38 protein-coding genes are annotated in these 42,235 nt (G+C 44.1%); 14 read left to right on the forward strand and 24 right to left on the reverse strand.

What is annotated here, in order from left to right; translation table 11 throughout:
* Positions 1–120: 120 nt before the first annotated feature.
* The 5 genes from L4C32_RS12910 to L4C32_RS12930 all read right to left on the reverse strand — a co-directional run bounded on the left by L4C32_RS12910 (position 121) and on the right by L4C32_RS12930 (position 4,686).
* Positions 121–1,416 (reverse strand): rhodanese-like domain-containing protein, encoded by a 1,296-nt coding sequence (locus tag L4C32_RS12910; RefSeq protein ID WP_428197291.1) that lies wholly within the window; start codon positions 1,414–1,416, stop codon positions 121–123.
* Positions 1,417–1,477: 61 nt separating this feature from the next.
* Entirely contained in the window at positions 1,478–1,804 is a 327-nt protein-coding gene (locus tag L4C32_RS12915; RefSeq protein WP_428197292.1) for a hypothetical protein, read from the reverse strand.
* 29 nt (positions 1,805–1,833) lie between these two features.
* The gene (locus L4C32_RS12920; RefSeq protein WP_428197293.1) at positions 1,834–2,436 is read right to left on the reverse strand and encodes a cytochrome b/b6 domain-containing protein; all 603 of its coding nucleotides are present in this window, start codon (positions 2,434–2,436) and stop codon (positions 1,834–1,836) included.
* A gap of 15 nt (positions 2,437–2,451) precedes the next feature.
* Positions 2,452–4,068, reverse strand: coding sequence for a tetrathionate reductase family octaheme c-type cytochrome (locus L4C32_RS12925; protein ID WP_428197294.1), 1,617 nt, complete (start codon positions 4,066–4,068; stop codon positions 2,452–2,454).
* A 390-nt stretch (positions 4,069–4,458) separates the two neighbouring features.
* On the reverse strand, positions 4,459–4,686 hold the full coding sequence (locus L4C32_RS12930; protein ID WP_428197295.1) for a hypothetical protein: 228 nt from the start codon (positions 4,684–4,686) through the stop codon (positions 4,459–4,461).
* 87 nt (positions 4,687–4,773) lie between these two features.
* On the opposite strand from L4C32_RS12930, the gene L4C32_RS12935 reads away from it, so the two are divergent.
* Positions 4,774–5,031: a hypothetical protein gene (locus L4C32_RS12935; RefSeq protein WP_428197296.1), complete on the forward strand. Its 258-nt coding sequence runs from the start codon at positions 4,774–4,776 to the stop codon at positions 5,029–5,031.
* Positions 5,032–5,301: 270 nt separating this feature from the next.
* Here L4C32_RS12935 and L4C32_RS12940 read toward each other — a convergent pair whose 3' ends face one another.
* The 5 genes from L4C32_RS12940 to L4C32_RS12960 form a co-directional block, all read right to left on the reverse strand.
* Positions 5,302–6,801 (reverse strand): glutathione synthase, encoded by a 1,500-nt coding sequence (locus tag L4C32_RS12940; protein WP_428197297.1) that lies wholly within the window; start codon positions 6,799–6,801, stop codon positions 5,302–5,304.
* 93 nt (positions 6,802–6,894) lie between these two features.
* Entirely contained in the window at positions 6,895–8,067 is a 1,173-nt protein-coding gene (locus tag L4C32_RS12945) for a MalY/PatB family protein (RefSeq protein WP_428197298.1), read from the reverse strand.
* A gap of 238 nt (positions 8,068–8,305) precedes the next feature.
* Positions 8,306–8,860, reverse strand: a complete 555-nt coding sequence (gene sigZ / locus L4C32_RS12950) for an RNA polymerase sigma factor SigZ (RefSeq protein WP_428197299.1) — start codon at positions 8,858–8,860, stop codon at positions 8,306–8,308.
* Between the two features lie 191 nt (positions 8,861–9,051).
* Positions 9,052–9,573, reverse strand: a complete 522-nt coding sequence (locus tag L4C32_RS12955) for an EamA family transporter (protein WP_428197300.1) — start codon at positions 9,571–9,573, stop codon at positions 9,052–9,054.
* A 407-nt stretch (positions 9,574–9,980) separates the two neighbouring features.
* Positions 9,981–10,853: a helix-turn-helix domain-containing protein gene (locus tag L4C32_RS12960; protein WP_428197328.1), complete on the reverse strand. Its 873-nt coding sequence runs from the start codon at positions 10,851–10,853 to the stop codon at positions 9,981–9,983.
* Between the two features lie 166 nt (positions 10,854–11,019).
* On the opposite strand from L4C32_RS12960, the gene L4C32_RS12965 reads away from it, so the two are divergent.
* Positions 11,020–11,199, forward strand: coding sequence for a hypothetical protein (locus L4C32_RS12965; protein WP_428197301.1), 180 nt, complete (start codon positions 11,020–11,022; stop codon positions 11,197–11,199).
* Positions 11,200–11,277: 78 nt separating this feature from the next.
* On the opposite strand, the gene L4C32_RS12970 is transcribed toward L4C32_RS12965, so the two are convergent.
* Positions 11,278–12,465 (reverse strand): acetate/propionate family kinase, encoded by a 1,188-nt coding sequence (locus tag L4C32_RS12970; protein WP_428197302.1) that lies wholly within the window; start codon positions 12,463–12,465, stop codon positions 11,278–11,280.
* Between the two features lie 258 nt (positions 12,466–12,723).
* Complete coding sequence (locus L4C32_RS12975) at positions 12,724–14,604, reverse strand: DEAD/DEAH box helicase (protein WP_428197303.1); 1,881 nt, start codon at positions 14,602–14,604, stop codon at positions 12,724–12,726.
* 312 nt (positions 14,605–14,916) lie between these two features.
* Here L4C32_RS12975 and L4C32_RS12980 point away from each other — a divergent pair, with 312 nt between their 5' ends.
* Positions 14,917–16,917: an exoribonuclease II gene (locus L4C32_RS12980; RefSeq protein WP_428197304.1), complete on the forward strand. Its 2,001-nt coding sequence runs from the start codon at positions 14,917–14,919 to the stop codon at positions 16,915–16,917.
* A 192-nt stretch (positions 16,918–17,109) separates the two neighbouring features.
* Positions 17,110–17,325: a hypothetical protein gene (locus L4C32_RS12985; protein WP_428197305.1), complete on the forward strand. Its 216-nt coding sequence runs from the start codon at positions 17,110–17,112 to the stop codon at positions 17,323–17,325.
* Positions 17,326–17,367: 42 nt separating this feature from the next.
* Here L4C32_RS12985 and L4C32_RS12990 read toward each other — a convergent pair whose 3' ends face one another.
* On the reverse strand, positions 17,368–18,375 hold the full coding sequence (locus L4C32_RS12990) for a sensor domain-containing diguanylate cyclase (RefSeq protein WP_428197306.1): 1,008 nt from the start codon (positions 18,373–18,375) through the stop codon (positions 17,368–17,370).
* A gap of 572 nt (positions 18,376–18,947) precedes the next feature.
* Here L4C32_RS12990 and L4C32_RS12995 point away from each other — a divergent pair.
* On the forward strand, positions 18,948–20,381 hold the full coding sequence (locus L4C32_RS12995) for a sodium-dependent transporter (protein ID WP_428197307.1): 1,434 nt from the start codon (positions 18,948–18,950) through the stop codon (positions 20,379–20,381).
* Positions 20,382–20,457: 76 nt separating this feature from the next.
* Here the strand turns inward: L4C32_RS12995 and L4C32_RS13000 are convergent, their stop codons facing one another.
* Together L4C32_RS13000 and L4C32_RS13005 are read right to left on the reverse strand one after the other, a co-directional pair.
* Complete coding sequence (locus L4C32_RS13000) at positions 20,458–21,153, reverse strand: pseudouridine synthase (RefSeq protein WP_428197308.1); 696 nt, start codon at positions 21,151–21,153, stop codon at positions 20,458–20,460.
* A 2-nt stretch (positions 21,154–21,155) separates the two neighbouring features.
* Positions 21,156–21,671, reverse strand: a complete 516-nt coding sequence (locus L4C32_RS13005) for a GNAT family N-acetyltransferase (RefSeq protein ID WP_428197309.1) — start codon at positions 21,669–21,671, stop codon at positions 21,156–21,158.
* A gap of 424 nt (positions 21,672–22,095) precedes the next feature.
* On the opposite strand from L4C32_RS13005, the gene pdhA reads away from it, so the two are divergent.
* The 3 genes from pdhA to L4C32_RS13020 are packed head-to-tail and all read left to right on the forward strand — an operon-like array spanning position 22,096 to position 25,320.
* Positions 22,096–23,190 carry a pyruvate dehydrogenase (acetyl-transferring) E1 component subunit alpha gene (gene pdhA / locus L4C32_RS13010; RefSeq protein WP_428197310.1) on the forward strand — a complete coding sequence of 365 codons (1,095 nt, stop codon included), beginning with the start codon at positions 22,096–22,098 and terminating at the stop codon, positions 23,188–23,190.
* A complete protein-coding gene (locus L4C32_RS13015) occupies positions 23,183–24,166 on the forward strand; it encodes an alpha-ketoacid dehydrogenase subunit beta (RefSeq protein ID WP_428197311.1) in 984 nt (327 codons plus the stop codon). Before pdhA ends, L4C32_RS13015 begins: the two co-directional genes overlap by 8 nt.
* Positions 24,163–25,320 carry a dihydrolipoamide acetyltransferase family protein gene (locus L4C32_RS13020; RefSeq protein ID WP_428197312.1) on the forward strand — a complete coding sequence of 386 codons (1,158 nt, stop codon included), beginning with the start codon at positions 24,163–24,165 and terminating at the stop codon, positions 25,318–25,320. The genes L4C32_RS13015 and L4C32_RS13020 overlap by 4 nt, the downstream gene beginning before the upstream one ends.
* Before the next feature lie 95 nt (positions 25,321–25,415).
* On the opposite strand, the gene L4C32_RS13025 is transcribed toward L4C32_RS13020, so the two are convergent.
* Positions 25,416–26,387, reverse strand: coding sequence for an electron transfer flavoprotein subunit alpha/FixB family protein (locus tag L4C32_RS13025; protein ID WP_428197313.1), 972 nt, complete (start codon positions 26,385–26,387; stop codon positions 25,416–25,418).
* Between the two features lie 17 nt (positions 26,388–26,404).
* The gene (locus L4C32_RS13030) at positions 26,405–27,154 is read right to left on the reverse strand and encodes an electron transfer flavoprotein subunit beta/FixA family protein (RefSeq protein WP_428197314.1); all 750 of its coding nucleotides are present in this window, start codon (positions 27,152–27,154) and stop codon (positions 26,405–26,407) included.
* Positions 27,155–27,279: 125 nt separating this feature from the next.
* Between L4C32_RS13030 and L4C32_RS13035 the strand changes: the two genes are divergently transcribed.
* The gene (locus L4C32_RS13035) at positions 27,280–28,968 is read left to right on the forward strand and encodes an electron transfer flavoprotein-ubiquinone oxidoreductase (RefSeq protein WP_428197315.1); all 1,689 of its coding nucleotides are present in this window, start codon (positions 27,280–27,282) and stop codon (positions 28,966–28,968) included.
* A gap of 72 nt (positions 28,969–29,040) precedes the next feature.
* Here L4C32_RS13035 and L4C32_RS13040 read toward each other — a convergent pair whose 3' ends face one another.
* Genes L4C32_RS13040 through L4C32_RS13070 form a run of 7 tightly spaced genes read right to left on the reverse strand, consistent with a single transcriptional unit; the run spans position 29,041 to position 36,602 of the window.
* Positions 29,041–29,799, reverse strand: coding sequence for an SDR family oxidoreductase (locus L4C32_RS13040; protein ID WP_428197316.1), 759 nt, complete (start codon positions 29,797–29,799; stop codon positions 29,041–29,043).
* 19 nt (positions 29,800–29,818) lie between these two features.
* Positions 29,819–30,724 (reverse strand): 3-hydroxyisobutyrate dehydrogenase, encoded by a 906-nt coding sequence (mmsB, locus tag L4C32_RS13045; protein WP_428197317.1) that lies wholly within the window; start codon positions 30,722–30,724, stop codon positions 29,819–29,821.
* Positions 30,725–30,750: 26 nt separating this feature from the next.
* Positions 30,751–31,878: an enoyl-CoA hydratase/isomerase family protein gene (locus L4C32_RS13050; protein WP_428197318.1), complete on the reverse strand. Its 1,128-nt coding sequence runs from the start codon at positions 31,876–31,878 to the stop codon at positions 30,751–30,753.
* A gap of 12 nt (positions 31,879–31,890) precedes the next feature.
* Positions 31,891–32,679, reverse strand: coding sequence for an enoyl-CoA hydratase (locus L4C32_RS13055; protein WP_428197319.1), 789 nt, complete (start codon positions 32,677–32,679; stop codon positions 31,891–31,893).
* A 29-nt stretch (positions 32,680–32,708) separates the two neighbouring features.
* Positions 32,709–33,860: an acyl-CoA dehydrogenase family protein gene (locus L4C32_RS13060; protein ID WP_428197320.1), complete on the reverse strand. Its 1,152-nt coding sequence runs from the start codon at positions 33,858–33,860 to the stop codon at positions 32,709–32,711.
* Between the two features lie 32 nt (positions 33,861–33,892).
* Complete coding sequence (locus L4C32_RS13065) at positions 33,893–35,386, reverse strand: CoA-acylating methylmalonate-semialdehyde dehydrogenase (protein WP_428197321.1); 1,494 nt, start codon at positions 35,384–35,386, stop codon at positions 33,893–33,895.
* Positions 35,379–36,602 carry an acetyl-CoA C-acyltransferase gene (locus tag L4C32_RS13070; RefSeq protein ID WP_428197322.1) on the reverse strand — a complete coding sequence of 408 codons (1,224 nt, stop codon included), beginning with the start codon at positions 36,600–36,602 and terminating at the stop codon, positions 35,379–35,381. Before L4C32_RS13070 ends, L4C32_RS13065 begins: the two co-directional genes overlap by 8 nt.
* 204 nt (positions 36,603–36,806) lie before the next feature.
* On the opposite strand from L4C32_RS13070, the gene L4C32_RS13075 reads away from it, so the two are divergent.
* Genes L4C32_RS13075 through L4C32_RS13095 form a run of 5 tightly spaced genes read left to right on the forward strand, consistent with a single transcriptional unit; the run spans position 36,807 to position 41,731 of the window.
* Positions 36,807–37,172, forward strand: coding sequence for a MerR family transcriptional regulator (locus tag L4C32_RS13075; protein ID WP_428197323.1), 366 nt, complete (start codon positions 36,807–36,809; stop codon positions 37,170–37,172).
* A gap of 10 nt (positions 37,173–37,182) precedes the next feature.
* Complete coding sequence (locus L4C32_RS13080; RefSeq protein ID WP_428197324.1) at positions 37,183–38,352, forward strand: isovaleryl-CoA dehydrogenase; 1,170 nt, start codon at positions 37,183–37,185, stop codon at positions 38,350–38,352.
* A gap of 26 nt (positions 38,353–38,378) precedes the next feature.
* Positions 38,379–39,983 carry a carboxyl transferase domain-containing protein gene (locus tag L4C32_RS13085; protein WP_428197325.1) on the forward strand — a complete coding sequence of 535 codons (1,605 nt, stop codon included), beginning with the start codon at positions 38,379–38,381 and terminating at the stop codon, positions 39,981–39,983.
* A 12-nt stretch (positions 39,984–39,995) separates the two neighbouring features.
* Entirely contained in the window at positions 39,996–40,832 is an 837-nt protein-coding gene (locus L4C32_RS13090; protein WP_428197326.1) for an enoyl-CoA hydratase-related protein, read from the forward strand.
* Positions 40,832–41,731: a hydroxymethylglutaryl-CoA lyase gene (locus L4C32_RS13095; protein ID WP_428197327.1), complete on the forward strand. Its 900-nt coding sequence runs from the start codon at positions 40,832–40,834 to the stop codon at positions 41,729–41,731. The genes L4C32_RS13090 and L4C32_RS13095 overlap by 1 nt, the downstream gene beginning before the upstream one ends.
* The last annotated feature ends 504 nt before the right edge of the window (positions 41,732–42,235 follow it).

Here is a 42,235-nt window from a genome sequence, read left to right on the forward strand (position 1 = left end):
ATTTATACTATTTATACTATTTATACTATTTATACTATTTATACTATTTCATTCTCTATTGCACGCAACAAAGCCTGCTGAAGAATAAACACAGCAGACTTTTGATAGAGAAGCTTAAGCTTATATCAGCTCTATTCCGTTCTCTTTAGCCACCTCTTTAAACGAGTCATTAAGAAACGTTATGTTGGTATAACCGCGCTTGGTCAGTAGCGTATAACCCAGTGATGCCCTCGCACCAGCGGCGCAGTGTAAAATGACCGAGCTATTTTTAGGTATTTTCGCTAGGTTTTGTTCCAAAACGGCTAAAGGAATGTTGATTGAACCTTTAAGGTGTCCATCTGCCACTTCATCCGCATTACGTACATCAATAATCGTCGCTCCCCCCTGCTTTACCGCCTTTACAAACACCGCTTCCTCTATCGCCCCTTTCACCAACTTTTTCTCATAAACAAGCTGAGTGCTTATACTACCCAACTCAATAGGAAGTTTATTGATCACCCACTTTTCCATTCCACCAGCAAGGATGGTCACGTTCTTAAACTTCCAGAACGTCAGGATTTCATAAGCCTCAATCGCCTCATCAGTGGCTTCGTCGTCAGCCACTATGATGATCGGCGCCTTTTTATCACGAAGGTCAAATATCGTACGCTTAGCAACTGGCTTTTTCTCCTCGTTCCAGCGCTCATGCATATCCGCTAACTCAGATGCGGGCATATGAACCGCCCCTGTAATAAAGCTGGATGGTTGATGACGCACATCCAAAATAATGTGGTGAATATCTAAATTTTTCTTCACCCAGTCGGCATTGATGTGAGCTGGGTACACCTCGCCTTTCCAGGCAGGAAATCCTTCTACATAGGCTTTCGCATTGGTATAGCCATTTTGCTTAGCTATTTTAAGAGCAGCAGGGCTTAGCGGGCACGTGACACCTCCACAATAAAAGACTAATAGTGCCTCTTTATCTTTAGGTAACCATCCGAGATTATCAGCCAGTTTGTTTGATGGGGTCGCTTTGGCGGTAGGAATGTGTCCTGCGTTGTAGATACCTATTGGGCGGGCATCTCCCACAAATACAGGCTCTCCCTCTTCGAGTAAATCGGCCAGTGTTTCGGTGTCAATTAATTGGTCTGCTGGCAACTTAACCAGCACTCTTTTAAGCTGACTGGCATAGCCTTTATCGTCGACTTCCGCTTTAAACTTAGTATTAATGGTGAAGTCTTTAAATGATTCCGCATCAACTAATACGGTATTGTTATCATATTTAATGACATCGACTTTTTTGGTTTTCGGGTTCACATACTGGATAACTTTTGACATGTGGATGGCTGACTGAACCTTACCGACGATCTCTTTCGCTCCGACGCTAAAAGGCAGCGTCAATACTAAAGGGACAATGACTGCTATTTTCTTAAACATAGGGACTCTCCAATATCGCTATCATCGTCTCTCCATTGATGAGTAGCGTTAAGTAATAAAGCTAATCACAAGCTGCCAACTCACCGCTGTCAGCTGCATATTTAACGGCAAAATCTTTCACATCCGGAGCAATGGCCTGAAATTCTTTACTGGCCAAAAACACAGCAGATTCAGGGTGTTTCTTACTGAATGTTTTAATAAACCGTTTAGCATCTTTTTTGAAGTAGCGCTTCCATTCCACCTTCAAGTGTTGCGAAGCAAAATCCTGACCGTTGTAGCCAAATAACGGTTTAAGATGGTCTAAATACGCTTGTTGACCTTTTGCCGCGTCTGCATTGACTGCAAAAGAGAGCAGCGAAATCATCAATGCCAATATCACTTTTTTCATAACCTTCACCTCAGTGTTAATCTAACAATCTATTTCTCTTTCACTTCTTCTTTTCCTGTTACCATCGCTTTCATATGGCTAGAGAGCTTTTCTCCTAATGTGATCAAGTAAAGATGTGATACTAAGAAAGCAATGACGGTATAAGCGCAAAATGTGTGAATTCCAGCAACAACACCGATATGTTCCATCACACCGGCAGCGTGTAATTCAGGATAGAAAAAGAACAACAACCCTGTGATTATTTGCACCGGTATAATAATAAACACCACGGCGATGTAAGCGATTCGCTGCAAGGGGTTAAACTTGTTTTTAGGGCTCATATGATGCGGATGTGGTTCACCGACAAACACACCATGTAAGTAGAATCTAAGTATTGCGTCCATCCCTTTTGTATCAGGCATGTACTGTTTCCAGTCCCCTGTGGTAAATATCCAAGTGAAGATCAAAATGACCAATGTGATCCATGCAAAGCCTCCTATGTGATGAAACAGGGAGCTCTTCTCAAAACCGAATAGATTGATTACACCGTGAGTCTCTAAGCCTGTAGCAATAAGCATGAGTACTAACAATGCTTGTGCCCAGTGCCAAAAGCGCTCAAATCGTTTAAAAATAACCACTGTTTTTCTCATCATATTGTCCCGTATTGCTTACTTATGGTCAGGGCGTCTACGACGACGCGTAATGACTCTTAGCACGCCATGAACAGAGACTGCAGCCACAGCACCAAAGATCATAATGATGCCTAACAACTCAACAAATGCGTATCGATCACGCCCAACAAGATAGAAATCGTTAAGCCCTTTCAATCGGCTCTCTTTGTTGTGACAAGCTCCACATGCAACCGCCTGATCAGCTGGCGCCACCATGTGTTTAATTGGCCAGTATCCATTGGTTTCAATGAAATCAAACTGACCACTGAACTCAACGTTATTCAATTTTGCTCCCGCCGCCAGCGCCTTCTCCCAATCAAGTTCGGTCCATAACGCCCCCGTTCCTTTGCGGCCATAGAGTTTTATGGGCAACATACGATTGAGTTCGCTATCATAAGGTTGTTTTCCTTTATGTATTTTGAACGGCCAGATCCGTGCATCCGGATCACTGTACCGTCCTGTAGGTGGGTTAATATCGATGGGCGCTTTACTTGGGTCAAACTCATCTTGGAAGGTCATTTGACCCAACTCACCCTTGTACCAACGATACTCAGGCACCACATCTTTTCCCCAAACGAAGGTCCCTTTTTTACTGGTATAAGCGATGTTTTCCACACCATCAAACATCTGATTGATGACAAACGGTTTGCCCTCTTTAGTCTGTGTGGCAGTGGACCAATCCCAAGAGAGCTTTGTTAGATAAGGACCACGCGCCATCTCTGGAATATGACAAGCTGTACAGGCCACTTTTGCGGTGTGATTATCGATATCTCTATCGTCGTGTGGTTCCGCGCTATGACAAGACTCACAGGAGACATTGTTGCCTTCTCGATCTTTACGACCCATATTCAAATCGTGATCAATAAAGGCTTTACGATCCACATAACGGCCGGAAATTTTATGTTCATTCACGGAGTGACAATCTTGGCAGGAGAAATTGAGTTTTTCAGGGCTCATATGAACATCCAACTCAAATTCAGGATTAACGAGAGACATATCAGTGTCGCCGTGTTTAACCCCATTACCACCCCCACCATTCGCATGGCACGCGAGGCAATTGTCTCGCTCTGGGACACCAACATGTTGGGCAACATAGGCAAGGTCCACGGCTTTTTGTACGACCGTTCCATTCACTATTTTATCTTCGTAATACGGATGTCCAGACGACGCGGAATTCTTTTTATAGGTCCCTGTTGTGTCATGGCAAACAAGACAATCTACATTCTCTTCTTCGTCTAAATCAAAGTCTTCATTACGCCAACCGTAACCTGCATGACACTGGGTACAACTTTCATTTCCGCGTGCAGAGACACAATAGTTGTTAAAGCCGTTCTGGGATTTTCCCACCAGGATGTCGTCAACCTTTTTCGCCCAGCTCCAGTGGAAAGTCGAGTGAACCTGTTTCGCCGCTTCAGTATGGCATTCCAGACAAGCCAAGGTCACATCAGGTGCATAGTCAAACTCATCATCCAGCACATCAAAATTTGCATGAACAGCCGTGCCAGCAACGTCCTTAGCTATACGTGTATTTTCTAGGGCAGTCCCTTCACCAGCAGATATAACACTGCTCCAGCTAAAAAGGATCCCTATAACCAACGCTATTATCTTTTTCATTATCAGTAATCGCCTTTACGGATAAAATCCTATCGTCAACAGTTATTCGCTTAACGGGCAGACATCAGTACAACATCATTAACTAATATATGTTTCTCTAATATAGACAAGATAACCACAATATTACTGTGGCTATCTTAAATTAAGCTGAAAACTTCAGGCGGGATCACACTAATAAAGCCGATTTTCTTAGCGTTCACTTTGATATGAATCATTGTTATTTTAAATTAGTCTATTAATCAAATATTTAATTTACTAAAGTAACACTTAAGGATTAGGGTATTTCGATGATTTTGAAGAGGGGTCGAGCTGTTTTAATTATTATACCGATATATCTCACGTTACTTAGTATCTCGCTCTTTATCTGGATCTTCAGTAGTTAGAGTCGATTCAAGCTGCTTGAGATAATGAGGCGTTACCGCGATCTCCTTTGCACCAATAACAACATGATTTAGATACCAAGAGTAAGGCTTTAATGACGGCTCGATCTAAATGGACTTTTTCTTTTTCGTCAATCTCAAGAATCGCCCCAATCATCTTGTCATCACTGCATTTGGTGTTTATTACATCACATTTTCCAGAGCTATCATCGCGCGCTTTTAACCTGACTAGTGACATGTTCGACCCATAAGCAAAATACTTAATACTACCTCCTCACTGTTCACTCTAAATCCACACACAATAAGCTTCACCGAGTTTACGATTATGTATAAGTTGCATACATCGAATGGTGGAGTATTGAGCCGTATCGCCTTCGCTGATTCTATTGGTGTTACTGTATCAGGATTGACTCGGTTGTTGGCCCCAATGATGATGAATTCGAAAAAACGTATCGAAAAACGGAATATTGAAAGAAATCCTACCGTTTATCCGTTTGAGGTCACTGAGAAGATGTTCAGTTTCAGAGAAACACGATTCGAAGTTCAAGACGAAAAAGAACTTAAACATGGCTTCACAGTCTAGCTTACATACGTCAGATGAGAGAAGATTTATTCATCGCTAGCAACTCCCGCCAATATCTACTGAGTACTATGTCGTCGTATTGCAACTGATACCAGAACGATTCACTACACTCTAAATAATAAAGTTTGAAGATACTGCTTTAAGTCAGTTTTGAACAGATGCTTGTTACGACAGCCAAATACTGAGAGATATCGGATAGCCTCTGTCATTTCAAAGTATGAAAATGGGGTACAAGTCATTGCTACTCGGCCATCTACGACCATATGATAATTAATTGATCAACACTAATGAATCCAAGATCCCTTGACCACTATGAATCCCACCTTCATTTTCGCTTGCTGGTTTACTGCGAATTAGATAACCTGCATATCCATTTTGATGCGTCACAGGTTGACCTTGATAGTGAACTGTGAATAATCCAATTTCACTGACAAGATCATTGACCAACGTCTGCTTTCCATCACGAATCGAAACGGTTGGGGTATCACGCTCATGCGGGTATAAACGCTGCATCAGTGCCCATGCATCATATTCTTCTGGTTTTAATTTGGCTAATGCCTCACTGATCTGGTTTTCAAACACACAATGCCCGCCCCCTTCCCCTTGATTTTTGAGCACCCAATGGCTTTTGTCTGCAACCGTATTAAACCACTTGATAGCCTCTAAAGAGATGGGTTTCATTTCGGCTAATACACTCTTAACCAACCGAGCTTCCTCTATGGTTAACCCCCAACGAACATAATCTTTAGCCGGCATCATAGTGAGCAACATCTGCATCGCTTTACTTGTCGCAAGCTGCTGACTGATCGTCGCATTCATTGCCACGTAGTGTTTTTCGATAAACAGGCGGGTTTGACTGAGCGTGTGACAGCAAATGTCTTCATTAAGATCTGGCGAAAAGTAATCAGAATACTGATAGCCCGCTCGCAGATAAACCGAATCAATTGCACCAAAACCGTCAAGGATAAGACGATGTTTTTCGCCACTTGAAAGCTGCGTATTTAACTGCTCAAATGTACGTCTTACGGTTCGCACATTAAGATGTTGTAACGCCACTTCTAGAAGGTGCTGATCGTAGACGTTACCTTCGTCTTTTTGCACTATCATCAGGAACGTCGGTTGTTGCTCATTCGTGCCAACCTTTAAATCGGCGAAATGTGCTTTCACTTTGTTTGCAGCCGTGGCGATACCTAAAGCAAGTTGCTCCATACCTTTATTTTCAGCAGGCATGGCAGTGTCATCTTCGAGCCAATGGCGATATTCATGATTCCATTGTTTTTTCATAAAGCAGTGCAGTTCCGTTGTACGTTGACCAAAGGGTCCCATACCCGCCGCAATTCCATTAAATTCAATCACCTTTGCGCCGTGCTCACGGTCATCCATAAAATCAGTACGCATCAAGAGTAACGGTTGTCGTGCTGGTTCGTAGCGATGAGCAGTATCTCCGTGAGCCTGTTGATGTAGCGCCATCAAACGGCCAAAGAAGGGATCTGCCTTTGCCATATCATTAAGTGATTGTTGTAAAAAATCGTGATCTTCTGATACGTTGCTAACCAATTGAGCAACCAGTGGAGTCACTGATTTCAATTGCTGATATACCGAACGTTCCATTGTCATGGGTGCAATACTGAACGGAACATGCCTTGCTGTACTATCGGCCTGACGAAACGCGACACCATTCATGAACTGCCATTCAACAACACTCTCGATAATGTGTTGAGATACCAATTTATTCTTACTGTTGCCATCTTCAATAACCTCGTTTTCCATTGACTTTAATCCTAACTATTATCTCTTGTGCGCCCTTAACATTACTAGGCCAAAAGCTAACGACTCCCCTTTTGGCCAGAAGATCATTTTAAATCACAGCGCCTTGATTTCGCTTAATAATCGATGAAGTGATGCTTCAATCTGATTCAGCGGCAACGCGAAGTTCATTCTGTAGAAATTCTGGTTTGGTTCTCCAAACCAAGTGCCAGGAGTTAGCGCCATTTTAGCTTTTGCCACAAGCAGATCTTTTAGTTGATCAGGCTCTAAGTCTAGGCCGGAGAAATTTAACCAGATTTGGTTTGTTCCTTCTGGCTTAAAAACTCTAATCTGAGGAATATGGGTTGTTAGAAAGTTCGTTATCCAATTCATGCTTGTTTGCGTATAATCCAGAAATTCGTTAAACCACGCTTCTCCGTGCTGATAAGCCGCGATTGTCGCGTAGGTTGTCAGAGCATTGCCGTGATCTAAAGAGAGCGACGCTGTCATCGCTTTCACTTTCGAGTGCAGTTTTGAATTATCGCTGTAGATGTAGCCATTTGAGATGCTGCTGAGTCCGAAATTTTTAGCCGGAGAGCCAATAATCGAAATACTGTTCTCGTAACCTAGTGAAATGATACTGGTAAATTCTGACCCTTTAAAAACAATATCGGCATGAATCTCGTCACTGATAATCATAGTTTGGTATTTTTTTGCGATCGCAACCAACTTATCCAGCTCACCCTTTTTCCACACTCTTCCAACCGGGTTGTGGGGGTTACATAGCAGCACAATCTTAATGTTCGAATTCTGTAGTTTTTCTTCAAAATCATCAAAATCAATCTCATAGTGTTCGTCGACCAATTTTAAAGTGTTGTCTACCGCGACTCTGCCTGCAGACTCTATCAGACGACGAAATTGGTGATACACTGGCGTCTGAATAAGCACTCCCTCTCCATCCGCAGAGAATTCTCGGATCAACAACGCAATGGCACTCAATACACCCGGTACTTGCACAAAGTGTTGAGGATTAAGATTTAAGCCATGACGGCTGTGATTCCACTGAGAAATAGCAGAAAAAACCGATTCAGAATCAAATTCATATGAGTACGTTTCACGCGTCACCAGGCGTTGTAATTCTTGTGTAATAGCAGGGGCAATCGGAAAGTCCATGTCAGCGACCCAGTACGGCACGACATCATCACTGCCCCACATCTGATTGAGCATCTTGCTGTCTGTTTTAATAAAATTATTGGCGATGTCTTTATTTTTTGGTTCAACGTTGAACATTGATTCTCTCCGAGTAGTATTCGTTGGTTACTATGATAAGACGCAGGGAGCCAAGAAAAGATGCAAAATCAGCTCTATTTTTTACATTAGTCTCTACAGATGGGTGATAATCGGAGGAAAAAATGGGACCAAGGGTCACTCGGCGACGCAACTACGCCATAGTGTAAAGCACGGAGTTACACAAAAACGTATTTACAAAGTCATGATAACTGTTACCGGTTCAAATCCATGAAGGCATTCATTTACCGCTGTTGTTTTTAGCAAAGTCTGCACATTTAGCATTCGGGTAAAAATCAACGATCCCTTCACCACCGGCTTCTATGTTACAACAATCTGTTAGAACCTCTTTAAGCTTTACTCGGCCACGCAGAATCCGACTTTTTGTTGCGGACAATGATAAGCCTAACTGATCCGCGACTATCTGTTGAGGTAGCTCATCAAGTTCGGAAAGAATCATTACTTGGCGATATTTTTCTGGTAAGCAATCAAACATAGGGCGTAAACATTGTGCCATTGATTGTAGATTGACGATTTCAGAAGAGGTTGCTTCTTCAACTTGGTCGTCAATTAACGGTTCATGATTTTGCTGTGAGCGATAAAAGTCCATAATCGTGTTATGAGTAATACGGTATAGCCAATTCTGAAGTTTATCTTTTGTTTCTAATTGTCCAATCTTTTGGCTGGCCTTGATGTAGACATCCTGCAAAATGTCATCTGCAACATCGAGATCACCCGTCTGTTTTATAATGTAACGTCTCAATTGATCTTTATGTGTTAACCACTCGGATAGCATTAGTCCCTCTCAAATTATCGATGTTCTCTAAAGTCTAATCATATTAAACTTCGATGCCGACTTAAAGTTTAAGAAACCCTTGTTCTGATTACAATCACTACCTTCGTGGATAATTGCTAATAAACAATTCTAGATAGGAAGGCCTCAAATCCATAGGGTTTATTCGTGGGATGAAGACCCAATGCTGAAGATTAACCCCTAACAGATTTACCATGAACCCATAATCGCCCATCTATGGCAGACAGGACAATAGCAATCATCAACATACCTACAAAATGAATTGTTCCCAAGGATTCATTTAGAAACAGCCTACCGAGTAAAATAGCCGAGACAGGAACCAAGAGCGTCACCAATAAAACGTTAGTCGCACCTGCTAACTCGAGTATTTTGAAATAGAGAACATAGGCAATCGCGGTCGAAATAATAGCAAGACCTGCAAAAGCATAAGATAAAGCAGCAGCAATAATGGCCAATTGAGCAAGCAATCTGCCATTGCCACTTAAAGCGTGCAGTCCAACCATCAATACAACGCCAATAAGACCTACTGCTCCCCCTATTAGTTTTAATGGCGTCGGACGTTCGTCAGTAAGAAATAATCCTGCCACCACCACGGTAAAGATAGGTGTTGCGGCGTTAAGAATAGATGCCAATCCAGAGGCGATTTGAGTTTGACCCCATACAATCAGCACAAATGGAATCACGTTATTTAGCAACCCCATTCCTAGAAAATATCCCTTATGCTTAATTTATTAGGTAGACGAAGCCCAACCATGAGCGCTATAGCCCATAACGTCATAGTAGCGCCCCCTACTCTAAGAGTAACAATGGTCAACGGAGGTAGCTCTACTACAGCTACACCGACGAAAAAAAACGACTCTCCCCACAACACGGAAATAAAATGAGCATCGCCCATACTCGTGGGTTCATTGAAGTGTTAATAGAAGATGTCATGATGATTCCCACTCTCTTTTAATTGAATTTAACCCATAGTAGTTACGTGTCGAAATGAAAAAAGCAATAACGATAAAGGATAATTCTTTGACGGGACGTTTTTCTATGGAGCCATTACAACGGGAGTTTTGACCCTGCAAACGCTGCGAGCCTGTTAAAAAATATCGGCTCATAGTTTAGCTTTTTGACGTATTTGAGATCGATACTTGCTAGGTGTAATTCGCTTATATTGTTTAAATTGACGGTTAAAATTCGCTTGATTCTCGTAACCCACTTTTTCAAGCACAATCTGAATGGGTAAGTCGGTACTCATCAATAACTCACAGGCGATATTGAGTCGAATCTTCTTTAAATGTTGACTAAAGCTTTCATTAAAATGTTTGCGAAACAACCGGCGTACACTGGTTTCACTTGTATACAAATGCTTGGACACGTCATTGAGAGTGATCGGATAAGCATAATTTTTTAGTAAATACGTCTCCGCAGCTTCTAATCGCTCATCCTTCACAATGTCATCATCTTTATCGATATAATTTGTCAGATTCGTTAGGCGAACAAAATGTTTGTCATCCAATAATAATGCAAAGAAAGAAATTAATGAGGCGATTTGATTTGCTGGTGACTGTTTGCATACACCCTCCAACAATTGTGTGGCTTGCTCTGCCGTTTGAGGTGAAAACTGCAATCCTCTTCCGCCATTAAACAATAAATTCTTAAGTGGGTTTAACTCATGGCAAACTGAAATCAGTTGTTCAATCCAATCTTTCCTAAACCAAACAATATGAGTTTCACACATCTGAGGTTGATCACTTGGGGTTGAGTAAACGGCATGGGGAACTCCGGGCCCAATCATGACCATATGGTTGTGCGTAATATCCGATTCATGGTGACCAATAAAAATACTGCCTTCAAAATGGCGATGAATAACCACCTCATATTCAGCATGACGATGCCACGCATAACTTTTTGTCTCTTCCAATAGTTTCTGATAGCGCCAGGATGTGCCAACTCTTTGTGGCACTCGCTCTAGATACCCTTTTATAATCTACTGCCTTTATCTGCCGTGAGCGTTATGTATTGAATGATATAGGAATGGGTGAATTAAGAATTGAATTTGGTCAAATAGTACTGATAGTCGGACAGTTTGTACTTTAAGGAGTACTGACATTAAATACAATGAAGTTGACCAATTTACAGAGAATTTAATTATGCGTTTATGCAAATCGATTCAAAGTTTGATCTTAGATACTCGTAAACAATGGATCTCAACCATTGTGAATGAATATCGAATTGAAGAGAAAGACTTGTGGAAGTACTATGGATATGACTCAAAAAGAGCCTTTTACGAAGACCTGATGAGTGATAGTGAAGCAGAGACTCCCACTTAAAGATATGTGGTGAGATCATATAAAACCAAAAAGCGAGCCGTTTAGGCTCGCTTTATAGAATACTAAATTTTATACGCTTTACAGAAGTTCAACCGACTGCTGCGCAATAACAAACTCTTCATTAGTTGGAATGACCATCGCAACGGGTGTGCCCTCTTCAGTGATGATGCCCTGGGCGCCAAATCGTGCGTCGGCGTTAGCGGCTTCATTCTCTTTATAGCCGAAGATTTTTAGGTACTTCAGAATCTCTTTACGAATTGGAAGTGCATTCTCACCAATACCACCTGTGAAGATGATGCCATCGAGTGAATCAAGCGTTACCATGTAAGAAGCGATGTATTTAGCTACACGATAGGTGAACACTTCAAAAGCAAGTGTAGCGCCCTTGTGACCCTCTTCCATCGCTTCTAAGATGCCACGTGCGTCACTAGTTAGTCCAGAAACACCTAAGAAGCCAGAGTTCTTATTCAGCTCTGAGAAGATATCTTCTTGAGTCCAACCTTTCTTCATCATGAACTCAATAACACCTGGGTCAATATCGCCACAACGTGTGCCCATCATCAAGCCTGCAAGCGGTGTAAAGCCCATGCTGGTATCAACACTCTGCCCATCTTTAATCGCACACACAGATGCCCCATTACCTAAGTGCACAGAGATAAAGCTACTCTGATCGATTGGTTTGTTGATTAATTTTGCGGCTTCACGACTAACAAAATAATGGCTAGTTCCATGGAAGCCGTAACGACGGATACCATGCTTTTTATATAAATCATTTGAGATGGTACAAGTAAAGGCTTTTGATGGCATAGTTTGATGGAAGGCAGTATCAAAAACAGCAAACTGTGGAAGTGTTGGAAAAGCCTCAATAGCAGCTTCAATTCCTTTTGCACCTGCAGGGTTATGTAGAGGCGCTAAATCAGAAAGCTTGGTAATTTCTGCTAAGATGTCATCGTTAATTTGAACCGTTTTAGTGAACTTCTCACCACCATGAACAATACGGTGACCCACTGCTGTTACTTGGTCAGCGAGTCCATACTCGTTGATGATACCCACTAAACGTTTAATCGCTAGTTTATGATGGTCTCCTTCACCAGTGATGGATACATCATACTTAGTTCCAGCAAACTTCCAACTCATGGTTGGGTCACTCATACCAAAACACTCGCCTAAACCACTAAGTACGGCTTCTCCTGATTGTGAATCGATAACTGCAAATTTTAATGATGAACTACCAGAGTTGATTACTAGAACGAACGCATTAGCCATGTTATATCTCTATGTTGAGGTCTTAAGAAGCTGAGTGCTTATCAGCAAATATCCATATGCCTCTATTATTCAATTTTTTTTTAATTTATCAACTTTTGTTATTAGATATCTCTCATATCCTTACTTTTTGCTGTTCTAGATCAACTAATATTCAGATTACTAAATCTGTTTATTTTGTTCATAGCATAAAAAAACCGAGCCAGTTAAACGGCTCGGTTTCAATAATTTGACAGCGGATCAGGCCTCAATCAATAAGGATTAACCTTCTGAACGAGGTCCACGGTTTGCTCCGCCGGTGCTGCTACCACGATGGCTGTTACCGCCACGGTTACGATCAAAACGACGCTCGCCATCACGACGTGGACGACCACCTTCACCATTTTCACGGTTACCACGGTATCCACCACGGCCGCCGTCACGGTTGCCACCACGTGGACCACCACGGTTTTCACGGCTAAGATCTACACCTTCAACCACAACAGCTTTAGTTTCGTTTTGACGAATGCGAAGCGCTTTTAGCTGCTTAGCAACTTCTGCTGACATTTTCTTTGGAAGCTGTACGTAAGTGTGACCAGGTGCCAATTTAATTGCACCAATTGCGCCTTTGGTAAAGCCAAGTTCGTTTGCTAGTGCACCAACGATATCTTTAACTTGAACACCTTGCTCACGACCCACTGCCAACTGATACGTATCAAAATCTGCATCGTTGTAAGTACGACGTTCGCCACGCTCAGCACCACGGTCATTACGACCACCACGATCATCGCGACGATTGCTACGACGGTTTTTCTCACGCTCGATAGCCGCAACCATTGGATCAGGACCTTGATAGAATAAAGGACGCTTACCTTGTTGACGCTTAAGAAGCATCGCAGCAATTGTTGTTGCATCAACACCTAAAGTCTCTTGCAGTTTTGCAATAAGATCTGAGAATGCGGTTAGGTTGTCGTTCTCTTTGTCTGCTTCAAGCTCAGTTGCCAGTGCATTAACACGACACTCGGCTACTTTATCTCTTGCTGGAAGTTGAATCTCTTCCATTGACGATTTAGTAACACGCTCAATAGTGTGCAGCATGCGAATCTGGTTGGTACGAACTAGAAGTATAGCTTTACCTTGACGCCCAGCACGACCAGTACGGCCGATACGGTGGATGTATGACTCTACATCAAACGGGATGTCATAGTTGAATACGTGTGTTATACGCGCGATATCTAGACCACGAGCAACAACGTCTGTCGCGACGAGTACGTCAGTCACGCCACGTTTGATGTTTTCAACAGTACGCTCACGTTGTGACTGTGGAATGTCACCGTGAAGAGCTGCAGCATTGAAGCCACGTGCATTTAGCCAATCAGCTAGACGCTCTGTATCTTGACGAGTACGAACGAATACGATTGATGCGTCAGTCTCTTCGGTTTCAAGTAGACGGCTCATTGCTTCGTCTTTCTCTACGCCTTTCACTACCCAGAAGTTTTGCTCAACTTTTGATACAGTGCGGTTTTCACCAGCAACGTCAACACGAGCAGGATCTCTTAGGAAGCGGTTAACGATCGTTTTCACCATTGGTGGCATAGTCGCAGAGAAAAGCACACGTTGTGCAGTTTCTGGCGCTTGCTCAAGGATCCAAGTTACGTCATCAACAAAGCCCATTTTTAGCATTTCATCAGCTTCATCAAGAACAAACGTCTTAACTTCACCAAGGTGCAAACGGTCACGGTTGATTAAATCTTTAACACGGCCAGGAGTACCAACAACAATGTGAGTACCATTTTTAAGCGCGCGCATTTGATCAACGATTGAAGCACCACCGTAAATCTCTAATACTTTAAGGCCACGAATGTTCTGACCTAGTGTTTTAATTTCTGCAGCTACCTGAATCGCAAGCTCACGAGTTGGCGCCATAACAATAGCCTGTGGCTTATGCTGTGCTAAATCGATTTTGTTTAGAATTGGTAGTGAAAAAGCAGCAGTTTTACCCGTACCCGTTTGTGCTTTACCTAATGCGTCTTTGCCTTTAAGAAGTTCAGGGATTGAAGCAGCCTGGATAGGAGTAGGAGCAGTAAAGCCCATAGTGTCTAACGCAGACAATAATGTTTCGTTCAGGTCTAACTGACGAAATTCTGTAACAGATTCTGACATTGGGATTCCAATAATAATCTAACTAATAGAAGTCCCATCACTCAGCATTTCTCTGAAACAGCAAGTAAGCGGTCGGGACACGTTTTAAGAGGCGCGAATTCTGCCTTATTCTGAGCAAAAATGCCAGATAATTTTGAACATCATCACAAATTTGTCTCAATATTCACCTTTTAGAGCATTTATTGACCTAAACAGCTTTAATTTATCCTCGTTATGCTGTTACTCCTTCCACTCTTTTTTCTTTAACTAAGCTAGCAATCGTCATGCGTGCTGATTATAGTGTGTGAGTTATTCACCTTAAGAACTGAGATCATGTTTCAAGACAACCCACTACTTGCTCAATTAAAGCAACAAATTAAAGAGAACATTCCTAAAAAAGAGGGAAAAGTAAAAGCAACTGACCGTGGCTTTGGCTTTCTGGAATGTGATGATAAAACCAGTTATTTTATCCCACCACCATTTATGAAGAGTGTGATGCATGGCGACCGCATCAGTGCACTACTACGTACTAATAATGAGAAAGAGTCTGTTGAACCAGACACACTCATTGAACAAGCGGTGGCTCGTTTTATCGCCCGTATCAAATACAATAAAAAACGTCTGATGGTGATGCCTGATCATCCGCAATTAACGGTTGCATTACCCGCTAAGACAAAGAAAGGGGTGAACCCTGAACGTCTTAATGAGGGAGACTGGGTTGTTGCTCAGCTTGTTCAACATCCTCTTAATGAGGGGGAGAGTCAGTTTCTTGCTCAAATCACGGAAAAAATCACCGACGCTGATGACAAAATTGCGCCTTGGTGGGTAACTTTGGCGCAAAATGATCTGCCCAACTCTGAGCCTGAAGGGATCGCGCAGTGGGCTATTCAAGACGACCCTGAACTGAATCGTGTTGACATGACTCACCTCCCTTTTGTAACGATCGACGGTGCTTCCACCAAAGATATGGATGATGCGCTGTATATTCACAAAGAAGCCAATGGTGATTTTACTCTATCCATTGCCATCGCCGATCCTACTGCTTATATCTCACCGAACGACCCTATGGATGTAGTGGCTCGTGAGCGCGGATATACCATTTATCTGCCTGGTCGTAACATTCCAATGTTACCGCGTGAGTTAAGTGATGATCTCTGCTCACTCATCGATGGAGAAAAAAGACCCGCTATCTGTTGTACAGTGACAGTGAATGCTCAAGGTGTTATCCAAGATGACATTACCTTTGTAGCTGCGTGGATCCGCTCTCAGGCCCGATTAGCATATGATAATGTCTCAGACTACCTAGAAAACGGTTCGTGTGAATATTGGCAGCCAACGGAGACCATCGCTCAACAAGTTAACCAACTGCATGAATTTGCTCAAGCCAGGGCGGCTTGGCGTCAAGAGAACGCTGTAGTGTTCCCTGATCGCCCAGATTACCGATTCGAATTAAGCGAAGATAACGACGTTATAGCCATTCATGCCGACATGCGACGTAGTGCTAACCGTCTGGTTGAAGAAGCCATGGTTACCGCTAACATCTGTGCAGGTACTGTGCTTAAAAAGAGTTTCAATACTGGCGTATTTAATACCCACGCTGGTTTTAAACCTGAAAAAATCGATACAGTACTGGAGCTTGTAAATGAAACGACTCCAACGCCTTTTGATAAAGAGTCTATAGCGACTTTAGAGGGTTTCAGTGCGTTGCGTCGTTGGTTAACCGCCTCTAGTAATGTCTATATCGACAACCGCATTAGAAAAATGCAGGCATACAGTGAAGTGGGTAATCAACCTGAACCTCACTTTGCTATGGGTCTACCGGTATATGCCACATGGACATCACCTATCCGTAAATATGGCGACATGATTAACCATCGCTTACTTAAAGCCCACATCTTAAATAAAGATCCTATTCAGCTTCCTGATGATGTTGTTGGTAATGAGATGGCGCTTCACCGTAAGCATCACCGTATGGCTGAACGTTCCGTTACCGATTGGTTATATGTACGCACCCTAGCGGATGATGTAACCAAAGGCACCACGTTTACTGGTGAAATCTTTGATATTAACCGCGCAGGAATGCGAGTACGTCTGCTGGAGAATGGGGCGTCGGCTTTTATTCCTGGTTCCCTGATTGTTGCTAATAAAAAACGCCTAGAGTGCAGTGCAGATCTTGGCACCATCTCAATCGACTCGAACATCGAGTATAAGTTGGGTGACCAGTTTGAGTTAATCATCGCAGAGATAAAAGCGGAAACTCGTAGCTTGGTAGCAAAGCCGTGCAGAGCGTTCCCTGAACCAGTAGCGCCGGCTGAACCGCCAGAAGAGACATAACAGTAACAAAACAAGCCACCCTAGCAGGTGGCTTTTTTATGCTAATAGTAAATCTGTGCATAATCTTTTCGCCAAGACGGGCTGCAAAGTGACCCCTATCTAACTATGACGATCATTATCTATCCCTTACTCTTTTTAGGAGTAGTGTGGAGACACAAACATCCGTTTGCATTCTAATTGTAAGAGGTGATTATGAGTCTGTTTTATGTTGATAAAAAAGAACAAGATAATGGCGATCATGAAATTCACACCGCAAATTGTACTCACAGCCCAGGGATAAAAAACTGTGAACCACTTGGTTACCACACCGCCTGCAGTACTGCCCTGAGTGCTGCTAAAGAGATATTCCCTCAATCAAATGGTTGCTACTACTGCTCTTATTCAAGTTACACGTCAGAAGAGAAATAAAAGCCATTCATGACGATCCAGTGGTTCGCCTCTAGGGGCGGCCTATCGAGTAATTTTACTCTGTTTAATGCGGTACATATCTTTGTCCGCATAAGCGATCAAATCACTGAACTCACCAAGTTCACTCAATGCACAGCACCCCATCCCCACACTAGATGAAAAAATATATCCATTGATGTTCAGTTCTTCATTTAATCTATGACTCAATTTGATATGGAAATCTTCAGCTTGATCTTTAGAAGAAAAACAACAAAAAGCCACAAACTCATCACCACCATAACGTCCAATCTTCGCACTGCCTGCCATTGTCTCCCTTAATATATTCGCAACTTTAATTAAGGTGTCATCCCCTATTTGATGTCCATGAGTATCATTAATATATTTAAACTTATCAACATCGATAAAAAAGCACGCCAAAACGTTATCTGAAGCGGCTGAGTTATTGACTAGCGATGATACTTTAGTCAACAGAGCTCTGCGGTTATAGCAGTGGGTTAATGAATCACGATTAGCATGAAATTTCAGCTGATCCTCTTGCTCATATTTCTCTAAAGCAACAGAGTAAAGAGAAGCAAGTAAACCGGCTATTTCAAGTTCAAAAGGGAGCGGTGTTGATGGCTTATCACTATAAATGGCAAAAGTGCCTAGGACATGTTCATCTGATGAAATAATCGGCACAGACCAGCACGCACGGAGGTTCGCTTTTTGTGTTAAAGGTAAAAAAGGAGCCCAATTAGGGTGCTTATTAATATCATCAACAATCACTGGTCTTTTTAAAAAAGCAGCAGCACCGCAAGAGCCAACATGTTCACCGATCCCGACGCCTTCAATAGCCTGATTATAAAATTCAGGGAGGTTAGGTGCAAACTCTAGGTGCAAGGTCTGATTGTGAGGATTTAACAGTAAAATAGAGGCTTTTCTTTCACCAAAAAGTCGTTCAGTTAAACTCACAATTTTTCTATTTAGTGTGGGGCGATCCATGCCAAGAGCAAGTTTACGTAATAACACGTTTATTGAGCGATGCCCATCAAGTAAAAATTTATTTTCCATGCGAGCTACTTTTATTAATGATGCATGATTTTAACATTAACAAGCATAGTCTGTGCTCGCCACTTTAGAGGTATTTTTATCCTTTTCAGTATAAATGACGAATCTATGTCTCTCGATTAACGTGAGTAAATTCAAATCGCATCTCTTTTTGATACTTTTCACATTACGTAACGAATTATTTACCATTCACTACTAATATTCTATAAAACACCCAATATTCATTGTTTTACTCTATAAATCACCGAGTTTACCTCTAGTAAGTCAAACCTAATCAGCAACATAAAGCACACTATAAAGAACATTTTTCTTTACACTATAAAAACAATGCATTAGCTACTTAGTCAGCTATTAGCTCGCTCAATGATTAAAAAAGCAGCAATTGACCACGCTGATAGCACAAAAACCAGATTTTTCCTCTTTTAGGGCTTTAATCTATAACCACAAACTGTTTTAATTGTCACTAACGCGGCGTGATTAATTACTTTTATAAATGTACACCAAAGTGTACAAATTTATTTACACCCACTTTCTGACGCCGACTGAAAGTTAAACTACACATATATGGAGATACCGTGGATAAATCGACTACAGCCCCAAAACCTCGTGATACGTGGGGCTCGAAACTTGGATTCGTAATGGCCGCAGCTGGATCAGCTGTTGGTTTAGGTAACATTTGGAAATTTCCTTACACAGCAGGTGAAAGTGGCGGCGGCGCGTTTGTTGCGATCTACTTGTTGTTTGTTATTACTATCGGTTTTAGTGTCATGCTTACTGAGTTTGCAGTAGGCCGTAAAACAGGTCTTTCTGCTGTAGGTGCATTTAAATCAACTGACCGTCGCTGGAGCTTCATTGGTGTTATCGGCGTAATGAGTGGTCTGTTGATCATGGGCTTCTACCCGGTTGTGGGTGGTTGGTCTATTGCTTACATCTATAAGATTGCGACTGGCCTATTAAGCACACCTGATGCTATTGGCGATAGTTTTGGTAACTTTATCTCTAACCCTGTAGAACCATTAATGTGGATGGGGCTATACCTTCTATTGAATATCTTCATTGTTATTAAAGGTATCTCTGGCGGTATTGAGAAAGCGGGCAAAGTATTAATGCCTTTGCTGTTCGTTATTCTTGTTGTGGTTGCAGTGAAAGGTTTAAGCCTTCCAGGTGCAAGCGCGGGTCTTGAGTTCCTATTCAAACCTGACTTCTCTAAAGTAGACAGCAGCACCATTTTAGCGGCTCTTGGTCAAGCGTTTTTCTCACTAAGCTTAGGTATGGGTTGTATGATCACATACGGTAGCTATCTGAAGAAGAAAGAGAACCTTGTTCAAACAACAGCCATGGTTACAGCACTTGATACGGGTGTTGCTATCCTAGCTGGTGTGGCGATGTTCCCTGCAATGTTTGCATTTGGTATGGCTCCTGCTGCTGGCCCTGGTTTAGTGTTTGTGGTGGTTCCTCAACTGTTCGCTGAAATGGGTGGTATTGTTGGTCTACTGTTCGCATTGATGTTCTTTGTTGCACTGAGTGTTGCAGCATTAACGTCATCAGTTTCACTGCTTGAAGTTGTGGTTTCTTACCTTATCGATGAGAAAGGCATGAAGCGTTCTACTGCCGTATTCTCAGCAAGTGCTGTAATGGCTTCACTTTGTGTGTTTGCTTCTCTATCACTTGGTGGCGTTGGTCCAACACTATTTGGTACTGGTGCATTTGATATCTTTGACTTGTTAACGGATAAAATCTTCCTCGCGGTTGGTGGTATGCTTCTATGTATCTTCGCTGGTTGGAGACTTAACCGTGCAGATCTTGAGAAAGAGATCACTAACGACGGTAAAGTGTCATTCCCTCTATTTGGTTTGTGGTACAACTTAGTTAAGTATGTAATCCCAGTTGCTATTGCTATCGTTGCTATCGCAGGTGTTAAAGCCGGCTTTGACAGTGGTAAAGGCGAAATCATGTTAGTGGGACTTGGTATTATTGCTCTTGCTGGACTCGCTTCTAAGAAACTGTAAGCGCGTTACCAAATAACACCGTATAAAAAAAGCGAGAAACTATTTGGTTTCTCGCTTTTTTTTATCACCAACGCGCTTACTCTTCCACATTAAACGATGCTATTTCTTCTTTCGATAAGTAGCGCCACTCACCACTTTTCACATCTAACCGTACGTCACCAATCTGCTCACGATGTAGCGTTTGGACACGATTACCGACAGCAGCAAACATTCGTTTAACTTGGTGAAATTTCCCTTCTGTGATCGTCAATAGCACTTCGGTTGGGCTTACCACATCAACAATAGCTGGCAAGGTCAATCGATCCTCTCCTTGCAGCTGTACTCCCTGTAAAAATGCAGCAGGAATAGCATCACAAAGGGGGCGAGTTAACCCAACGCGGTACACTTTTTTACACTGTTTAGTCGGTATCGTAATATTGTAAGACCAGCGTCCATCATCAGTGATCAATACTAAGCCTGTCGTATCTGCATCAAGACGTCCCGCAATGTGCAGTTCAGTTTTGTTTTCTATGTCAATATGATTGAACAGTGATGGGTAACGCTCATCAATGTTTGAACAGATGGTATCAACCGGTTTGTGCATTAAAAGATAACGAAAAGCTCGTGCAATCAATGGCGTTTCATTAAGCCATATCTGGTTGTTCTCATGTACTTGAGTTGCTTCATTAATGATTGGACGACCATTTACACTCACAGCCCCCGCATGAATAACCTTAAGAGCTTCACTTTTGGTTAACGCTGTACTTTTGCACACAAACTTATCAAGTCGCATAATCAGCAGTAAATCCAATATCGAGCTAGTGGGTTGGGAAACACCTTACCCATCACAATATCTTCCAGCTCTCCATCAGATGCTTCGATGATTTTACGTGAGGCAATATTATCCTCATCAGCTGTCACTAACACGCGAAATAACCCTAGCGCTTTCGCCTTTGCAAGTGCCAATTTCAACATTGTTTTACCATGGCCTAAACGACGAAATGATGGCGCAATATCATAGCCAATGTGACCCGCTTCTAGTGATAAAAACTCACTATCAATATTATGTCGAACACGAATTGCACCCACAATCGACTTATCGCTATTCACTAACCAATAGTGGCTACAAGGGACATACCCCTCTTTTAAGTTCACCCCTCTCTCTTCATCCGTTAAACGTTGAACGTAATGCGAAAAATTGGTTTTACCATCCAGGTAGTACTCCCCATTCTCTGGATCATTATGGATATAATCATCACAAAATGATGAGAATTCAGCTTCGAAGAATAACGACGGGGCAATTAACTGCATCTGAGTGCTCCTTTAACGTTTTGAATAATCACATTATCATACAGTTGATTGATTTCGGTAGTGGTTTGCTTCTTTAACCTACACAATAATCTGGCGAATTTCTCTGCACACTTAGTGAATGTTTTCAATATTGAGCCAATACCGTTTTAAAATGCCCTATTATCGTCTGTTCTAACTACCCATCTCCTCGTTTAATTGATAGCACTATCATAAATTCATGCAGAACTTAACATCTTAGTTACACTTAATGTATCGGGTTCTATCAAGATTAATCACTAAATAGCACTGCATTTACAGCAAAATGGCACGATGCTATGAGGAATTTAAGAACAGTGTTTCATAGCACTCTTTTTCTCAAATAATGAATATGTGTGATTAGCGATATTACCTTTGACGTTTAACGTAGCATCAAGAGGAGCTTGAGATGAATATTCAGGCATTACCCATGCATCGTTTTATCGACCACCATGGTGAACTCGTCGCTGAACTACCAGATTGGGCAGATTCACAGCGATTACTTGGTTTTTATTGTGACATGGTATTGACTCGCACTTATGACAACAAAGCGATAGCACTACAACGCACTGGAAAGCTTGGTACCTACCCGTCCCATTTAGGTGCTGAAGCCATCGGCATCGCTATTGGCCGTGCATTGCATACCCATGATGTCTTTATCCCCTATTACCGCGATATGCCTGCCATGTGGGCACGGGGCATTCCGATGGAAAAGAATTTACAATACTGGGGGGGCGATGAACGTGGCAGTGATTTTAGTGCCGATAATCATCAATCCCACTGCCGAGACTTGCCTTTCTGTGTCCCGATTGCAACCCAATGTACTCATGCCGTTGGTGTCGCTTCAGCACTGAAAATCTCTGGTCAACATCAAGCTGCCTTGGTGGTTTGTGGAGACGGTGCGACCTCTAAAGGTGACTTTCTCGAATCCATTAACTGCGCAGGAGCTTGGAATATTCCTCTAGTTTTTGTTGTCAACAATAACCAGTGGGCGATTTCGGTGCCACGTAGCCTGCAGTGCGGGGCTGAATTTTTAGCTGAAAAGGCCAAAGGGGCAGGTATCCCTGGCCTGACCGTAGACGGTAATGATGTGGTCGCAATGTTCGATGCTGTTCAAACGAGTGTTGACCGCGCCCGAAAAGGCAAAGGGGCTACACTTATTGAAGCAATCAGTTATCGGCTAAGTGATCACACAACCGCTGATGATGCCAGTCGCTACCGCAGTGATGATGAACTGCAACAAGCATGGCAATACGAACCTATTAACCGCTTAAAATCTTACCTTATCAAGCAGCAGCTTTGGAGTGTTCCACAAGATGAACTGCTGCATGAAGAGTGCAAAGAGGAGGTAGAGAAAGCCGTCACCCGTTATCTCGCACTCTCTGTTCAAGCCCCAGAAACCTCTTTTGATTACCTATATGAAACCTTACCAAGTGAACTGCAGCAACAGCGTGATGAGCTAATCAATAAAGCGATGCGCATGCAAGGGGGAAAGAATGGCTGAGATAACGTTACTTGAAGCAGTCAATCTTGCTCTGCACCACGAAATGAATATAGACCAAAGTGTTGTTGTATTAGGCGAAGATGTCGGTGATAACGGAGGGGTTTTTCGTGCCACAGTCGGCCTTAAAGAGAAGTTTGGCCTAAAGCGAGTGATCGACTCTCCTCTGGCAGAAGCACTCATCGGTGGGGTGAGTGTCGGTATGGCCTCGCAAGGATTACGTCCTGTGGCTGAATTCCAGTTTCAAGGCTTTGTCTTCCCCGCGATGGAACATCTGATGTGCCATGCTGCTCGAATGCGTAATCGAACCCGTGGTCGTCTAACTTGCCCTGCGGTGTTTCGTGCTCCCTTTGGGGGCGGTATACATGCACCGGAACATCACTCTGAAAGTATCGAGTCACTGTTTGCTCATATTCCAGGTTTTAAAGTGGTGATCCCCTCCTCACCTCAACGCGCCTATGGCCTACTGCTTGCTTCCATTCGAAGTAATGATCCTGTGATGTTTTTTGAACCAAAACGCATCTACCGCACGGTTAAATCTGATGTCACAGACAACGGAGTCGCTCTACCACTTGATACCTGTTTTACCCTTCGAAAAGGGCGAGACCTTACCCTTGTCACCTGGGGCGCCAGTGTCGTTGAATCGCTGCAAGCCGCGGACACTCTCTCTTCACAAGGTATCGAGGTAGAAGTGATCGATCTCGCCTCTATCAAACCTATCGACATGGCAACCATACTTCACTCTTTAGAGAAAACGGGGCGACTTTTAGTCGTACATGAAGCCAGTAAGACCTGCGGCGTAGGGGCTGAAATTTTAGCAAGAACGGCAGAGCATGCCATGTGTTTGTTAAAGGCCCCACCCAAACGAGTGACTGGCATGGATACGATCATGCCTTACTATCGCAATGAAGAATTTTTCATGATTCAACCAGATGATATTGTAATTGCGGCACGTGGATTAGTGGAGGGCTGGAAATGAAATCATTTATGCTACCCGACTTAGGCGAAGGTTTGGCCGAATCAGAGATTGTAGAGTGGCACATTACAGTTGGTGACACGGTAACCGTAGATCAAATTGTCGTCACAATAGAAACGGCGAAAGCCATTGTTGAGGTGCCTGCACCTTACAGTGGAAAAATCATCAACCGGTATGGCAATGAAGGTGATGTCATTAATATTGGCTGTTTACTGCTCGAAATTGAAGAGGCTGAAACCGCAGATCAAACTGCTGATGCTGATCGCTCTGTTTTAGCAAATAAGGAAGACGCCGCTACCGTAGTGGGTAATGTGTCACAGCAGAGCCACCATGTCGATGTGGATGATTTCTGGATTGGAGGTGATAAAAATACCTCAGCCAAAAAACTCATTACCGCCATGCCTTCAGCCAGACGTTTAGCCCAACGATTAGGGGTGGATTTACAGGCATTCAAAGGCAGCGGACCTGATGGGTTAATTGTGGATGCCGATATCTACAATCAATGTGATCAACAACTTCCCGGAACTGAGGTATTAAAAGGGGCTCGTCGTACCATGGTCAATACGATGGCCCAGTCACACCATAATGTGGCTGCGGTGACCATTACTGAAGAGGCATTACTGGTGGATTGGCAAGAGAGTGAAGATATCTCTATTCGACTTATCCAAGCAGTGATTAACGCCTGTCAGCAAGAACCCGCCTTAAATGCGTGGTTTGATGCTGAGACCATGACTCGCTGTGTACATAGTACCGTGAATATAGGCATCGCCGTTGATAGCAGTCACGGGCTCTATGTTCCAGTATTACGCCATGCGGATGAATACAGCGCCAAAGGGGTTCGCCAGTGGTTGGATAAGACCGTACAAGGTATCCGTGCTCGTAAAATTGGTAGAGAGCAGCTTCAGCACGCCACTATTACCTTATCTAACTTTGGTGCTATCGCTGGTATTTATGCCACTCCGGTTGTTACCACACCACAAGTCGCTATTGTGGGTGCAGGTCGGATCATTGAAAAAGTGATCATTCAGGATCAGCAGGCGGTGACAGTGAAAGCGATGCCGCTATCCATGACCTTTGATCACCGTGCCTGTACGGGAGGAGAAGCCGCAAGATTCATTAAAGCCCTTGTTCTGCACCTACAACAAGCGACTACTTAAGCCTACGGTATGAACTCGTTAAGTAGCGCATAACTAAAGCGGCCTCTTATAAATGAAGGGCCACTTTTATATGGCTTTACGTTATTGTTTGTGTGTTACACCTTGTTGATCAGTTCAGGCATGATCTCAAACAGATCTCCGACTAAACCATAATCTGCAATTTGAAAGATTGGCGCTTCAGCATCACTGTTAATCGCCACAATCACTTTAGACTCTTTCATACCTGCTAAGTGTTGAATAGCCCCTGAGATACCGACGGCAATGTAGAGATCAGGAGCTACAATTTTACCTGTCTGTCCCACTTGCAGATCATTGGAAACAAAGCCCGCATCGACAGCTGCTCGAGATGCACCAATAGCACCGCCTAGTTTATCGGCTAACTGTTCAATCAGAACAAAACTCTCTTTGTTGCCCAGCCCTCTGCCACCAGACACCACCACATTTGCAGCCGGTAAATCAGGGCGTATCGTTTTTACCTTCTGTTGCGACAGAAATTCCGAATTTCGTGATGTTTTATCGTTCTTTATCTGTTTTATTGAAGCAAAAACTTGCGAACCAAGTTCAATCGCATCAAACGCCGAACTTCGTATGGTGACAACTTTTATCTCATCACGGCTTTTAACACGAGCCAGAGCATTGCCAGCATAGATAGGTCTAACCACCACATCAGGGGCTTCAATAGCAATAACATCCGACAGTTGCCCTACATCCAATAATGCGGCTACTCGCGGCATGATGTTTTTTCCAAAGGTGGTCGCAGAGGCCAAAATGTGTGAATAAGCGCCCTCTTTAGTCACTTGAACAATAAGCTCGCTAACGCTCTCAGCCAATAGATGTTGATAGCACGGTGCATCCACGACTATCACCTCCTCTACTCTCTCTACAGTGGCAAGCTGCTCGGCCACGGCACGACACTCGAAACCGATAACGAGCACGGTAAAGCAAGTTTTGTCTGCCGCCTGTTCATGCATACTTTTCGCTGCCGTTAACGCACGAAGGGTCTCCACTGACACACGTTGATTATCATGCTCTGCTATCACAAGCGTTGCTAACTTTTTGTCACTCATTAGGTCGCTCCTATGGGTTAAATCACTTTGGCTTCATGTTTAAGTTTATCAACCAACTCAGACACACTACTGACCATTATTCCTGAGGATCGAACTGGCGGTGACATCACCTCAAGGATCTCATGACTACTATTCAAACTTATTCCTAGCTCATCCAATGTCATCACATCCAAAGGTTTTCTTTTCGCTTTCATAATATTCGGTAGAGAGGCATAGCGGGGTTCATTTAAGCGTAAGTCTGTACTGATAATGGCTGGCATTACTAACTTTACCGTTTCAAGGCCGCCATCAATCTCTCGTGTTACCACTACACTCTCGCCTTCAATAGTAATATCTGAAGCAAAAGTGCCTTGAGGGGAGTCCGTTATCGCGGCAAGCATTTGGGCAACTTGGTTATTATCAGTATCAATTGACTGCTTACCCAGCAAAACAAGAGAAGGTGCAACTTGTTTCATTATTTTCTTAACTATTTTCGCCACCGCTAATGGTTCAGGAGACTGCGCAGCCGTTACGTGAATCGCTCGGTCGGCTCCTAGTGCTAAGGCCGTTCTCAGCTGTTCCTTACAGAGATTATCTCCGATAGAGAGCACCACGACCTCCTCAGCGATGCCTGCCTCTTTTAACTGTACGGCTTGCTCAACCGCTATTTCACAAAAGGGATTCATGGTCATCTTGACGTTAGCGGTTTCTACCCCACTACCATCGCTTTTCACCCTCACTTTGGCATAAGGGTCAATCACGCGTTTGATCGCTACTAATACTTTCACAATGCCTTCCTTTTTCAAGTAAATGCCGCTCGTGCAAGCCTTAACTTGAGCTTAGTAAAGTTTACGTTTACGTCAACTGGACTATATTTAATGTTATGTCAGTTATCTAAAAGCAGGATTACATAATGACAAGAGAGTGCATGGAATTTGATGTTGTTATTGTCGGTGCAGGTCCTGCTGGACTGTCTGCAGCCTGTCGATTGGCACAACTGAATCAACTCAATGATCACAAAGACATCTCCATCTGCGTTGTTGAGAAAGGAGCGGAAGTAGGCGCCCATATTCTCTCAGGAGCCCTGTTTGAAACCCGTGCACTCGATGAGCTGTTCCCCGACTGGAAAAACAGAGAGGCCCCATTAACAACCCCTGTCAGTGATGACCATTTTGTCTACCTCACTAGCAATAACAGTCATCTAACCATCCCTCATTTTTTAACCCCAACTCCGATGCTTAACTCATCAAGTAACTACATCATTAGCTTGGCCAATTTATGCCGTTGGTTAGCAAAGCAAGCCGAAGCCTTAGGAGTAGATATATTCCCAGGCTTTGCCGCTACCACCATTAATTATGACCAAGATAATTGTGTCACTGGAATTAACACATCCGATATGGGCTTGAATAGACAAGGTGAACAGAAATCCACCTTCGAAGCAGGTATCGAACTAAAAGGGAAGTACACTATTTTTGCCGAAGGGGCACGTGGTCACCTTGGTAACGAGTTGATTAATCACTACCAGTTAAACCATGGGAAGCAGCCCCAACACTACGCTCTGGGCATTAAAGAGATTTGGCAGATTGATGAAAACTGTAGGCAAAACTGTAGGGACAGACACTCTAATGCTGGACAGGTTCTCCACTCAGTTGGTTGGCCACTCAGTGAATCAAGCAGCATCGGAGGCGGCTTTCTATACCACCTAGAGGGGAATCAAATTGCTGTCGGGCTGATTATTGACCTCAATTATCACAACCCTTATCTCAGCCCATTCGATGAGTTTCAACGCCTCAAACACCACCCCACATTCTGTAAACACTTAAAGAATGCACAGCGAATCGCGTATGGAGCCCGTGCCATTGCAAAGGGGGGGATTTTTTCTCTACCCAACCAGCAATTTTCAGGAGGCCTGTTGATCGGGTGTGATGCAGGGACGCTGAATGTTGCGAAAATCAAAGGCAGCCACACGGCCATGAAATCAGGAATGATCGCGGCAGAAGCTATCATGGAGCAACTGAGTGCTTCAAATCCGCAACAAGAGGCTGACTACCAATCACACTTTGAAACTTCTTGGCTTTTTCAAGAGTTGCAGCAATCAAAAAATATGGGGGGATTATTGCACAAATACGGCACTTTATTAGGTGGTGCACTTTCAGTGTTTGAACACAACCTTTGGACTCGGCTATTCAAGCGTCAACTTCCTTGGTCTTTTTACGATAAGCGTGCTGATCATCTCTGTTTACAGCCAATTTCCGACTCTTATCCCATCCACTATCCAAAACCTGATGGAGTGCTGAGTTTCGACAAACCATCTTCTGTGTATCTCTCTGCCACTCAACATGAAGAGGACCAACCCTGCCACCTGCAACTGGATGATTTAGCAATCCCAGTACAAACCCATTTAGATCGATACGATGAACCAAGTCAGCGTTACTGTCCGGCTGGCGTGTATGAGATCGTGACCATTGATAACAGACCCGCTCTGCAAATCAATGCAGCAAACTGCCTACACTGTAAAACTTGCGACATTAAAGACCCTTCACAAAACATCACTTGGGTACCTCCAGAAGGTGGCGGAGGGCCTGGGTATCAAAATATGTAGCGTCAATATCAAAAACTGGACTCTCAAAATCATCTCAGAGCCCAGCATATTAAACTTACTAAATGTGAGTCGTTACATCCTCAGGCCACCATCTACTTCTAAAACGCGTCCGGTAACATAATCATTCTCAAAGATGTATTTTACGGTGTGGGCGATTTCACTGCTTTGTCCCATTCTTCCAATAGGCACCATGCCCTCTAATCGAGTTATGGCTTCTGGTTTCAACTGTTCAGCCATGGCCGTTTTTACAATACCTGGAGCAATGGCTGCTGCGCGAATCCCGTAACGGGCTAGCTCTTTGGCCCAGCAAGTCGCCATGGTAGCAACAGCGGCTTTGGAGGCCGCGTAGTTGGTTTGACCAATATTACCAGCGCGCGCCACACTCGATATATTGATGATTACGCCTTTACGATTACCTTCAATCATCTTGACTGCGGCTTCTCGCCCACATAAAAACGTGCCCGCCACATTCACATCAATGACCGAGTTGAACTGCTGAAGGGACATCTTGCTCACGTTGCCATCTTTGACTTTCACCAGCAGTCCATCTCGTAATATTCCCGCATTATTGATCAAACCATCAAGCTTTCCGAAGTCATCAATAATGTCTGTAAATACCTGCTCTACCTCCTCCTCATTAGTAACGTCTACTTTGTAAATGAGCGCCTTAGTACTTAACATATGACACTGCTCTTGCGTACTACGCAGGGCGTGTTCATTCACATCGATCAAAGCAAGTTCAGCACCAGACTGGGCAAGCGTTATTGCCATCATCTGCCCTAAACCTTGCCCTGCACCCGTTATCACAATCACACTGTCTTTAAGTTCCATATCGCAGCCCTACCTAATCCTACTTTGAATTTCGTTTGTAAAATTCGAATAAGCTAGAAAAATCGAGTTCCCCATTTCCGTCTGCATTATGGAAAGCGTACAAGTTTCTAGCCAAAGAGCCCATTGGGGTCGAAGAGTGGCTCTGTACCGCAGTATCCTGGCTCAAACCAAGATCTTTGAGCATCAGTTTACTCATGAAACCTGGTTGGTAATCGTTACTTGCTGGTGCAGTTTCCATTACGCCAGGACACGGATTATAAAGCTCTAATGCCCAGTTACGGCCTGAACTTTGCAACATAATATCTGACAGTACTTTCGGGTCTAAGCCATTATCAACTCCGAGGTTAATCGCTTCACAGGTGCCTGACATTAGAATCCCCAACAGCATGTTGTTACATATTTTAGCAACTTGACCATCGCCGGCCTGTCCCGCGTGAAAGATGCTGTTTCCAATATGTTGTAAAATCGCTTGAGCTTTTTTATAAGCCACATCTGTGCCACCAACAATGAAGGTCAACGAACCCGCCTTAGCCCCATTAACGCCACCAGAAACAGGCGCATCGACAAAATGTAACCCTTTATTGGTCGCTTCGTTGGCAACCAAGCGTGCAGACTCAGGATCAATGGTTGAAGAGTCAATCAATAAAGTGTTTTTCTCCACTAGATTGATCAACCCGACACCCCCATGATGATCGCCCAGATAAACAGAGCGAACGCTCAGTCCAGTTGGTAGCATGGTAATTACGGTATCTACCCCTTTTACCACATCCTCTAAGGTTGGAGCGACAACGGCACCTAAAGGGACCAACCTATCTGTTGTTGCTCGATTCAAATCATAAACTTGCACTTCGTAGCCTTCTGAAAGCAAGTTTTCTGCCATAGGGCCACCCATGTTACCTAGTCCAATAAAAGCAATGGTATTCATAAATATCTCCTTAATTTAAATTCGGATTACTTTCCTAGTTGGGCCAAAGGGTGCTGCTCATCTGGCCATAATGAGGTAAACAGATCGTCAATCACCTGCTCATCAACCCCATTGATTGTTTTGAATAACCACGCAGGCTCTCCTGTTTTATCGATGAGCCTTGCACGTACTCCCTCTTGAAACTCTCCCAAGCTGCAACACTTCGCAGACAAATTGAGTTCCAACCTAAAACAGTCCGCAAGTTCGTGAGATTGATATTGCGTCACTTGACGAAAACAGATGTGTGCAGAGATCGGACTTCCTTCTGCTAGCGTCTTTTTCGCACGTTCTATCCAGAGTCCCATCCCTTCAATTGCCAAGATGTTTTTACAGATGGAATTTAGGTCGCTGCTGTTACATGCCGCTTGGATTTGCACAAAATAGGGCACAATTTGGCTCGGCGGTAACGGCCCGGATCGTTGCTGTTCTAGGTCATCTAATAACTCAGTAACAGCAACAAACTTATCGTTGACCGTGTGCCAAAGGCAGCCTGTTAGATGCTCTATCAGTGCCTGTTTTTGCTCAACCATTAAGAAGTGATCAGCAAGATCAAGGTGAACGGCATCACTGGCATTGATCGAGGCACCCGTTAATCCTAAAAATAGACCAATGCCGGGAGCTAACTGATTGAGAAACCAAGTACCTCCCACATCTGGATAGAGGCCAATACTAATTTCAGGCATGGCTAATCGAGATGTCGGGGTGACTATTCGATGGCTAGTTCCTATGTACAAACCAATTCCGCCCCCCATCACGATGCCATCTCCCCAAGCAATAATTGGTTTGCTGTAGGTATGTATCAGATAGTCACACTGATACTCTAGCGCGAAGTAATCCGTACAAAAACGCTGGGATTCATCAGCCGTACCATCGTTCATGGCGTGATACATCGCTCGTACATCCCCCCCCGCACAAAACGCCTTTTCACCCGCCCCCTCAAGCAGCACAGTGACAATGTGATCGTCTTTCTGCCACATCAGCAACTGGTCATTCAATTGCTGCAGCATGTCAAATGTCAGCGCGTTTAATGAGGTTGTGTTATCTAACGTCGCCACCCCAATTTTATGTTCATTGTTCGTACACACCAACTCTTCAAAAACCATTTTTCCCGTCATACTTCCTCCCTGTTATTGATTTTTCCAATTGGCTTTACGTTTTTCAAGAAAGGCTTGTACTCCTTCACTCTGATCATCGGTATCAAATAGTTGTACAAACATTTCCCTCTCTTTAATTAACCCCTGTTTAAGAGGCTCTGACCGACCATTTTGAATAAGTTGCTTACACACTGCTACCGACGTTGGCGATTGCTCAGCCACCGATTTTGCCAGTTCAAGAGCACTCTCTAATGCTTTACCTTGCGCCACCACCTCTTCAACAAGACGAATAGTCAGTGCCTTTTCTGCAGTAACACGTTCGCCACACAGAATGATTCGTTTGGCCCAACCCTCTCCGACTAATAGGGTCAAATTTTGCGTCCCACCCGCACAAGGCAACAATCCGACTTTGGCTTCAGGCAGCGCTAAAATGGCCTGTTGTTCAGCAATTCGAATATCACAAGCTAACGCCACTTCAAGCCCTCCCCCCATGGCATACCCGTTAATAGCGGCAATAGAGACGCCTCGAAATGCGCTTAACGCTTCAAACGATTGCGAAAAGCGTTGGGCCATATCAAAGGCTATGGTTTTATCCCCACTGGCAAACAAGTTCAAATCCGCGCCTGCAGAGAAAAACTTATCTCCTTGGCCTGTGATCACCAATGCATAGACATCTCGGTTTTGATTGAGCGTATCAATCAATTGTTGCAGTTGATTTAGACTACTCTGCGTCCATGTATTGGCTGGTGGGTTGTTCATGGTAATGACCGCAACATGCCCATCAATGGTTGATTGAATCGCACTCTGTTCTGATTGTGACATAGCAACCTCCTCTATTTGCTTCAATACCGCTACAATAATTGGGCGCCATCGGCCAACAATCGGCGGGCAATAATCACTCGCATAATCTCATTGGTACCCTCTAAGATCTGATGCACTCGCACATCTCTAAAATAACGTTCCATCGGATACTCTTTGATGTAACCATACCCACCGTATAACTGGAGTGCCTGGTTGCAGACGGCGAAACCAACATCAGTAGCAAACCGCTTAGCCATAGCGCAATAAGCACTCGCTTCCGGATCTTGTTGATCCAATTTTGCAGCGGCATAACGCACTAGCTGCCTCGCTGCCACCAGCTCTGTCACCATATCAGCTAGCTTAAATTGCAACCCTTGGAATTCACCAATAGGCTTCCCAAACTGTTTACGCTCTTGGACATACTGCATCGCTTTATTTAACGCTTGCTGTGCGGTACCCACCGAACAGGTAGCAATGTTGATCCGGCCACCATCAAGTCCTTTCATTGCCAGTTGAAAACCTTGCCCCTCTTCGCCTAATAAGTAGTGCTCAGGAATCGTGACATGATCAAACGTTATTGAGCGAGTCGGTTGACTGTTCCAGCCCATCTTCGGCTCTTTTCTTCCATAGCTAATACCCGGTAAATCCGCTGGGACCACAAACGCGGAAACGGAATTTGATTCACCTTCGATTTTGGCCATCACCACCAAAACCTCAGTTTCACCCGCACCTGAAATAAAGGATTTAGACCCATTAATAATGTATTGCCCCTCAACTTTATGTGCTGAGGTGGTCAAAGCTGCAGCATCTGAGCCTGCATTTGGTTCGGTCAAACAGTAAGAGCCTAACCACTCGCCAGTGAGTAGCTTTGGACAGAAGATCTCTTGAGCTTCAGAGGTAGCAAAAGTGGCAACCATCCACCCCACCATATTATGGATGGTCATGAAGGCGGTGGTTGAGGTACAGCCCATTGATAATTGTTCAAAAATAATAGAGGAATCTAAACGGCTCAACCCCAAGCCTCCTTGCGCCTCAGGGGTGTATAAACTGAGAAATCCAAGCTCTCCAGCCTGTTTTAACACCGCCTTGGGAAAGCACTGCGTCTCATCCCACTCTGCCGCCATGGGTGCTAACTGCTCTAACGCAAACTGATGAGCAGTTTCAGAAAAAGCACGTTGATCATCATTCAGTTCAAAATCCATACATCACCTCAAAGATCCCAAAAGAAAAGTGGTTACTTCAGTTGAATCGTCAGATTTGGTCCACTGGTTATCTCCTCATCAAACCAACGTGACGTCACTGTTTTCGTTTCAGTGTAAAATCGTACCGCCTGCTTACCATAGGCGTGTAGATCGCCATAGAAGCTGCCTCGCCACCCCGTAAACGAGAAGAATGGAAGAGGTACAGGGATCGGTACATTAATCCCCACTTGCCCCACTTCAATCTCATGCTGATATTTACGTGCAGCCGCGCCACTGGCGGTAAAGATTGAGGTTCCATTACCGTAAGGGTTACTATTTACCAGTTCGATCGCCTCTTCTAAACTATCAACTTCTATCCCCATCAATACAGGGCCAAATATCTCTTGTTGATAGATTGACATCTTGGTTGCGACTCCACTAAACAAGGTTGGACCCACCCAGTTACCATTCTCAAAGCCTTCAACGGTGCACTCACTCCCATCTAGCTCACACACAGCACCTTGATCTTTGCCCTCTTGGATTAAGGCCAATACACGTTGTTTCGCTTGTTGGCTGATAAGTGGACCGTAACCCGCCCTCTCATCATCCCAACACCCCGGCTTTATCTTCGACATTTCAGCCTTTAAGTCGCTCATCCACGCTTTGCTATTACCAACAAAAACCGCCACTGAAATGGCCATACAGCGCTGACCAGCCGCTCCAACCGAAGCGCCAACTAAATTGTTGATCACTTGATTTTTATTGGCATCAGGCATGATCACCATATGATTTTTTGCACCGGCAAAAGCTTGAGCACGTTTGAAGTGATGCGTTGCCGTTTGGTAGATGTACTTTGCAACTGGCACTGAGCCAACAAAAGAGATGGTTCGAATATCTGGATGGGTAAGCAGATAGTCCACCTGCTCTTTTTGGCCATGAACAATTTGCAACACTCCTTTAGGTGCCCCGGCTTGCTCAAACAGTTCAGCCAGACGTATAGAAGTGAGGGGAACCTGTTCAGAAGGTTTTAAAATAAAGGTATTACCGCTGGCAATCGCAATCGGAAACATCCACAGCGGAATCATGGCTGGAAAGTTAAATGGGGTAATTCCGCAGCACACGCCTAACGGTTGAATCATCGAGTAAGTATCGATATCTGTGGCAACGTTTTCGACCATCTCTCCCATCATATTACTGGCAATATTGGCCGCTTGCTCAACCACTTCAATCCCCCGCCACACATCGCCTTTAGCATCAGCCAAAATCTTCCCGGTTTCGAGAGAGAGCAACCTTGCCAACTCGTCATGGTGCTCTTTAAGTAGGTGTTGATATCTAAGCATCAACCTGGCTCGTTCAGGTAATGCTACGGTTTTCCAAGATTGAAAAGCTTGACTTGCACTCTTGATTGCATCCCTCATTTCAGACTCTGTTGTACAGGGCAGTTCTGCAATCACCTCATTGGTAGCAGGGTTAGTCACATCAATCCACTGTTGTGTCGTTGACTGACGAAACTCTCCATCAATATACAGGGGAACAAACCTAATCATCTCTCTCTCCTTTTGAGTAAACTGGAATCTCTATGCCTATTGCTGTCGCTTCTCCTCCTCCAATACACAAAGAAGCGATGCCACGTACCACCTTTTTATCGTCACCATGTATGGCTTGCAGCTGTTGCAAACTATGAATGAGTGTCACAAGAATACGAGCACCACTTGCGCCAATTGGGTGCCCAAGGGCGCACGCTCCTCCTTTGATATTAACGACGTCGCTATCCAGCCCTAACTGCTGTACGGCAATTTGGGTGACAACCGCAAAGGCTTCGTTGATTTCCCATAAGTCCACCTCCTCTATTGACCAATCGAGATCAGACAGCAGTTGCTCAATGGCATACACTGGGGCAAGGGTGAATTCTGAGGGCTTTCGTGCATGTGTGGTGTGCCCTTTTATAACTGCGAGCGGTAATAAACCCTGTTGACGTGCTGAAGTTTCATCCATCACCACCAACGCAGCAGCACCATCAGAAAGTGAACTGGAATTGGCAGCGGTGACGGATCCCTGTTTGGAAAATGCGGGGCGAAGTGCGGGGATTTTATCTAATCTGATCGTTCTAGGAGGCTCATCATAATCGACTATGTCACCACTTTCACTTAGTTGAATAGGTGCAATTTCATCGACAAATAGCCCCTGCTGCTGAGCATCCATTGCGCGCTTAGCCGATTGGGTTGCCCACTGATCCATCTGCTCTCGAGAAATGTTAAGTTTATCGGCAATCTGCTGAGCATAAACGCCCATCAACTCGCCATCATAGGCATCTTGTAGCCCATCTAAAAATAGGTGATCGTAGGTCGTTTTATGACCGAGACGCATACCTCTACGTGACTCTTTCAGCAGATAGGGCGCATTAGTCATGCTTTCCATACCACCCGCCACAACACAATAAGTGGAACCTGATTGAATGAGATCATACGCCAACATCACCGACTTCATGCCCGAGCCACACACCTTGTTGATGGTGGTGCAGCCCACAGAGTAAGGCAGCGAAGCTGCGAGCGCCGCTTGACGTGCAGGGGCTTGTCCACAGCCTGCTGGCAGCACACAGCCCATTAATACTTCGTCGATACACTCGGGCGAAAGAGGAAGCGCATCAACCGCCGCTTGTATCGCAATTTGTCCTAGTTGTGGCGCAGAGAAGTCACTTAGCATGCCTTGAAAGCTGCCTAGCGGGGTACGTTTTGCTGATACAATCCAAATGGTTTTATCCATGGCTCCATCCTCATTGACCACCAGAAATCACTCGCAAAATAACCCACATTCTAGCCTTAAGCTTAGCGTTAATTTTTGTACTGTGATTTCTTGACGTTTACGTAAGCATAGCACTAACATTTACGTTAACGTCAAGAAACAGGTTGATAACAAATAAAACCTTAATGTACCGAAGCTGATTTAACGGTTGGAGGGCATCATCAGGTGGAAACATTCAAAATAAGTGAGTTGGCCAAAGAATTCAATCTCACCACCAGAAGCATCCGATTTTACGAAGATATGGGTCTTATTCACCCTAATCGAGAAGGTAAAAATCGAGTCTATCATCGCCGTGATAAAGTGCGGCTGCAATTGATCCTACGAGGAAAACGTCTCGGCTTTTCGTTGGCTGAAATTCGTGAACTGTTTGCGTTATACGATACCAATCAAAGTGACACCCAACTCAATAAAATGCTCACGATGATTGATGACAAGCAGCAAACTCTTCAATGTCAACTTAACGACATTAATGCTTTGATGGATGAATTAAGTGCGGCCAAAGCGCGCTGCCTTCAAGCATTAAAGCGATAAAGGAGCCACTATGAACAGTGACTATAGCCCACTAAGTTTTGGTCATGATGACACGATCAATATGTTGCGCGAACAGGTAAACGGTTTTGCCGCAGAACACATTGCTCCTATTGCGGCTGAGATCGATAAAAGCAATCAATTTCCCACCCCTTTGTGGAAACAGCTTGGTGAGATGGGTCTTCTAGGCGTCACCGTCCCAGAGCAATACGGTGGTGCAGATATGGGGTATTTAGCCCACGTCATCGCAATGGAAGAGATCAGCCGAGCATCGGCCTCTGTCGCTCTGAGTTATGGTGCCCACTCCAACCTCTGCGTCAATCAAATTTTCCGTAATGGCAATCAGGCACAGCGTGATAAATATCTGCCTAAACTCATCGATGGCAGCCATGTAGGTGCCCTGGCAATGAGTGAACCTAACGCCGGTTCTGATGTGATCAGTATGCAATTAAAAGCTGAACGACATAGCGATCACTTTCTGCTCAATGGCACTAAGATGTGGATCACCAATGGCCCAGATGCACACACTCTGGTGGTATACGCAAAGAGCGACCCAAAGGCCAAATCACACGGTATTACCGCCTTTATCATTGAGCGAGACTTTGCAGGATTCAGCCATGCACAAAAGCTCGATAAATTAGGGATGCGAGGCTCAAACACCTGTGAATTGGTATTTAAAAACTGCCAAGTCCCTATTGAGAATGTCTTAGGCGAGGTGAATCATGGTGTCGAAATTTTAATGAGTGGACTCGATTACGAACGGGTGGTGTTGGCCGCGGGCCCATTGGGTATCATGCAGGCTTGTCTCGATCTGGTCATTCCTTACGTTCATGACCGAAAACAGTTTGGTCGATCCATTGGCGAGTTTCAGTTAGTGCAAGCTAAAGTGGCCGATATGTACACCCGAATGAATGCCGCTCGAGCTTATGTTTACGCCGTAGCTGCAGCCTGTGATCGAGGAGAAACAACACGAAAAGACTCTGCAGGCGTAATTTTATACAGCGCCGAACTGGCGACCCAACTTGCCCTAGACACCATCCAACTTTTGGGCGGCAACGGTTACATCAATGACTTTCCTGCAGGCCGACTCCTGCGTGATGCCAAACTTTATGAGATTGGTGCTGGTACATCAGAAATCCGACGAATGTTAATCGGCAGAGAGTTATTTGAAGAGTCTCGTTAAGTGTAGATCGACAAAAGGGATACCACATGGCCATTATTCAGAGCAAAGCCAAACCCGATGACCCTCAGTTTCACGCTAATGCAGAAGTAATGCAGGAACTGGTCAATAATCTCTCCCTCAACCTTGCTGTGATCAAACAAGGTGGAGGATCTGAGGCCCTAAAACGCCAACAACAAAAAGGGAAGTTTTCCGTGCGCGATCGCATTTCGGCACTTTTAGATGATGATGCTGATTTCTTAGAAATAGGTCAGTTTGCAGCGTGGCGAGTGTATGATGAACCGGTCTCTTGCGCTGGTGTTGTTGCCGGTATCGGGCAAGTCGAAGGCATTGAATGCATGATTGTGGCTAATGATCCCTCAGTGAAAGGCGGCACCTACTACCCCCTAACGGTAAAAAAACATCTGCGTGCACAAGAGATAGCTGAACGCTGTCACCTGCCCTGTATCTACCTCGTCGACTCTGGTGGTGCTAACCTTCCCCACCAAGCTGAAGTGTTTGCAGATAAAGAGCACTTTGGCCGCACTTTTTTCAATCAAGCACGCATGTCTGCCAAAGGGATCCCTCAAATCGCCGTCGTATTAGGTCTATGCACGGCGGGGGGCGCTTACGTGCCCGCGATGGCGGATATTTCAATTATTGTCAAAGAGCAAGGCACTATATTTCTGGCAGGCCCCCCATTAGTAAAAGCGGCAACTGGAGAGATTGTTACCGCTGAAGATCTCGGTGGTGCTGATGTCCACTGTAAAAAATCTGGGGTGGCGGACTACTATGCTGAAAATGAAACCCATGCACTGCAATTGGCACGACAGAGCATCTCCAGTGCCAACTTAACGCCATTGCCTCCACCACCAAAACCAGTGTCACCTCCTCGGTATAAAGCCGAACAGATCTACGGGATTGTTAACACCAATTTGCGCCTATTGTTTGATGCTCGCGAGATCATTGCTCGAGTGGTGGATGACTCAGACTTTGATGAGTTTAAAGCCCTCTATGGGCCCACTCTCATCTGCGGTTTTGCGCATTTGTACGGTCACCCCATCGGAATTGTAGCGAATAATGGCATCCTTTTTTCTGAGTCGTCACAAAAAGGGGCGCACTTTATTGAGCTCTGCGCCAAACGACACATCCCACTGCTTTTTTTGCAAAATATTACCGGTTTCATGGTCGGGAAAAAAGTCGAATCCGAAGGGATCGCTAAACATGGCGCTAAATTGGTTATGGCGGTGGCGTGTGCCGATGTACCCAAATTCACCGTGATTATTGGGGGGTCTTATGGAGCTGGAAATTATGGTATGTGTGGCAGAGCCTATGACCCAACCATGATCTGGATGTGGCCCAACGCCAGAATTTCCGTCATGGGGGGCGAGCAAGCCGCTGGGGTGTTAGCGCAAGTTCAACGTGATAAAAAAGAGCGCCAAGGTGAAGACTGGACAAGCGATCAAGAGCGTCAGTTTACGCAGCCGATTGTCGATTTATATGAGCGCCAAGGTCACCCCTATTACGCCAGTGCCCGGTTATGGGACGACGGTATTATCGATCCTAAACAGACCCGTGAAGTGGTTGCACATGCCTTGACCGCCTCATTACGTGCTCCAATTGCTGACAGTCAGTTTGGTATTTTTCGAATGTAAGGAGACAGTGTGATGCTGAAGAACACAGAGGATCAAAGTAGCGATATTTTATGTGATATCGATGTTAACGGTATCGCTATTCTCACCCTCAATAAAGTCAGTAAAAATAACGCCTTTGATGACGAAATGATTGATGGTTTGATTCACTACCTCGATACGCTGGCGGCTACCCCGACTCTGCGCTGTTTAGTGCTTAGTGCTAATGGCAAACATTTTTCAGCCGGAGCCGATCTGCACTGGATGAAATCAATGGCTGCAAAATCTCAGTTAGAGAATCGGCAAAGTGCTGAGCGACTTGCACGATTAATGTCGACATTAGATACCTTTCCGCGCCCAACAATTGCCGCTATTCAAGGAAGTGCATTTGGTGGAGCATTGGGCCTGATCTGCTGTTGTGATATTGCCATTGGACAAGACGATACCCAATTCTGTTTCAGTGAAGTGAAACTGGGGCTCATTCCTGCAACCATTGCCCCCTATGTGTGCCGTGCTATTGGTGTCCGTGCTGCAAGACGATATATGCTGACCGCGGAGCGTATCGATGCACACACGGCGCAACATATTGGGTTGTTACATCAGATCGTCAATAACGAGGTTGATACCAGCCTTGAAGTGCAGGTATCAAAAATAACCCACGCGCTTTTGGCCAATAGCCCCTCGGCATTAGTGCAAGCCAAAATACTCTGTAAACGGTGTGAAAACCAACCCATTGATAAAGAGCTGATCCGCTACACCAGTGAAATGATTGCCGATATTCGTGTCTCTAAACATGGACAGGAGGGGATTACCGCCTTTTTTGAGAAACGCGCACCCTCATGGATCTTAGAAGTGAAAGAAGGTGGTGAGTAATGACGCACAATTCAGCTCTTCCGTCGTCCGTCACCCTAGTTGAGATGAGCGCACGTGATGGGTTACAAAATGAAAAACTAGTGACGACAGAAACCAAAATTGACTTGGTAGATCAGCTATCAAAAACGGGACTATCACATATTGAAGTCGGATCGTTTGTTTCCCCTAAATGGGTGCCACAAATGGCCGACTCTGGGCGAGTTTTTAACGGTATTACTCGACAGCCCAATGTTATCTACTCGGCATTAACCCCAAACTTACACGGATTTGAACAAGCTATCGCCGCAGGAGCAAATCAGGTGGCGATTTTTACTTCTGCCTCTGAGTCGTTTTGCAAAAAAAACATCAACTGTTCAATTTTTGAAAGCTTGCAGCGATTTTTCCCTATTATCGAACAAGCAAAGAAGCATCACATTCCAGTCAGAGGTTATCTCTCATGTGTGGCTGACTGCCCGTATGAAGGGCCGATTTCCTCTCACCAAGTTGCCACCATCGCAAGCGAGTTATTTAATATAGGATGTTATGAAGTGTCCCTTGGAGACACAATTGGTACCGGTACCCCATTGCGCATTGCCACTATGTTAGAAGCAGTACAACAACAGGTACCAATTCATCATCTAGCCGTTCACTTTCACGATACTTGGGGCCAAGCCCTAGTGAACATCTACCAAGCGCTTACTATGGGGGTCTCTGTGATCGATAGTAGTGTTGCTGGGCTTGGGGGATGCCCTTATGCCATTGGCGCCGCAGGTAATGTTGCGACTGAAGATGTGGTGTATTTATGCCATGGGTTAGGCATAGAGACGGGTGTCGATCTGCCAATGCTATCTAAGGTTGGCAAGATGATCAGTCAAAAGCTGCAAAAACAGACCAGTTCAAAAGTATCCCTCGCCTTATAAACACCAATTAAAATCATTAATTCTACTATATAAAAACATTATCCTGGGATTTTTACACATAAATCAAAAATTGCACCAGTGATATTAAGCACGTATTAATTATACGTATTACATTGTTATTACATTCTTATGCGCAGAGCTTCAAAAATATATTTTTAATTTATCAATTGCAAACATATAAATAAAAATTACAGTTATCAACAAGGACCTAATTAATATTCAACCTTACGCACATGAACCTTTATTGCTAATAGTATTATTATATCTTCACTGTCGACTTACACTCCTTTAAATATCTACCATCAAATAATAATTTACATTTACTTAAAAAATCATTTCGCTATTTAAAGAAAATAACATAACAAATTTATGGAACGTGAATATTTTATACAATATATTTCACGAAGTTAATGTTGTACGTTGTTTATTAACCATGAAATCGCAAATAACCAGTCAGGTTATTTGCTCGCTTATGATAAATCCACATAAATTATAGTGAAAAGG

This window comes from Aliivibrio kagoshimensis (assembly GCF_050337105.1).
Taxonomy (GTDB): domain Bacteria; phylum Pseudomonadota; class Gammaproteobacteria; order Enterobacterales; family Vibrionaceae; genus Aliivibrio_A; species Aliivibrio_A kagoshimensis.

Bases quoted from the DNA above. Each gene is read 5' to 3' on its own strand.
- L4C32_RS13040 (WP_428197316.1), bottom strand. From the start codon at position 29,799: ATGGAACTTAAAGACAGTGTGATTGTGATAACGGGTGCAGGGCAAGGT.
- L4C32_RS12910 (WP_428197291.1), bottom strand. From the start codon at position 1,416: ATGTTTAAGAAAATAGCAGTCATTGTCCCTTTAGTATTGACGCTGCCT.
- L4C32_RS13060 (WP_428197320.1), bottom strand. From the start codon at position 33,860: ATGGATTTTGAACTGAATGATGATCAACGTGCTTTTTCTGAAACTGCT.
- L4C32_RS12985 (WP_428197305.1), top strand. From the start codon at position 17,110: ATGAGTCTGTTTTATGTTGATAAAAAAGAACAAGATAATGGCGATCAT.
- L4C32_RS12965 (WP_428197301.1), top strand. From the start codon at position 11,020: ATGCGTTTATGCAAATCGATTCAAAGTTTGATCTTAGATACTCGTAAA.
- L4C32_RS13015 (WP_428197311.1), top strand. From the start codon at position 23,183: ATGGCTGAGATAACGTTACTTGAAGCAGTCAATCTTGCTCTGCACCAC.
- L4C32_RS12975 (WP_428197303.1), bottom strand. From the start codon at position 14,604: ATGTCAGAATCTGTTACAGAATTTCGTCAGTTAGACCTGAACGAAACA.
- L4C32_RS13025 (WP_428197313.1), bottom strand. From the start codon at position 26,387: ATGAGTGACAAAAAGTTAGCAACGCTTGTGATAGCAGAGCATGATAAT.
- L4C32_RS13020 (WP_428197312.1), top strand. From the start codon at position 24,163: ATGAAATCATTTATGCTACCCGACTTAGGCGAAGGTTTGGCCGAATCA.
- L4C32_RS12990 (WP_428197306.1), bottom strand. From the start codon at position 18,375: ATGGAAAATAAATTTTTACTTGATGGGCATCGCTCAATAAACGTGTTA.
- L4C32_RS12930 (WP_428197295.1), bottom strand. From the start codon at position 4,686: ATGTCACTAGTCAGGTTAAAAGCGCGCGATGATAGCTCTGGAAAATGT.
- sigZ (WP_428197299.1), bottom strand. From the start codon at position 8,860: ATGCTATCCGAGTGGTTAACACATAAAGATCAATTGAGACGTTACATT.
- L4C32_RS13035 (WP_428197315.1), top strand. From the start codon at position 27,280: ATGACAAGAGAGTGCATGGAATTTGATGTTGTTATTGTCGGTGCAGGT.
- L4C32_RS12915 (WP_428197292.1), bottom strand. From the start codon at position 1,804: ATGAAAAAAGTGATATTGGCATTGATGATTTCGCTGCTCTCTTTTGCA.
- L4C32_RS13085 (WP_428197325.1), top strand. From the start codon at position 38,379: ATGGCCATTATTCAGAGCAAAGCCAAACCCGATGACCCTCAGTTTCAC.
- L4C32_RS13095 (WP_428197327.1), top strand. From the start codon at position 40,832: ATGACGCACAATTCAGCTCTTCCGTCGTCCGTCACCCTAGTTGAGATG.
- L4C32_RS12970 (WP_428197302.1), bottom strand. From the start codon at position 12,465: ATGGCTAATGCGTTCGTTCTAGTAATCAACTCTGGTAGTTCATCATTA.
- L4C32_RS12940 (WP_428197297.1), bottom strand. From the start codon at position 6,801: ATGGAAAACGAGGTTATTGAAGATGGCAACAGTAAGAATAAATTGGTA.
- L4C32_RS13050 (WP_428197318.1), bottom strand. From the start codon at position 31,878: ATGACGGGAAAAATGGTTTTTGAAGAGTTGGTGTGTACGAACAATGAA.
- L4C32_RS12980 (WP_428197304.1), top strand. From the start codon at position 14,917: ATGTTTCAAGACAACCCACTACTTGCTCAATTAAAGCAACAAATTAAA.
- L4C32_RS13080 (WP_428197324.1), top strand. From the start codon at position 37,183: ATGAACAGTGACTATAGCCCACTAAGTTTTGGTCATGATGACACGATC.
- L4C32_RS12935 (WP_428197296.1), top strand. From the start codon at position 4,774: ATGTATAAGTTGCATACATCGAATGGTGGAGTATTGAGCCGTATCGCC.
- mmsB (WP_428197317.1), bottom strand. From the start codon at position 30,724: ATGAATACCATTGCTTTTATTGGACTAGGTAACATGGGTGGCCCTATG.
- L4C32_RS13065 (WP_428197321.1), bottom strand. From the start codon at position 35,386: ATGATTAGGTTTGTTCCCCTGTATATTGATGGAGAGTTTCGTCAGTCA.
- L4C32_RS13005 (WP_428197309.1), bottom strand. From the start codon at position 21,671: ATGCAGTTAATTGCCCCGTCGTTATTCTTCGAAGCTGAATTCTCATCA.
- L4C32_RS12945 (WP_428197298.1), bottom strand. From the start codon at position 8,067: ATGTTCAACGTTGAACCAAAAAATAAAGACATCGCCAATAATTTTATT.
- L4C32_RS13090 (WP_428197326.1), top strand. From the start codon at position 39,996: ATGCTGAAGAACACAGAGGATCAAAGTAGCGATATTTTATGTGATATC.
- L4C32_RS12920 (WP_428197293.1), bottom strand. From the start codon at position 2,436: ATGATGAGAAAAACAGTGGTTATTTTTAAACGATTTGAGCGCTTTTGG.
- L4C32_RS13070 (WP_428197322.1), bottom strand. From the start codon at position 36,602: ATGGATAAAACCATTTGGATTGTATCAGCAAAACGTACCCCGCTAGGC.
- pdhA (WP_428197310.1), top strand. From the start codon at position 22,096: ATGAATATTCAGGCATTACCCATGCATCGTTTTATCGACCACCATGGT.
- L4C32_RS13000 (WP_428197308.1), bottom strand. From the start codon at position 21,153: ATGCGACTTGATAAGTTTGTGTGCAAAAGTACAGCGTTAACCAAAAGT.
- L4C32_RS12925 (WP_428197294.1), bottom strand. From the start codon at position 4,068: ATGAAAAAGATAATAGCGTTGGTTATAGGGATCCTTTTTAGCTGGAGC.
- L4C32_RS13055 (WP_428197319.1), bottom strand. From the start codon at position 32,679: ATGTCACAATCAGAACAGAGTGCGATTCAATCAACCATTGATGGGCAT.